Annotated in this window: 58 protein-coding genes and 3 pseudogenes (1 of these 61 running past the window's edge); 48 read left to right on the top strand and 13 right to left on the bottom strand. The window is 36.7% G+C overall.

The window, feature by feature from the left end:
- The 5 genes and pseudogenes from AC0NJG_RS18585 to AC0NJG_RS18565 form a co-directional block, all read left to right on the top strand.
- Positions 1 to 659: the 3' portion of an RNA-guided endonuclease InsQ/TnpB family protein gene (locus AC0NJG_RS18585; protein ID WP_474063277.1), read on the top strand. 472 nt of this gene lie to the left of the window's left edge; only the last 659 of its 1,131 coding nucleotides appear in the window; the start codon falls outside the window, past its left edge; the stop codon is at positions 657 to 659.
- Positions 660 to 826: 167 nt separating this feature from the next.
- Positions 827 to 3,130 (top strand): ATP-binding protein, encoded by a 2,304-nt coding sequence (locus AC0NJG_RS18580; RefSeq protein ID WP_087995520.1) that lies wholly within the window; start codon positions 827 to 829, stop codon positions 3,128 to 3,130.
- Between the two features lie 41 nt (positions 3,131 to 3,171).
- The gene (yhaM, locus tag AC0NJG_RS18575; RefSeq protein WP_000726639.1) at positions 3,172 to 4,116 is read left to right on the top strand and encodes a 3'-5' exoribonuclease YhaM; all 945 of its coding nucleotides are present in this window, start codon (positions 3,172 to 3,174) and stop codon (positions 4,114 to 4,116) included.
- A 258-nt stretch (positions 4,117 to 4,374) separates the two neighbouring features.
- The gene (locus tag AC0NJG_RS18570; protein WP_088327941.1) at positions 4,375 to 4,836 is read left to right on the top strand and encodes an Imm30 family immunity protein; all 462 of its coding nucleotides are present in this window, start codon (positions 4,375 to 4,377) and stop codon (positions 4,834 to 4,836) included.
- 578 nt (positions 4,837 to 5,414) lie between these two features.
- Positions 5,415 to 5,743: pseudogene (locus AC0NJG_RS18565) on the top strand (hypothetical protein).
- 9 nt (positions 5,744 to 5,752) lie between these two features.
- Here AC0NJG_RS18565 and AC0NJG_RS18560 read toward each other — a convergent pair.
- Entirely contained in the window at positions 5,753 to 5,800 is a 48-nt protein-coding gene (locus AC0NJG_RS18560; protein ID WP_223290794.1) for a hypothetical protein, read from the bottom strand.
- A 420-nt stretch (positions 5,801 to 6,220) separates the two neighbouring features.
- Between AC0NJG_RS18560 and AC0NJG_RS18555 the strand changes: the two genes are divergently transcribed.
- The 10 genes and pseudogenes from AC0NJG_RS18555 (at position 6,221) to glpD (ending at position 15,648) form a co-directional block, all read left to right on the top strand.
- Positions 6,221 to 7,165 carry a ring-cleaving dioxygenase gene (locus AC0NJG_RS18555; protein WP_087951569.1) on the top strand — a complete coding sequence of 315 codons (945 nt, stop codon included), beginning with the start codon at positions 6,221 to 6,223 and terminating at the stop codon, positions 7,163 to 7,165.
- 44 nt (positions 7,166 to 7,209) lie between these two features.
- Entirely contained in the window at positions 7,210 to 8,187 is a 978-nt protein-coding gene (locus AC0NJG_RS18550; protein WP_173601708.1) for a ring-cleaving dioxygenase, read from the top strand.
- 120 nt (positions 8,188 to 8,307) lie between these two features.
- On the top strand, positions 8,308 to 8,835 hold the full coding sequence (locus AC0NJG_RS18545) for a DUF2199 domain-containing protein (protein WP_474063276.1): 528 nt from the start codon (positions 8,308 to 8,310) through the stop codon (positions 8,833 to 8,835).
- Between the two features lie 214 nt (positions 8,836 to 9,049).
- A complete protein-coding gene (locus AC0NJG_RS18540) occupies positions 9,050 to 9,922 on the top strand; it encodes an alpha/beta fold hydrolase (RefSeq protein ID WP_140168618.1) in 873 nt (290 codons plus the stop codon).
- 77 nt (positions 9,923 to 9,999) lie between these two features.
- Positions 10,000 to 10,200, top strand: a complete 201-nt coding sequence (locus AC0NJG_RS18535; protein ID WP_000449227.1) for a sporulation YhaL family protein — start codon at positions 10,000 to 10,002, stop codon at positions 10,198 to 10,200.
- A gap of 204 nt (positions 10,201 to 10,404) precedes the next feature.
- Positions 10,405 to 10,620: pseudogene (locus AC0NJG_RS18530) on the top strand (helix-turn-helix domain-containing protein); the annotation flags it as partial.
- A gap of 97 nt (positions 10,621 to 10,717) precedes the next feature.
- A complete protein-coding gene (glpP, locus tag AC0NJG_RS18525) occupies positions 10,718 to 11,278 on the top strand; it encodes a glycerol uptake operon antiterminator GlpP (RefSeq protein WP_000394283.1) in 561 nt (186 codons plus the stop codon).
- A 228-nt stretch (positions 11,279 to 11,506) separates the two neighbouring features.
- Positions 11,507 to 12,328 carry a glycerol uptake facilitator protein GlpF gene (gene glpF, locus AC0NJG_RS18520; RefSeq protein ID WP_001272193.1) on the top strand — a complete coding sequence of 274 codons (822 nt, stop codon included), beginning with the start codon at positions 11,507 to 11,509 and terminating at the stop codon, positions 12,326 to 12,328.
- 13 nt (positions 12,329 to 12,341) lie between these two features.
- A complete protein-coding gene (glpK, locus tag AC0NJG_RS18515; RefSeq protein ID WP_429680489.1) occupies positions 12,342 to 13,832 on the top strand; it encodes a glycerol kinase GlpK in 1,491 nt (496 codons plus the stop codon).
- A gap of 133 nt (positions 13,833 to 13,965) precedes the next feature.
- On the top strand, positions 13,966 to 15,648 hold the full coding sequence (gene glpD, locus AC0NJG_RS18510) for an aerobic glycerol-3-phosphate dehydrogenase (protein WP_087951574.1): 1,683 nt from the start codon (positions 13,966 to 13,968) through the stop codon (positions 15,646 to 15,648).
- Between the two features lie 199 nt (positions 15,649 to 15,847).
- Here the strand turns inward: glpD and AC0NJG_RS18505 are convergent, their stop codons facing one another.
- Positions 15,848 to 16,012 carry a hypothetical protein gene (locus AC0NJG_RS18505; RefSeq protein WP_000561154.1) on the bottom strand — a complete coding sequence of 55 codons (165 nt, stop codon included), beginning with the start codon at positions 16,010 to 16,012 and terminating at the stop codon, positions 15,848 to 15,850.
- A gap of 138 nt (positions 16,013 to 16,150) precedes the next feature.
- On the opposite strand from AC0NJG_RS18505, the gene AC0NJG_RS18500 reads away from it, so the two are divergent.
- The 4 genes from AC0NJG_RS18500 to AC0NJG_RS18485 all read left to right on the top strand — a co-directional run bounded on the left by AC0NJG_RS18500 (position 16,151) and on the right by AC0NJG_RS18485 (position 19,040).
- On the top strand, positions 16,151 to 16,561 hold the full coding sequence (locus AC0NJG_RS18500) for a DUF2283 domain-containing protein (RefSeq protein WP_087951575.1): 411 nt from the start codon (positions 16,151 to 16,153) through the stop codon (positions 16,559 to 16,561).
- Positions 16,562 to 16,815: 254 nt separating this feature from the next.
- On the top strand, positions 16,816 to 17,349 hold the full coding sequence (locus AC0NJG_RS18495; protein ID WP_087951576.1) for a sigma-70 family RNA polymerase sigma factor: 534 nt from the start codon (positions 16,816 to 16,818) through the stop codon (positions 17,347 to 17,349).
- Between the two features lie 4 nt (positions 17,350 to 17,353).
- Positions 17,354 to 17,761, top strand: coding sequence for a PadR family transcriptional regulator (locus AC0NJG_RS18490; protein WP_073517651.1), 408 nt, complete (start codon positions 17,354 to 17,356; stop codon positions 17,759 to 17,761).
- Between the two features lie 7 nt (positions 17,762 to 17,768).
- Positions 17,769 to 19,040 carry an FtsW/RodA/SpoVE family cell cycle protein gene (locus AC0NJG_RS18485; protein ID WP_474063275.1) on the top strand — a complete coding sequence of 424 codons (1,272 nt, stop codon included), beginning with the start codon at positions 17,769 to 17,771 and terminating at the stop codon, positions 19,038 to 19,040.
- 101 nt (positions 19,041 to 19,141) lie between these two features.
- Here the strand turns inward: AC0NJG_RS18485 and AC0NJG_RS18480 are convergent, their stop codons facing one another.
- Complete coding sequence (locus tag AC0NJG_RS18480) at positions 19,142 to 19,705, bottom strand: hypothetical protein (protein WP_474063274.1); 564 nt, start codon at positions 19,703 to 19,705, stop codon at positions 19,142 to 19,144.
- Positions 19,706 to 19,793: 88 nt separating this feature from the next.
- Positions 19,794 to 22,127, bottom strand: coding sequence for an RNA polymerase recycling motor HelD (helD, locus tag AC0NJG_RS18475; protein ID WP_474063273.1), 2,334 nt, complete (start codon positions 22,125 to 22,127; stop codon positions 19,794 to 19,796).
- 278 nt (positions 22,128 to 22,405) lie between these two features.
- Here helD and AC0NJG_RS18470 point away from each other — a divergent pair, with 278 nt between their 5' ends.
- Positions 22,406 to 22,651, top strand: a complete 246-nt coding sequence (locus AC0NJG_RS18470; protein WP_088327933.1) for a cytoplasmic protein — start codon at positions 22,406 to 22,408, stop codon at positions 22,649 to 22,651.
- Between the two features lie 82 nt (positions 22,652 to 22,733).
- On the opposite strand, the gene prsA is transcribed toward AC0NJG_RS18470, so the two are convergent.
- Both prsA and AC0NJG_RS18460 read right to left on the bottom strand, forming a co-directional pair.
- On the bottom strand, positions 22,734 to 23,600 hold the full coding sequence (prsA, locus tag AC0NJG_RS18465; protein WP_071723759.1) for a peptidylprolyl isomerase PrsA: 867 nt from the start codon (positions 23,598 to 23,600) through the stop codon (positions 22,734 to 22,736).
- 425 nt (positions 23,601 to 24,025) lie between these two features.
- The gene (locus AC0NJG_RS18460; protein WP_000172692.1) at positions 24,026 to 24,220 is read right to left on the bottom strand and encodes a hypothetical protein; all 195 of its coding nucleotides are present in this window, start codon (positions 24,218 to 24,220) and stop codon (positions 24,026 to 24,028) included.
- 118 nt (positions 24,221 to 24,338) lie between these two features.
- Here AC0NJG_RS18460 and AC0NJG_RS18455 point away from each other — a divergent pair, with 118 nt between their 5' ends.
- Positions 24,339 to 24,674, top strand: coding sequence for a DUF1878 family protein (locus tag AC0NJG_RS18455; protein WP_000383660.1), 336 nt, complete (start codon positions 24,339 to 24,341; stop codon positions 24,672 to 24,674).
- A gap of 5 nt (positions 24,675 to 24,679) precedes the next feature.
- On the opposite strand, the gene AC0NJG_RS18450 is transcribed toward AC0NJG_RS18455, so the two are convergent.
- The 3 genes from AC0NJG_RS18450 to AC0NJG_RS18440 all read right to left on the bottom strand — a co-directional run bounded on the left by AC0NJG_RS18450 (position 24,680) and on the right by AC0NJG_RS18440 (position 26,511).
- Complete coding sequence (locus tag AC0NJG_RS18450) at positions 24,680 to 25,237, bottom strand: HTH-type transcriptional regulator Hpr (RefSeq protein WP_000834918.1); 558 nt, start codon at positions 25,235 to 25,237, stop codon at positions 24,680 to 24,682.
- Positions 25,238 to 25,535: 298 nt separating this feature from the next.
- Entirely contained in the window at positions 25,536 to 25,898 is a 363-nt protein-coding gene (locus AC0NJG_RS18445; RefSeq protein WP_000030301.1) for a YtxH domain-containing protein, read from the bottom strand.
- Between the two features lie 178 nt (positions 25,899 to 26,076).
- On the bottom strand, positions 26,077 to 26,511 hold the full coding sequence (locus AC0NJG_RS18440) for an HIT family protein (protein WP_001016840.1): 435 nt from the start codon (positions 26,509 to 26,511) through the stop codon (positions 26,077 to 26,079).
- Positions 26,512 to 27,071: 560 nt separating this feature from the next.
- On the opposite strand from AC0NJG_RS18440, the gene ecsA reads away from it, so the two are divergent.
- The 7 genes from ecsA to AC0NJG_RS18405 all read left to right on the top strand — a co-directional run bounded on the left by ecsA (position 27,072) and on the right by AC0NJG_RS18405 (position 34,592).
- Complete coding sequence (ecsA, locus tag AC0NJG_RS18435; protein WP_001292602.1) at positions 27,072 to 27,815, top strand: ABC transporter ATP-binding protein EcsA; 744 nt, start codon at positions 27,072 to 27,074, stop codon at positions 27,813 to 27,815.
- Positions 27,808 to 29,019: an ABC transporter permease EcsB gene (gene ecsB, locus AC0NJG_RS18430; RefSeq protein WP_087951581.1), complete on the top strand. Its 1,212-nt coding sequence runs from the start codon at positions 27,808 to 27,810 to the stop codon at positions 29,017 to 29,019. Before ecsA ends, ecsB begins: the two co-directional genes overlap by 8 nt.
- Positions 29,020 to 29,032: 13 nt before the next feature.
- Complete coding sequence (gene ecsC / locus AC0NJG_RS18425) at positions 29,033 to 29,740, top strand: ecs operon protein EcsC (RefSeq protein ID WP_000634127.1); 708 nt, start codon at positions 29,033 to 29,035, stop codon at positions 29,738 to 29,740.
- 399 nt (positions 29,741 to 30,139) lie between these two features.
- A complete protein-coding gene (locus AC0NJG_RS18420) occupies positions 30,140 to 31,186 on the top strand; it encodes an FUSC family protein (protein ID WP_087951582.1) in 1,047 nt (348 codons plus the stop codon).
- A gap of 552 nt (positions 31,187 to 31,738) precedes the next feature.
- A complete protein-coding gene (locus AC0NJG_RS18415; RefSeq protein WP_087951583.1) occupies positions 31,739 to 32,464 on the top strand; it encodes a (Fe-S)-binding protein in 726 nt (241 codons plus the stop codon).
- Between the two features lie 15 nt (positions 32,465 to 32,479).
- Entirely contained in the window at positions 32,480 to 33,910 is a 1,431-nt protein-coding gene (locus AC0NJG_RS18410) for a LutB/LldF family L-lactate oxidation iron-sulfur protein (RefSeq protein WP_087951584.1), read from the top strand.
- A complete protein-coding gene (locus tag AC0NJG_RS18405; RefSeq protein WP_087951585.1) occupies positions 33,891 to 34,592 on the top strand; it encodes a LutC/YkgG family protein in 702 nt (233 codons plus the stop codon). The genes AC0NJG_RS18410 and AC0NJG_RS18405 overlap by 20 nt, the downstream gene beginning before the upstream one ends.
- Before the next feature lie 56 nt (positions 34,593 to 34,648).
- Here AC0NJG_RS18405 and AC0NJG_RS18400 read toward each other — a convergent pair whose 3' ends face one another.
- Positions 34,649 to 34,804, bottom strand: coding sequence for a sporulation protein YjcZ (locus tag AC0NJG_RS18400; RefSeq protein WP_142940636.1), 156 nt, complete (start codon positions 34,802 to 34,804; stop codon positions 34,649 to 34,651).
- Between the two features lie 156 nt (positions 34,805 to 34,960).
- Between AC0NJG_RS18400 and AC0NJG_RS18395 the strand changes: the two genes are divergently transcribed.
- The 11 genes and pseudogenes from AC0NJG_RS18395 to AC0NJG_RS18345 all read left to right on the top strand — a co-directional run bounded on the left by AC0NJG_RS18395 (position 34,961) and on the right by AC0NJG_RS18345 (position 42,894).
- Positions 34,961 to 35,542: a TetR/AcrR family transcriptional regulator gene (locus AC0NJG_RS18395; RefSeq protein ID WP_087951587.1), complete on the top strand. Its 582-nt coding sequence runs from the start codon at positions 34,961 to 34,963 to the stop codon at positions 35,540 to 35,542.
- A gap of 2 nt (positions 35,543 to 35,544) precedes the next feature.
- On the top strand, positions 35,545 to 35,715 hold the full coding sequence (locus AC0NJG_RS18390) for a hypothetical protein (protein WP_170959451.1): 171 nt from the start codon (positions 35,545 to 35,547) through the stop codon (positions 35,713 to 35,715).
- An 83-nt stretch (positions 35,716 to 35,798) separates the two neighbouring features.
- Entirely contained in the window at positions 35,799 to 36,275 is a 477-nt protein-coding gene (locus tag AC0NJG_RS18385) for a PH domain-containing protein (RefSeq protein WP_087951589.1), read from the top strand.
- Positions 36,268 to 37,719, top strand: coding sequence for a PH domain-containing protein (locus AC0NJG_RS18380; protein ID WP_087951590.1), 1,452 nt, complete (start codon positions 36,268 to 36,270; stop codon positions 37,717 to 37,719). Before AC0NJG_RS18385 ends, AC0NJG_RS18380 begins: the two co-directional genes overlap by 8 nt.
- A 95-nt stretch (positions 37,720 to 37,814) precedes the next feature.
- Positions 37,815 to 38,240: a hypothetical protein gene (locus AC0NJG_RS18375; RefSeq protein ID WP_142940637.1), complete on the top strand. Its 426-nt coding sequence runs from the start codon at positions 37,815 to 37,817 to the stop codon at positions 38,238 to 38,240.
- A 4-nt stretch (positions 38,241 to 38,244) separates the two neighbouring features.
- Positions 38,245 to 38,511, top strand: coding sequence for a CPCC family cysteine-rich protein (locus AC0NJG_RS18370; RefSeq protein ID WP_087951592.1), 267 nt, complete (start codon positions 38,245 to 38,247; stop codon positions 38,509 to 38,511).
- Positions 38,510 to 38,602: pseudogene (locus AC0NJG_RS18365) on the top strand (L,D-transpeptidase family protein); the annotation flags it as partial. The gene AC0NJG_RS18370 and the pseudogene AC0NJG_RS18365, both read left to right, overlap by 2 nt.
- 856 nt (positions 38,603 to 39,458) lie before the next feature.
- Positions 39,459 to 40,400 (top strand): hypothetical protein, encoded by a 942-nt coding sequence (locus tag AC0NJG_RS18360; RefSeq protein ID WP_474063272.1) that lies wholly within the window; start codon positions 39,459 to 39,461, stop codon positions 40,398 to 40,400.
- Positions 40,401 to 40,650: 250 nt separating this feature from the next.
- The gene (locus AC0NJG_RS18355) at positions 40,651 to 40,947 is read left to right on the top strand and encodes a protoporphyrinogen oxidase (RefSeq protein ID WP_087951594.1); all 297 of its coding nucleotides are present in this window, start codon (positions 40,651 to 40,653) and stop codon (positions 40,945 to 40,947) included.
- Between the two features lie 74 nt (positions 40,948 to 41,021).
- Positions 41,022 to 41,498, top strand: coding sequence for a PH domain-containing protein (locus AC0NJG_RS18350; protein ID WP_087951595.1), 477 nt, complete (start codon positions 41,022 to 41,024; stop codon positions 41,496 to 41,498).
- Positions 41,491 to 42,894 carry a PH domain-containing protein gene (locus tag AC0NJG_RS18345; RefSeq protein ID WP_087951596.1) on the top strand — a complete coding sequence of 468 codons (1,404 nt, stop codon included), beginning with the start codon at positions 41,491 to 41,493 and terminating at the stop codon, positions 42,892 to 42,894. The genes AC0NJG_RS18350 and AC0NJG_RS18345 overlap by 8 nt, the downstream gene beginning before the upstream one ends.
- 77 nt (positions 42,895 to 42,971) lie before the next feature.
- Here the strand turns inward: AC0NJG_RS18345 and hmoB are convergent, their stop codons facing one another.
- A complete protein-coding gene (hmoB, locus tag AC0NJG_RS18340; protein WP_474063271.1) occupies positions 42,972 to 43,481 on the bottom strand; it encodes a heme-degrading monooxygenase HmoB in 510 nt (169 codons plus the stop codon).
- 128 nt (positions 43,482 to 43,609) lie between these two features.
- Between hmoB and AC0NJG_RS18335 the strand changes: the two genes are divergently transcribed.
- The 4 genes from AC0NJG_RS18335 to hemY all read left to right on the top strand — a co-directional run bounded on the left by AC0NJG_RS18335 (position 43,610) and on the right by hemY (position 49,342).
- Positions 43,610 to 45,727, top strand: coding sequence for a transglycosylase domain-containing protein (locus AC0NJG_RS18335; RefSeq protein WP_088327921.1), 2,118 nt, complete (start codon positions 43,610 to 43,612; stop codon positions 45,725 to 45,727).
- A gap of 177 nt (positions 45,728 to 45,904) precedes the next feature.
- Positions 45,905 to 46,951 (top strand): uroporphyrinogen decarboxylase, encoded by a 1,047-nt coding sequence (gene hemE, locus AC0NJG_RS18330; protein ID WP_000252612.1) that lies wholly within the window; start codon positions 45,905 to 45,907, stop codon positions 46,949 to 46,951.
- Positions 46,952 to 46,965: 14 nt separating this feature from the next.
- Positions 46,966 to 47,901 carry a ferrochelatase gene (gene hemH / locus AC0NJG_RS18325; protein WP_000726775.1) on the top strand — a complete coding sequence of 312 codons (936 nt, stop codon included), beginning with the start codon at positions 46,966 to 46,968 and terminating at the stop codon, positions 47,899 to 47,901.
- 19 nt (positions 47,902 to 47,920) lie between these two features.
- A complete protein-coding gene (gene hemY / locus AC0NJG_RS18320) occupies positions 47,921 to 49,342 on the top strand; it encodes a protoporphyrinogen oxidase (protein WP_087951599.1) in 1,422 nt (473 codons plus the stop codon).
- Positions 49,343 to 49,381: 39 nt separating this feature from the next.
- Here the strand turns inward: hemY and AC0NJG_RS18315 are convergent, their stop codons facing one another.
- Positions 49,382 to 50,734, bottom strand: a complete 1,353-nt coding sequence (locus AC0NJG_RS18315; protein WP_087951600.1) for a DUF4026 domain-containing protein — start codon at positions 50,732 to 50,734, stop codon at positions 49,382 to 49,384.
- A 241-nt stretch (positions 50,735 to 50,975) separates the two neighbouring features.
- Between AC0NJG_RS18315 and AC0NJG_RS18310 the strand changes: the two genes are divergently transcribed.
- The 3 genes from AC0NJG_RS18310 (at position 50,976) to AC0NJG_RS18300 (ending at position 54,598) form a co-directional block, all read left to right on the top strand.
- Positions 50,976 to 53,342 (top strand): DUF6359 domain-containing protein, encoded by a 2,367-nt coding sequence (locus tag AC0NJG_RS18310; protein WP_474063270.1) that lies wholly within the window; start codon positions 50,976 to 50,978, stop codon positions 53,340 to 53,342.
- Between the two features lie 103 nt (positions 53,343 to 53,445).
- On the top strand, positions 53,446 to 53,745 hold the full coding sequence (locus AC0NJG_RS18305; RefSeq protein WP_087995580.1) for a hypothetical protein: 300 nt from the start codon (positions 53,446 to 53,448) through the stop codon (positions 53,743 to 53,745).
- A gap of 16 nt (positions 53,746 to 53,761) precedes the next feature.
- Positions 53,762 to 54,598, top strand: coding sequence for an alpha/beta fold hydrolase (locus AC0NJG_RS18300; protein ID WP_087951602.1), 837 nt, complete (start codon positions 53,762 to 53,764; stop codon positions 54,596 to 54,598).
- A 60-nt stretch (positions 54,599 to 54,658) separates the two neighbouring features.
- Here AC0NJG_RS18300 and AC0NJG_RS18295 read toward each other — a convergent pair whose 3' ends face one another.
- Complete coding sequence (locus AC0NJG_RS18295; protein ID WP_087951603.1) at positions 54,659 to 55,513, bottom strand: hypothetical protein; 855 nt, start codon at positions 55,511 to 55,513, stop codon at positions 54,659 to 54,661.
- Positions 55,514 to 55,992: 479 nt separating this feature from the next.
- On the opposite strand from AC0NJG_RS18295, the gene AC0NJG_RS18290 reads away from it, so the two are divergent.
- Both AC0NJG_RS18290 and AC0NJG_RS18285 read left to right on the top strand, forming a co-directional pair.
- Entirely contained in the window at positions 55,993 to 56,565 is a 573-nt protein-coding gene (locus AC0NJG_RS18290; RefSeq protein WP_087951604.1) for a TetR/AcrR family transcriptional regulator, read from the top strand.
- Between the two features lie 214 nt (positions 56,566 to 56,779).
- A partial coding sequence (locus AC0NJG_RS18285) for a YhgE/Pip family protein (RefSeq protein WP_474063269.1) occupies positions 56,780 to 57,671 on the top strand: 892 nt, incomplete at its 3' end.

The following is a 57,671-nucleotide window of genomic DNA, read 5'->3' as shown; positions in this document are numbered from 1 at the left end:
ACTGGTGGATTAGTGTAGGATTCCAAGAATCCTTTGAATCACAAGAACTAACGAATGAGTCGATTGGTGTGGATGTTGGTTTAAAAGAGCTGTTTGTAGCTTCTAATGGTACGAAAGAACGAAATATAAACAAAGATGCCAAGGTTAAAAAACTTTTGAAAAGGAAAAAGTCAGCGCAAAGAGATATGTCTAGGAGATTTAAAAAAGGTGTAAAAACTCAATCTGCCGGATATGAAAAAGCGAAAGCTGAGCACCTGCGGTTATCTAGGAAAATTAAGAATATCCGAAATAACCATATCCATCAAGCAACAGCTAAATTGGTGAAAACCAAACCAATGAGGATTGTTGTGGAAGACTTATCTATCTCAAACCTGTTAAAAAACAAAAAACTATCGAAAGCATTTTTATTTCAAAAATTAAACTTCTTCTTTCAATGTTTATCATACAAGTGCGAGAAGTATGGCATTGCGTATGTAAAAGCTGATAAATGGTTCGCCTCAAGCAAGATTTGCTCATGTTGCGGTGTGAAATACGACCATTCCGTTCAACCAGAAGGACAGTGGAGTTTAAAAATACGTGAGTGGCGTTGTGTTCCATGCAATAGCCATCACGATAGGGATTTGAATGCTTCGATAAATTTATCAAGATGGGTAAAATAAATGCTTGATAATAGGAGGTAACGATACTGCCTCGTGTGGAGTGTTATACCCCTCGTCCCTTCGGGGCTGCGAGAACACTTTGAAGCACTAACTTGTGTAAATTTGATTGAATTGTATAGATTTAGTTAAGTTTATCGTATCGGAAAATTGGCACGTATGAAAAGCAAGTGGAGCAGTTGAAAGAAAGTGAAGAGAAACTAGCGTCTGTTCGTACAGAAAAAGAGAGTGCAGAAAAGCGAAAGCAAGATTATGAAATATTAGCAGCACTAGAACCTCTCGTTATTGAAAAGCGTGCGCATGAGAAAGTGCTAGAAAACGAGAACGGGCAATTTCCGGTAAACGGAATGGCGCGCTATGAAGCAATTAAGGCGAAGATGGAGCCGCTCCAATTACAAGTTGATTCGCTCCATAAAAAAATAGAGACAGTGCAATCAGAAATAGAATCGATTCAAATAGATGAAGAGTTTTTACAAAAAGAAAGTTATATAGAAGAACTTCGTATGCAGCATATGTCGTATGAAAATGCACGCCAAGAAATGCGTGATATGACAGGAAGTATTGCGAATATAAAAGAAGAAATCGCAGAACTAGAGCAACAAATTGGTGCTACTTTTGAAAAGGAAGCGGTTCTTGCGTTTGACATGAGTTTGGCAACGAAAGAATTAATTACGCAAACCGTACAAAAAGCACGTGAATTAGAAACGCAAAAAGCACAGCTTGATGATCATTTTAAAGTAGCGCAGGAGCAATTAGAAGAACAAGAAGAAAACATAAGACAAATTCAGAAACAAATGTTAGCGGATGAAGAGCGAAATACGTTAGTTGAGAAAGAAAAGTCATTCCAAGATGCGGCGTTTATCGGTATGGGCGCTGAGCGAATGAAGCGCAAGTATGAGGAAAAAGCAGGAGCCGCTATGCAAAAGAAAAAGCAGTGGCAAAGAGTTTGTCTTCTTTTACTTCTTATTAACACAGGCGTTTTATTCACAAGCTTATTTATAGATAACCGAGCGCTTTTATTTATTAGTGTCATTGTTTTTGTAGGGATTGTTCTTGCTCTCGTTTTATATAAAGATCCATCAAGTGGATTACAAGAAGAGCTTCTTACTCTACAGCAAAGTGCTGGCGGGAGACAAAGTGAAGAAGCGATGTCCATTCGTTATGAGTTAGAAAAAGACGAAGAGATTCGGAAGTTATTTGAGCGTGAGTCTTATAAATTGCAGCAAATGGAGCGAGCGTATGATAAAGTCGTTTCATCGTATGAGGAATGGGAGCGAGAAACGTTCCGCACGAGCGAACAAGTAAATGTGTATAAAAAGCGGTATACGTTCCCTGAATTTTATACGTACGCACACGTATTGCCGGCGTTTGAGCGTATGGAAAAAATGCAGCAATTATATCGGGAGTTAGAAAAACAAGACACGCGAAAATCTTCATTATATGAAATGATTTCGCAATTTGAACATAAACTAGAAACTGTTATCGGTAGTGCGGAGTATAATAAGCTACACGAGGCACAAAGTCGTATGCAAAATGAGAAAGAAAAGCGCCAAACTTGTAAGCAGTTAAAAGAAAAACTGGCGGAATGGCAAGAAGAATATGAGTTTATGCAAGAACAATTAAAGCAACTACTAGTAGAACGAGATGGTTTATGGCATATTGCAGAGTCTACAAATGAAGAAATGTTTTTAGAAGCAGGTAAACTAGCGGAAAAACGTGAAGATGCAGAGAAACAAGTTGGGCGTTTATTACCGCAAATTGATCTGTTAGAACAGCGTTTAACGAGTTTATCATTAGCTGAACATTACGAAGCTGACGGTTATGATGAAAAATTAAAGCAAGAACTGATAGCCGCGCAAAAATGTCTGGCACAAGAAAAAGAATTGACAGAGCGTATTGCGAAACATCGTATGGAAATTGCGAATTTAGAAGAAGGTAGTACGTACGGTGATTTACTACACGAATGGGAAATGAAAAAAGCGCAAGTGCGTGAACAAGTGAAGAAGTGGGCTGCTTATGCGGCCGCAAAGACAGTGTTAACGAAAACGAAGCAATATTATCATGAAGTACATCTTCCTCGTATTTTACAAAAATCAGAAGAGTATTTCGTCTATTTAACGGGCGGACGATATAGTAAAATCTTTTCACCGTCAGAGGCGGAGCCGTTTATTGTGGAGCGTAACGACGGTATGCGTTTTTATAGTCATGAACTAAGCCAAGCGACAGCTGAGCAGTTGTATTTATCGCTGAGATTTGCGTTAGCAAAAACATTTGAGCATGATTATCCATTTATTATTGATGATAGTTTCGTGCATTTTGATGCGGTAAGGACGAATCGGACGATTGAACTTATAAAGGAAATTGCAAAGGATAGACAAGTGATCTTCTTTACATGTCATGCGCATTTACTCGCGTATTTTACAGAAAAACAGATTATAAAATTAACGCATAAGCGTAAAGAAAATGAGTTGTAGTGTGCTATACTAAAAGTAACTGATTTGGTGGAGGAATTCGAATGAAAAAGAAAATTGCAGAGTATGAAGTTGGTGAACAAGTCGATATTTTCTTGTTAATTAAAACAGCGACAAAAGGTATCGCAAGCAATGGAAAGCCATTTTTAACAGTAATCTTACAAGATCCAAGTGGAGATATTGAAGCGAAATTGTGGGACGTATCACCAGAAGTTGAGAAACAATATGTAGCGGAAACAATCGTGAAAGTGGCTGGAGATATTTTAAATTACAAAGGACGTATTCAATTACGTGTGAAACAAATTCGTGTTGCGAATGAAAATGAAGTTACGGATATCTCAGACTTCGTAGAAAAAGCACCAGTGAAAAAAGAAGATATGGTTGAGAAAATTACGCAATACATATTTGAAATGAGAAACCCGAACATTCAACGTCTAACAAGACATTTATTAAATAAGCATCAAAACGAATTTTTAGACTATCCAGCAGCGACGAAGAACCATCACGAGTTCGTATCTGGACTAGCTTATCACGTCGTATCGATGCTTGATTTAGCGAAAGCTATCTCAAATCTATACCCATCATTAGATAAAGACTTACTTTATGCAGGCGTTATTTTACACGACCTTGGTAAAGTAATCGAATTATCTGGCCCAATTTCTACAACGTATACGTTAGAAGGAAATTTACTAGGCCACATTTCGATTATGGTGAACGAAATTGGGAAAGCAGCAGACGAGCTGCAAATCGATGCAGAAGAAGTATTAATTCTTCAACACATCGTCCTTTCTCACCACGGAAAAGCAGAATGGGGTAGTCCAAAACCACCATTAGTAAAAGAAGCAGAAATTCTGCACTACATCGATAACTTAGATGCAAAAATGAACATGATGGACCGCGCATTAGGACGCACGAAACCAGGCGAATACACAGAACGTGTCTTTGCTCTTGATAATCGTTCGTTCTATAAACCGACGTTCCATAATTAATAGTGTGAATTGAATGGCCTCATTAAGTGTTAAAAGCTTAGTGGGGCTGTTTTTTATTGAAAATGAAATGAAATAGTTAAAAAGATAGTGCAGGATTTTCAGCTATTGAATACGCTAGAAAATTCCCATATAGATCAAGTTTAATTGAAGGGGTGAGAAAATATGGATAAAAAAGAGCCTGTTGAATTTATTGAAAAAGCTGGGGCCAGTATTGTTTCAAAAAATATAATAAATAAAACATGGAAAGGATGATTACTTTTGGATATTAAGAGTCATCTAAAAAGACTATACGATAATCGTTTATTAGAAAATGAAAATGAGATACGAGATTTTAATGAGTCATTAATGGAAGTAATAGAGTACAACGACGTCTCTGTTATTACAGATTTATGTTTAGTTTTGGATGATGAGACTGAGCAATTTGAGGTTATGTTTGGTTTAATTCATGGAATAGAGAGCTTATATAAAAATAATATAGAAGAAGGACTTGCGTGTATTGCTAAAGCTGTTCCGAAGATGATTAACTCAGCAAAAGAATGGGTAGAAATTTTACATTATAGAATTCTTAATCACCCTCAAGTAAGATTAGCATATGGAAAAGTACTTTCGGAATTTGATCCATCAATTACGATTAGTATTAAAGAATTATTGATTGATATAAAAAATGAAGACCCTGATATGTTTAGTGAATCTGTTAATGAGGTAATTAAGAGCATCTAATGTTTAAAGTTGGAAAGATATAAAAGCACATAAGGCAAGTCAACAAGAAAAGAACTTATTATTGTAGTGGAAAGAAAAAGAATAGGTTGTTTAAAAGTGCATACTCTAGATGGTACAACCATCATAGAGTGCTATGTGCAATGATAGAATAAGAAAACGAGGTACGTGCTTAGGCGAGATGACATTTTACTGGGTGATGAATATAAACACACGGAATGTATATAAAACTAACGAACTCGTATAAACTCGTAAGATTTAACGTAGTAGTTGTCATGACATGTAAAAGGTATCATACTGTTACTACAAAATTTACAAATTTATGCTACTTAAAAATGGATGAACTTAAAGCACTTGATTGTCAATTAAAGGAAACAAGTGCTTTTTGCATTTTAGCGTAGAAATTTAAAAGAGCATTATAATTTTATAAGTGTATTAAGTGTTAAATTTTTATTGTTGTTTTATAGATTATAATGGCTATGTACAGTGTACGACGATAGTAGAGGGGAAAATAAAGGGTTGTGTTATTTTTTGAAGTCATCGTAAAGTCCGTTTTAACGGATGGACGTTATGCACAAGTTATCCGCAAAAAACAAGTAAACGTTATGGGCTTCTCCACTGTTTGTCCATATAAAATTGAAGAAGGAAAAAATTATCCTGTTATTCTCGACATTACAGTTTTCGATAATATTGAAATAAACGAAGGAATAGAGGGAGTTAAAAGTTTAAAAAGAATTGATAATTCTTTTAAGTATCGTATTAGTGGAATATTAAATCGTGGTTTTATTGATGCAGGGATTATTATTACAGAGACGAAGATGAAATATTCCTTGAACGCAGTGAATACTTTAACAAGTATGTTGAAATAGAAGCTGATAGAATCAACATTGAATTTGTAAAAGGAGGCTAGTCTCTTATCTTACTTAAACTCATACCACCAACATCTACGATCAAGGTATCCTTTCAATCCATTAAGTTGCCCATCTGGTGTTTCATAGGGGGAGAAATCTCCTGATTTGCTGATGGCGTTGCAACTTTAATTTAGAGTGACGGTTCTTTTCTCCACTAACGTTTTTTATATTTACTAAACCATTCTCCAGTCCAAAATGTTATGCAATAAAAAAATATCTCGAATTTGAGATAAATCACTTGCTTTTTAATCACTTGAGGTGTAAAGTGATAGTAACGAAAGCGATTGAGTCATATGAAAAACATACACTCAGTTGCTTTCGAGTTAAAAACGAAAGTAACTTATTCAGTAAAAACTACGATAAATTTACAAAAACATAATTAAGAATAAATTGAAACGCTAAAAACCATATTAGTTGTGGGAAATGTTATTTTTTAGTTATCACTTGACTAGTAAAATGAAACGGAGGAATAAACAATGTATGAAATTAAAGGGCATCATCACATTTCAATGGTTACAAAAAATGCAAATGAAAATAATCACTTTTATAAAAATGTACTTGGCTTACGTCGCGTGAAAATGACGGTAAACCAAGATGATCCGTCAATGTATCACTTATTTTATGGAGATAAAACAGGAAGCCCAGGCACAGAATTATCGTTTTTTGAAATCCCTTTAGTAGGAAAAACGTACCGCGGTACGAATGCCATTACTCGAATTGGATTACTCGTTCCTTCCGAGGAAAGCTTACATTACTGGAAAGCGCGATTTGAGGAATTTGATGTAAAACATAGTGAAATAACAACATATGCAAATCGTCCTGCTTTGCAGTTTGAGGATGCTGAAGGTCTTCGCTTAGTATTACTCGTTTCAAACGGAGAAAAAGTAGAGCACTGGGAAACTTGGGAGAAATCAGAAGTTCCTGTAAAGCATCAAATTCAAGGAATGGGTTCTGTGGAAATGACAGTTCGTAGACTTGATAAAATGGCGAGTACACTTACAGAGATGTTTGGTTATACAGAGGTTAGCCGCAGCGAAGAGGAAGCAATTTTTCAGTCCATTAAAGGAGAGGCTTTTGGAGAAATCGTTGTGAAATATTTAGATGGTCCTACTGAAAAGCCAGGCCGCGGTAGCATTCACCATTTAGCAATTCGCGTGAAAAATGATGCAGAGCTTGCTTATTGGGAAGAACAGGTGATTCAAAGAGGCTTCCAGTCTTCAGGAATCATCGACCGTTTCTATTTTAAAAGCTTATATTTCCGCGAATCAAACGGAATCTTATTTGAAATTGCGACAGATGGACCAGGATTTACAGTTGATGGAGATGTGGAACATTTAGGAGAAAAACTTGATTTACCACCGTTCTTAGAAGATCAGCGTGCAGAGATTGAAGCGAATTTAGCACCTATTGAAGAGAAGTAATAGAAGAGAAAATATAAAATTTGAAACTATTGGAGGAATATAAAATGAACCAATTAAAAGGAATTCACCACGTTACAGCGATTACAAGTAGTGCAGAAAAAAACTATGAGTTTTTCACTCACGTTTTAGGAATGCGTTTAGTTAAAAAAACAGTAAACCAAGATGACATTCAAACGTATCATTTATTCTTTGCAGATGATAAAGGTAGTGCAGGAACAGATATGACATTCTTTGACTTCCCAGGTATTCCAAAAGGAGTACACGGTACAAATGAAATTTCAAAAACTTCATTCCGTGTTCCAACTGATGCGGCATTAGCGTATTGGGTAAAACGCTTTGACCGTCTGGACGTGGAACATACAGGAATTAAAGAGCAATTTGGTAAGAAAACTCTTTCTTTCGTTGACTTTGATGATCAACACTATCAATTAATCTCAGATGAACTTGATAAAGGGATCGAATCAGGAACACCATGGCAAAAAGGTCCAGTTCCATTGGAATATGCAATCACTGGATTAGGCCCTGTGTTTATCCGCATTGCAAACTTTAGTTTCTTCAAAGAAGTGTTAGAAAAGGTTCTATTATTTAAAGAGGTTGCGCAAGAAGGAGAATTCTATTTATTTGAAGTAAACGAAGGCGGAAACGGTGCATCTGTCATTGTAGAACATAATACGGTTCTTCCAGAAGCACGACAAGGTTTTGGTACGGTTCACCATGCTGCATTCCGCGTAGAAGATCGCGCTGTATTAGAAGAATGGATCGAGAGAATCAGCAGTGTAGGGCTTCCTTCATCTGGTTATGTAGATCGTCACTTCTTCGAGTCATTATACGCAAGAGTTGCACCACAAATCTTATTTGAATTTGCAACAGATGGCCCAGGGTTTATGGGAGATGAGCCATACGAAACACTTGGCGAAAAATTATCTTTACCTCCATTCCTAGAGCCAAAACGTGAAGAAATCGAAAAATTAGTTCGTCCAATTGATACAGTGAGAAGTACGAAGGAATTTATTAAAGAGTAAAAGTAGAGGTAATAAGTAGGAGAGCAAGTAGTTTTAGCTGATAGCTGGAACTGCTTGCTTTTTTATTTTCGCTTTATGAGTATTTTGCTAAAATGTATGTAAAACTGATGGAGGAATAAAATGACGAAAATGAGTGGGTATACTTGTAGATGCTGCGGTACATATCATGAAGAAATTCCAACGAGCTATGGATCATCAGCTCCTGTTTATTATTATGATGCTGAACCTGAAGAGCGAGAAGATAGATTTGAAATGAACGATGACTTATGCGTGATGGATGGAGAACATTTCTTCATGCGAGGGAGTATTGAAATTCCTATCATTGGTACAGATGAACATTTCATATGGGGTGTATGGGTTTCATTAAGTGAAGCGAATTTTGATAATGTGAATGAATTCTGGGACAAACAACAATTATTAGAGCCGATGTTTGGTTGGCTTTCGACTGATCTACCATATGAGTTGGAAACAGTAAGTTTAAAAACAATGGTTCATCCGAGACCGAATGGTATTCGTCCTTATATTGAACTGGAACCGACTGATCATCCTCTAGCTGTGGAGTTTAGAGAAGGAATAACAATGGAACGGGTACAGGAAATAGCAGAACAACTTTGTTTAAATAACGAGGATGATGAGGGAGAGTGCTGATGTTTGGTGGGCGCTCTTTTTATTATATTGAATAAAATAATTGACTTACTTTTTCTTTGTAACTATAATGGTTACAAAGAAACCGTCAGTAATAGAAGTAAGGAATGTTTTTTTAACATAATTGTAACTGTTGTAGTTACAATTAAAATTAATTATAAAACAACCAAATAATGTAAAAACTTTAAATAGCAACAAGAGAAAGGAGACGGGAATGTTGAAACGGTTTAAGTTTTATATGATTAGCGGTATTGTGCTCGTTTTACTTATCGTATGTAACTTTGTTGATAAGCCGATTGCGAAGGTCGAAGAAGTGAAAGATACTGTTATGATGAAGCTGAATACGAAAGAGAGTATGGCACAGATTGACGGGCAGACGATTTATTTTAAGAAAATTGGTGAGGGGAAACCACCTTTACTTATGCTGCATGGGTTTGGGGGTTCTTCAGATGGATTTAGTGATATTTATCCGGAACTTGCGAGAGACCATACAATTATTGCAGTTGATATTTTAGGGTTTGGGCGTTCTTCTAAGCCAATTGATTTCGAGTATTCGTTTCCTGCGCAAGTGAATTTATATTATAAGTTAATGAAGAAGCTTGGATATGATCAATTCGCAGTACTCGGTCATTCGATGGGCGGAGAGATGTCACTGAATTTAGCGTATTTATATCCGGATGCAGTGACGCATCTCATTTTGGCGGATTCTACAGGAATAGAGTCTTTTCAGCAAAAAGAAAGTTATGAAGTGCCGCCACTATCGACAGACTTACAAACTGTAACTGAGATTACGGATTACAATAAAAATGAAGTGAAAAATAGTCGTGACGATAAAGAGCACTATGATCAGCTGACGAAAATGAGAGAGCGCCGCATTGCGATGGAAGCCGATAAAATTAAGGTGCCGACTTTAATTATATGGGGACGACACGATAAGAGCGTTTCTTGGAAAAATGGTGAACTGTATAATCATCTATTTGCGAATAGTACGTTCCATATCATTGAAAAAGGATACCACGCACCGTTTCGTCAGGAACCAATCGAGTTTATGGAATATGTACAAGCGTTCTTCGCGAAGAATCCGCAATAAAATTTTAAGCATAAATCCACTTCTTTCCTCATACAGTGAAACTAATAAGGCTTGTCTAAGGAAAGGAATGAAGTTGAGTGGAAACTTTACCATGGTGGGTGTATCTTGTAATCGTTGGGATCGTATTAAGTGGCTACATGGTTTTATATACTTCAAAAAAAGAGCAAGAGATGGATAATGAGTTTATTGAAAAAGAAGGCGAAGTATATATGAAGCGTTTAGCAGAAGAGCGAGAGAAACGTAATCAGGATAGTGATAAGGATTCGGTTTTATTATAATTATGGGAGAGTGGATAACATGGTGTTATCCACTTTTTTCTTTATTGAAATATATCAACGATTTTTCGAATATATCAAACACAACTTGGAATATATCAATGATTTTTTTAATATATCGACGTTTCGACAAAAGGTATCGACTTACCGATACGAAGCGACAATGTTAAAGGGTACGATTATTTACCAGGGAAAATATGTAAGTAATTAATACGTCCAAAATGGAAGGTGTTTTTTGATAGTCTATTTATGATAGGAGTATTTTTGTTTATTGCAAAAATCGTTGTATGGATGCTAAATAAGTTTGCAGGAGCAAGTATTACAATTGTAGCAGATACTCCATATGTAATGAATCTTTTGCCCCTTGCATTCATGATTGTAGGTGGTATGGGATCTGAGAAGTTGAAGAAAATATATAAATAGAGGAAAGATTTGAAAGAAATCCCCTACACTAGCTGTTCTTTTCACTTAAATTGTGTACTATAAAGGATAGGACGACATAAAGAAGGGGACATATAGAATGGAATTTCATGAACAAAAGATTTTGCCGGCAGTGAGGCAAATTAAAGATTTGGAAAAGCTATTACATAGTTCGTATGAGTATATCGTTATTTTAGATATTCATGTCGGTCAATTGAAGAGTGTTATATCGCTTGCGAAGCAATATTGTAAAAAGGTATTTTTACATGTGGATTTAATTCATGGCTTGCAGAGTGATGGGCATGCGACGGAATATTTATGTCAGGAGTTTAGACCGTACGGGTTACTTTCAACAAAGGCGAGCGTGATTATGAAGGCGAAGCAAAAAGGTGTTGTGGCAATACAACGCATCTTTTTAATCGATTCGAGTGCGATGGAGAAGAGCTGCAATCTTTTAGATAAGACGAAACCGGATTATATAGAGGTACTTCCTGGAGCATTAACGGACGTTATCGCTGAAGTGAAAGAGCGTACTGGTGTACCGATTTTAGCGGGTGGTTTTATTCGTACAGTGGATGATGTGGAGAAAGCGTTAAATGCTGGTGCGACAGCAATTACGACATCAAAACGCGAACTATGGAAACATTACCAAAAAAAGTGACGAAAATGTGAAATAATTCTGTTGACACCGCTTTCATTAACGGTTAACATTATAGACAAGTTAATAAACGTGACGGAGAAAAGAAGAGATCCACATTTCATTGTTTCTATATAAATTTATATAGAAGCGTGCAAAGCTGTGGGTCTTTTTCTTTTGATAAAAACGAATGGCCATTCATTTTACCTCTATCACATTTGGAAGCGTTTAAATTGATTGTGGAGGGATACTATGTCAGCATTTTTAGGAGAGTTAATAGGGACTGCGTTGTTAATCGTACTTGGTGGCGGCGTTTGTGCTGGTGTAAGTTTAAAGAAGTCGTTTGCGAAAGATTCTGGTTGGATTGTAATTACAATGGGCTGGGGCTTAGCGGTAGCGGTTGCAGCATATGCGGTTGGATCAATTAGTGGGGCACATTTGAATCCAGCTTTAACGATAGGATTAGCATTTAAGGGAGCGTTCCCATGGAGTGACGTACCTGGTTATATCGCAGCACAAATGATTGGGGCAATTATCGGGGCAGTTATCGTATATTTACATTACTTACCACACTGGAAAGAAACAGAAGATCCAGGAACAAAGTTAGGCGTATTTGCAACAGGTCCAGCAATTCCGAACACATTTGCAAACCTTTTAAGTGAAATGATTGGAACATTCGTTTTAGTATTTGGTATATTAGCAATTGGTGCAAATAAATTTGCAGATGGATTAAATCCATTTATCGTAGGTTTCTTAATTGTAAGTATTGGTTTATCATTAGGTGGAACGACAGGATACGCAATCAACCCAGCACGTGATTTAGGTCCGCGTATCGCGCACTTTTTCCTTCCGATTGCAGGAAAAGGCGGTTCAAACTGGAAGTATGCATGGATTCCAGTAGTAGGTCCAATTTTAGGTGGATCACTTGCAGGATTATTCCATCAAGTTGTATTTGAAGGAAAACAAAACGCAGCACTTATTTATGTAATTATTGCAACAGTGATTGTACTAGCAATCTCTTATATGACAAGCAAAAAAAGTGGAAGCAATACAAATAGTAGAAAAGTAGCATAAGGGGGAAACCATTATGAAAAAATATATTCTTTCATTAGACCAAGGAACAACTAGCTCACGCGCAATTCTGTTCAATAAAAAAGGTGAAATTGTTCATTCAGCTCAAAAAGAGTTTACACAACATTTTCCAAAGCCAGGCTGGGTAGAGCATAACGCGCAAGAAATTTGGGGATCTATTTTAGCAGTTATCGCAACTTGCTTAAGCGAAGCAGATGTAAAACCAGAACAAATCGCTGGTATTGGTATTACGAACCAACGTGAAACAGCGGTTGTATGGGATAAAACAACAGGCAAACCAATTTATAACGCAATCGTATGGCAATCTCGTCAAACAGCTGAAATTTGTGATGAGTTAAAAGAAAAAGGATATAGCGAAATGGTTCGCGAAAAAACAGGTCTTTTAATTGACGCATACTTCTCTGGTACGAAAGTAAAATGGATTTTAGATAACGTTGAAGGTGCAAGAGAAAAAGCAGAAAACGGCGATCTATTATTCGGAACAATTGATACATGGCTTGTATGGAAACTATCTGGTGGTAAGGCGCACGTAACGGATTACTCAAATGCATCACGTACGTTAATGTTTAACATTCACGACTTACAGTGGGATGATGAACTTCTAGACATGTTAACAGTACCAAAGAGCATGCTTCCAGAAGTACGTCCATCATCTGAAGTGTATGGAGAAACAATTGACTATCACTTCTTTGGTCAAAATGTACCGATTGCAGGTGTAGCTGGTGACCAACAAGCAGCATTATTTGGACAAGCTTGTTTCGGTGAAGGTATGGCGAAAAATACTTACGGAACTGGTTGCTTCATGTTAATGAACACTGGTGAAAAAGCAGTAGCTTCTGAGCATGGTCTATTAACAACAATTGCATGGGGAATAGATGGTAAAGTAAACTATGCATTAGAAGGAAGTATTTTCGTAGCAGGTTCTGCAATTCAGTGGTTACGTGACGGAATGCGCATGTTTAAAGATGCAAGTGAGAGTGAAGTGTACGCTTCTCGCGTTGAATCAACTGACGGTGTATACGTTGTACCAGCATTCGTAGGATTAGGTACGCCTTACTGGGATAGTGAAGTACGCGGCGCTATGTTTGGTGTAACGCGTGGTACGACGAAAGAACACTTCATTCGTGCAACACTAGAATCTTTAGCTTACCAAACGAAAGACGTATTATGCGCAATGGAAGCAGATTCAGGTATTGAACTAAAAACATTACGTGTTGACGGCGGGGCAGTTAAAAATAACTTCTTAATGAAGTTCCAAAGTGATATTTTAGATGTTCCTGTAGAGCGTCCGGTAATCAATGAAACAACAGCTTTAGGTGCAGCGTACTTAGCTGGTCTTGCGGTTGGATATTGGAAAAACCAAGATGAAATTAAAGAACAGTGGCATATGGACAAACGCTTTGAAGCAACGATGGAAGCGAAAACAAGCGAAGAGCTATATGCTGGATGGAAAAAAGCAATTGAAGCAACAAAAGCTTTCAAATAATCATAAACAGTGTTATAATGGTGACAAGTTAATAATTCGGTAGGAGATTTGGAGAGACCACAACACGCTATAGAGGCGAAATCTATAGCGGAGTTTGTGGTCTCTTTTTTCGTTATCAAAGGGAGGAATTACCATGAAATTTTCAAGTAAACAACGTAAAGACGTATTAAACGGAGTAAATAAACAAGAATTAGATGTGATCGTAATTGGTGGAGGTATTACTGGTTCTGGTATTGCATTAGATGGAGCAACACGCGGGTTATCAACAATTGTGTTTGAAATGCAGGACTTTGCAGCAGGTACATCAAGTCGTTCAACGAAGCTTGTACACGGTGGTCTACGTTATTTAAAACAACTTGAAGTGAAAATGGTAGCAGAGGTGGGTAAAGAGCGTGCGATCGTATATGAGAACGGTCCCCATGTAACAACACCAGAGTGGATGTTACTTCCGTTCCATACAGGCGGTACGTTCGGATCATTCAGTACATCAATTGGTCTTCGTGTATACGACTTCTTAGCAGGTGTAAAACGAAGCGAGCGCAGAAAAATGTTTAGCCGTGAAGAAACGCTGAAGAAAGAGCCTCTTGTAAAACAAGAAGGATTAAAAGGCGGCGGTTACTACGTTGAATATCGCACTGATGATGCGCGTCTTACAATCGAAGTAATGAAAGAAGCAATTGAGCACGGCGCAAAAGCTGTTAACTACGCAAAAGTAGACGGTTTCTTATATAAAGATGGAAAAGTATGTGGTGTACGTGTAATCGATTTACTAGACGGAGAAGTATATGAAGTTTACGGTAAGAAAATTGTAAACGCAGCGGGTCCTTGGGTAGATACACTTCGTGAAAAAGATAACTCGAAAAAAGGGAAAGTACTTCAGTTATCAAAAGGTGTTCACTTAGTAATTGATCAAAAACGTTTCCCATTAGGTCAAGCGATTTACTTCGATACACCAGATAAACGTATGGTATTCGCGATTCCTCGCGGAGGAAAAACATACGTAGGTACAACAGATACGTTCTATGATAAAGACGCAGCTGTACCACAAATGACAACAGAAGATCGCACATACATCATTAATGCGATTAACTACATGTTCCCAAGCGTAAAAATTACGGAAAAAGACATCGAGTCAAGCTGGGCTGGTGTTCGTCCGTTAATTTACGAAGAAGGTAAGAGTGCATCTGAAATTTCTCGTAAAGACGAAATTTGGACTTCTGAATCTGGTTTAATTACAATCGCAGGTGGTAAATTAACAGGATACCGCAAAATGGCTGAAATGGTAGTAGACTACGTAACGAACTTACTACAAAAAGAAGGTCATAGTGCATATCCGAAGAGCACAACGAAACATATGCCAATCTCTGGTGGACATGTAGATGGCTCTAAAGGATTACCAGCATTTATCGCGAAAAAAGCAGGCGAAGGTACGAAATATGGTTTAACGACAGCACAAGCAGAAGAATTCGCAAAATTCTACGGCTCTAACGTTGACGTACTATTTGATCTAGCGAAAAAACATAAAGACGAAGCGAAAGAATACAACATGCCGCTAGACGTTCTAATCCCACTTGTATACGCAATGGATTACGAAATGACAGCAAAACCAGTCGACTTCTTCGTACGCCGCAGAGGCGCTGTATTCTTCAACATCCACTGGGTATATGAGTGGAAAGAAGCAGTAATCAACTACATGGCTGCAAAACTTGGCTGGAGCAAAGAAGAGCAAATGAAATACACAGCAGAACTAGAAAAAGCATTAACAGACGCTGTTATTCCTGTAGATCAACAAGAGCAAGCAGCTGCGTTAGCATAAAATAGAGAACCACCTGAAGGAGAGCCCTTTAGGTGGTTTTTTCTCTTGACTAAAAATAAATAAAATGTGTTACAATGATGATAGAGTATGTAGTATGAATGTTGCATAAAATAAAGAAGACAGAAGCCTGAGAAACTTCTGCCTTTGTAACCTAACTTGCTATTGTGGTGGTAGTAGGTGCGGTTATAAGACAATTACATTAACGTTTTAGCCGAGAACCGCCCTTACCTTTTCCACGAAGCAGGGTGGTTCTCGCTTTTTTGTATACAGAAATTAGCCACGGACCGACGTATCTTCTACCGATGACAACGCCAGCTCCGGTTAGGATACCGTACACTAATTTAATTACAAACATTGCGATCATATTATCACCTCCCCCCTTTTTTCAAAATGGAAGAGATGATTGCCACACCTACTAGTTATAGCTTATTAAGTCACGTATTCATTGTATTATGTTTTAAAATAGGGAACAAGACATATGAATACGTATATGAGGTGTATCATGAAAAAATTAATTACTTACGACCCTGAAATCCAGATGGCATATCTGTATGTAATTCCATTCACTTCAGAAATTAAGATTGAATCGACTGAAGAATTGGAAGAGAATCCTAATCTGAATGTAGATATAGATCAATTTAATCGTATAGTAGGGATTGAGTTTTTTAGAGAAAATGCTCGTAAATTAAAAGGAATAACAAATATGAATAAAGTATATATAAAGAAAACCTTAAATGATAATACATATATATACTCATTTAGACTTTCTCAAGATAATCATTTGCAAAAAGTGTTATTTCATAATATCGTATTTTATTTTTCAGATAAGAAGTATGAAGAATTTATCGGTTTTGATATTATCAATCCATCCTTGTATGGTTATGACATATTAGACTCTTTAAGTGAGCTTTAGGAAGAAGAGGGATCCTGATTAAATGGGTTCTTTTTTTATTTATCGGTTCTTGAAGAAGAATTCCAAAATGAAAGAGCGCCTTGGGAGAGAGGCGCTCTTTAGGTGAATGTATTGTAACGAATATTCGGTTTATTATATGTAAGTTGCTGAGGAAGTGTTTTATAAAAAAACGTTATTGCCGTCCTTATTTTTTATAAATTTATAAAACTTTTCCATACAGTGCGTCGTCTAATATATGGGAAGGAGGAAATGATGTGGATGAATTAACGGTAGAAGCGTTTGAAATAGAAGATAAGGAACTCCTTATCGATGAAATCATGAGCAAGTATGGACAAGAGGTCTTACAGCTTGTGTATTCATATGTGAATAATAAAGAGGTTGCGGAGGATGTAACGCAAGATATATTTGTGAAATGCTATAAATCTCTTCATACATATAAAGGGAATTCGAACTTAAAAACATGGTTATGGAGAATTGCGATTAATCAATGTAAGGATTATATAAAAAGTTGGTATAACAAAAAAGTTATCGTGACAGAGGATGACTTTACGTATATGGGGAGTCAAAAGGAAAGTGTGGAACAAACTGTCATTCAAAATGCGGAGGATCGTGAACTGACTTCTGCAGTAATGAATTTACCGATCAAATATCGAGAAGTGATTTATCTATTTTATTATGAAGAGTTATCAATTAAAGAGATTGCTACAGTAATAGATGTGAAGGAAAACACGATAAAGACAAGACTAAAAAAAGCGAAGGAACTTTTGAAGGAAGGATTGGAGGAATAATCAAATGGAAGATCGATTAAAAGGCCTGCGAAAATCAATGGAGAATACAACGTTTAAACATTTGAGTTTTTCTGATCAGCACCGGAAGCAGGTGCGCGAAAAAATCAATGCTTCGAACGAGAAGGAAGAGGACATCTCGTTAGCGATTTTACAACTCCTCAGTAATGAAAAAACAGGATACGAATTGTCACAGCTGCTACGAGGAAGAGGGATTCGAAAATTCGAAGGAAATGAAGGGTTTTTATATACCGTATTACATCGTCTAGAGCAGAATCGTTTTATTCAATCAAGTTGGGATCATGAAGGAGCGAAATATTATCAATTAAATGATAAAGGAAGAAAGATGCTGCGAAAGGCAGAAAAAAATGCTACGAAGGTACAATTTATACTAAAAGGCTTAGTACAGGAGTGAGGCGGAATTGAATAAAAAAGGGGATCGTTTTGTAAGCGAAGTTACGAATCATATTAAATCAAAAGAAGCAAAGAGCTTTGTAGCAACGGAACTAGATTTTCACCTAAAACAGGCGAAGAACACATGGATAGAAAAAGGTTTGAGTGAGGAAGTCGCTGAAAATAAAGCGGTGGAACAAATGGGAAGTCCGATTAAACTAGGGCAAGAACTTAATAAACTTCATAAGCCAAAGGTGGATTGGTTTTTACTTATTTTATTAGTGGCTGCTATGGGGTTAGGTTTTTTGCCAGTTCTAGCTTTTGGATATATGGATGACTTACTAATGAATAAGGTGATATCTGTTATTCTCGGCATTGCAACAGTTGTAGTGATGATGCTGACTGATTACCGGAAGTTAGAGAGATTAGGGTGGCTGTTTTACACAATTGGGGTACTTATTTTGTTAATATTATATTGTTTTCCGAGCGTTTCGGTGGCTGGAGAACCGTTAATAAAAATTGGGCCCGTTGCAATTAGTCGTTTAATGGCAGTGCCGTTCTTTTTTCTAGCCTGGGCTTCTTTTTTCAATAATAGTAGGTTGAAAGTTAGGTATCTCGTCGCTTTATATTTATTTTCGCTATATTTATTCTTAATTGGATCCGCTTTTTCAACAATGTTTATTTATATCGCAATGGTCTTCGTTATGCTTTGGTGGAGTAAATTAGGAAAGAAAACGGCAGTGATTATTACAGCTGTACCCATTTGCTTATTTATTATTAGGATGTCCTTTTCTCTGCATTCAGTGAAAAATTACTACTGGCCTACCTTTTTAGCATATATAAATCCAGAGCGTGATGCGCGTGGCGCAGGGTTTATGTATATACGTTTAAAAGAGGCGATGTCGTCAGCAGGTTGGTTTGGTACAGCTGGAGATACAAGGTTCATCCCTGCTGGAGATACTGATTTTGTATTTGCTAGTTTGACTTACTATTATGGATATTGGCTTGCGCTCATTCTTGTCTTAGTTCTTTCTCTTTTTACAGCAAGATTAATAGTCATCTCTTATAAAATAAATGATCGGTACGGTAAATTGCTGCTCGTTGGTGGAGTGACTCTTTTTGTATTCCAGTTCATTTATAATGTTGGAATGATACTAGGATTATTGCCGCATGCTGCTATATCCTTACCTTTTATTAGCTACGGATTAACGCCGACTGTATTTCATGCGCTTTTAATGGGAATCGTACTGAGTGTATATCGACGTAAAGATATGTCGTTTAGAATAAGAAAAACACCTTGATACTTATATAAATTGCATGTAAAAGATTGTATTATTATGATCAAGTATAGACATAAATAGAGAGCAGAAGAGGGGTATGATAAATAACCCTCTTTTCGTGTTTAAATAAGTGCACTCTCTTTAATAGAAATACATAATTCAGAACGAGAAATTGATTCAGCTAGTTGCTGTAAATAGGCGTATTCTTCCGCGTCTATTTCAGAAGTATTAGGATCCAATACAGGTGAAGAAAGAAGTATATCAATCGTAACTATGTCTGCATCATGAGAGACGATATTATAACCTGCAAATACAGGTTGTTTTAAGTCTTTTACTTTTTGAATCATCTGATGGAATTTCGTAACACTTATATGGATTTGTGCGAATGGAAAGCATTTTTTGGTAGGATTCCCGATGGTCTTTCTAATTTTATAATCGTATACATAGTAGTACTTTTCTTGCTGCTTGAGTGTTTGCAACTCTTTCGTTAATAAGTGGTATTTGTCTGTAAGTCCAGTTGTAAGTGCATCGTGTTCTTCGCCAACTAATAATGTGAAAGGTCTTGGTGAGGAGATTGAAATGGTGCGGACGTTTAGGTCAGTAAAAGTGTGCTTAGATTGTAAAATGGTATGTAATTTTTCGGTAGGAAATTCACCGTCATAAATAGCAATAAAATAATGGTTCATCTTTTCGCTCCTTAACTTTTTTCTAAACTGATATATTCTACTTTAAAGGTGTAAGTCCTGCATAAAAAAGAAAACACCTTGATTGTTATCAAGGTGTTGTAATAAGCTCAAAACTCTCCGAATCAGCCTCAAGAATAAAAGGACTAACCTCGCCAACGCTATAAAGTTGTAATTCATGCATTGCGCGCGTACAAGCAGTGTAGAATAATCTACGAACGCTCTCATCGCTGTATACATCTTTAGAAGCATTGTAAATAATAACAGCATCAAATTCGATACCTTTCGCTAAGTAAGCGGGGATCACGACGATGCCTTGCTCATACTCAGCTGAGTTACTCTTCACGAGTTTAATATTCTCGATATGACTAAGCGCTTCGTATGCAGCGGCACTTTCAGCTGCAGATTTACATATAATTGCGATCGTATTGTGCTGCTCTGTTTGTAGTTCAGCAACTTTGGCAGTAATATGTTCGTGCAGTTCGCTGTCATTTGATACTTTCGTCACTGTAGGTTTCTCGCCGTCACGTTCAAAGGCGTGAATGTTCTTTCCTTCTGGTACGAGAGCACGTGTGAATTCAATAATTGGTTTTGTTGAGCGATAGCTACGAGTTAAGTTAATGCCGTTTGTTTCATCCGGTCCGTATAAGCTAGTGAGCGTATTGAAATTCATTGCTTCACTTGCATGGGCAAATATTGCTTGGTTAAAGTCTCCAAGTACAGTCATTCTTGCAGCAGGGAAGAGACGTTTTAAAAACTCGAACTGAAATGGTGAATAATCTTGCGCTTCGTCTACGAGTACGTGCTTAATCGATCTATTTGTTTGGAAGCCTTCAATTAACTCTTTTAAAAGTAAAAATGGAGTTGCGTCCTCGTAATATAGCTTTCCTTCATCTAACATGTTCACCGTTAATGAGCAAATGTCATCCCAGTTTTTCGGTTTTTCTCCCGTAACCCATGATGCATCTGTGAATAGCTGTTTATATATGCCTGTGAAATTGATAAAGCGCAATGTTTGAACACCTTTGCGAAGTGGTTTCAATTTTTTACGGACAATCATACGTCCAAGTACTTTCGCTTCTTTCTCAAAATCGTTAAAGGAGTTGTCGTCAAACTCACCTTTTTTCTGCAAGTATTTATAAGCCTTTTGATATTCATCTTTACTAAGTAATTCAATTTCCTCTTCTACCCAAGGTTTTTTCAGTTCTGCTTTTTCAATTTCATCTATTTGTTTATTTAGCCAATCCGTTAACTTTTCAATTCGATTATGGAAACGGAGGGAGGAGTCGGTATTGTAAAATTGCTCTGTAATTTTTTTAGCAGAAACAATTAGCTTTCCTCTAAACTTCATTCCTCTAAATAGCATACCTGAAGATTCAAGAGATTGTCTGTACGCTTGAATCATTTCGAAAAATTGAGTAGATGCTTTAAAGCGAATGCTTGCATTTCTCGTTTTATAGATAGGGCTATTTGTTTCAGTGAGCATATATTCTAATTGCTCGTATGGATCTTCCACGTCAAATGACTTACTTAGTCTATGATTTAAATATTCTTGGAATGTCACTTGCTGCATATTTTCTTCGCCGAGTTCAGGTAGTACGTTAGATACGTAGCTATTGAACATAGAGTTAGGGGAGAAGAGAATAATTTGATCTGCTTTTAGCCATTCGCGATATTTATATAGTAAGTAGGCGATTCGTTGCAGCGCAGCGGACGTTTTACCGCTACCAGCAGCTCCTTGCACGATAAGAAGTCGGCCTTCATCGTGACGGATAATTTCATTTTGCTCGCGCTGAATTGTAGCGACGATACTTTGCATATGTTTGTTTGTACCTTTTCCGAGTGCTTGTTGTAGGATTTCATCGCCAATTGTAAGGCTCGTATCGAACATAGAATCAATCTTGCCATTTTGAATAATGTATTGTAATTTTTTCTCCACATTGCCGTGAATTACGCCTCCTGGTGTACTGTATTCAGCCGGTCCTGGTGGATAATCGTAGTAGACACTCGAAATGGGTGCGCGCCAGTCATATATAAGAAAGTTTTCTCCGCTAGCATCAGTAAGTGTAGCAACGCCGATATAAATTTGCTCTGCAGCGGATTCTCCTTCTTCTTTGAAATCAATCCGTCCGAAATAAGGTGCTTTATGCATGCGTCTTAATGCGGCAAGTCGATTAAAGGTGTGCTTATGAGTAATTTGTGTGACAGCTAGTGACTGAGCTTGTTGTCTTAAGTTGATAACTGTTTCAAGATAATCATCAAAAGTATCAGTATTCACTTTTACATCATCCCAAAAGTGTTTACGAATATTGATTACTTCTGCTCGGCGTCTGCCAGTTTCGTTTTCCAGTTTATCAATTTGCTGCGTAATCGTTTCGATTACGGTATCTAATCGTTTTTGCTCTTGATCAAGTTTTTTGTTCATACGGTAGCACTCCTTTAAAAGTGAAAAATAGAGGTTGACTGAAGATGTGTTTTGGTGTACAATTAAGATACGGATAAATACGTTCCTTTCGTTTTAGGAAACGTGTTTCTGTACTAATTTAACATAGTTTTTGAATTTAATCAATGATAATAAGCTAAACCTTGATTCCGTGTGGCGTGGATCGAGGTTTTTTGTGTTTTTCTTTAAGGGAGAATTGCAATTTTATTGAGGAGAATGTAAGTAAAGCAAAGAAGAAAATCAGGAATAGGGGGATACTGATGCAAAAGTATTTTGAGGAAGCACATCGATTTTGTTCTCGTAATAGAAAGCGCTTAGAAAAGGATGTTATATGTGGTTGTTTCTATTGTTTAGAAATTTTCCATCCAGAAAAAATTACAGAGTGGTGGGATGATGATAACACAGCAGTTTGTCCGCATTGCGGGATTGACTCTATTATAGGCGAAAGTTCTGGATTTAAAATTACAGAAATGTTTTTAAGTAAAATGCATAAAAGATGGTTTTAGTTAAACGAATGAAAAAATAAACTTTCGTTAACGAAGAGGATACATAAAAAAGCTCGGGCCTAAGCCCGAGCTTTTTATTTCATTATTTCTTTTCTTCTTTTTTAGCGTCAGTTTTCTTCTCTTCGAAAAGATCTTTCAAATCTTTATCGTCAACTTTTACGTCAGCTTTTTTGATTTCTTTCATCATAAGGTCGTTCATGAATTCGCCATCTTGTGCTTTCTTCTGAACGATTTCTTTTTTGATGTCAGCTTTAGATTGTTCGAATGATTTTTCTGGCTCTTTAATGTCTGTTACTTTAATGATATGGTAACCGAATTGTGATTTCACGGGTTCGCTTACTTCATCTTTTTTCAGCTTGTAAGCAGCCTCTTCGAATTCTTTAACCATTTTACCAGGTCCGAAGAATCCTAAGTCTCCACCTTTTTCTTTTGAACCAGTATCTTCAGAGTATTGTTTTGCTAACTCTTCGAAAGATTTACCTTGTCCAAGTTCTTCTTTTACCTTTTTCGCAGTTGCTTCATCTTTTACAAGAATGTGGCTTGCTTTAATTTCAGGCTTGTAGTTGTCTTTTAATTCTTTATCAGTGATTGTTTTCTCGATAGCTTTTTCTTGCGCTAATTGAGCACGCACACCATTTTTTATAGTTTCTTCTTTAATACCTTGTTGTTTTAATAGTGTATCGAATTGATCACCGTATTGTTTTTTCATTTCATCGAACTTTTTGTCTACATCTTTGTCTTCGACTTTGTAGTTTTTAATAAGTACTTTTTCCATAACCATGTTGTTTAGTACTTGTTTACCATATTGTTGTTTCATTTGCGTGTAGAAATCTTCTTTTGTAATGTCACCAGCTTTAGAAGTAACAACTTTGTCTGATGATGATGATGTTCCACATGCTGATAATGCGATTACACTTGTTGCGGCTAAGGCAAGCATAGCTTTCTTCATTCAATAAACACTCCTACTATTATGTATTTTTAATTTATCCTATACCGATGAATTTTAGTTCATAAGAGCCCGATTAAGTCTCACTGATACTTTTGCTTTTTATATTGGTAAAGCGCGCTTAACAGGGCTTACCGAGGCTTTAGGATAAAGTTAAGATGCGTGTCATTTATTTCATAGTATAAGCAATATGTACAAAATTTAATATATCATATTTCGACGTGTTTTCATATTGATAAAGAAAAATTAACCAGTACGTGTCAGATTTTGAAGGTGTACCGTAATGGGCATATGCCGCATATACAGAAAAGAGGAGGGGATGGGGATGAATTCTCAACTTATTTTATTACTTGTACTGTTTATTTTATTGGTTATAGTAGGTATAATTTGCTTATAGAGGAAAAAAGTGAGGAAGGGGCTTTCCTTCCTCACTTTCCATGAAATATAATTTCTATATAACTAGAAATTAATAAAATTGTTATACATACATTAATAACCCGAAAGACACCGGGTTGGCGGCTCGCAGATATTTGTTTTCGTTCACACAGTGTATGTGTCATGAAATTCGTGTAAAATATAACAAGAAGTGCGAATGCGACAAAAACAACTGTTATAAGTGTCATGAGGCGAGACCTCCTTTTGGCTAAAATACATATACTTTATATATTGTATCATACGATATTTTGTTCGTGTTATAAAATTCAGAAATAGAAGACTTTGTGTTAGAAAGTGAGGGAGAAAATGGACGTTGTTAGAAGATTAGAACAAGCTGAATACTACGTAGACCTACTATTTAAAATGATTGATGAAGAAAAGTGTCCATTTTATTCTTTGATCATAAAGAAAAAAGCTCGTAAAAAAGATGTTGAACGTATACTACATCTTTGTGAAAAGCTGAACGAACAATATGTAGCGGAGAAAGCAGAAGGACTTCTTTTGTTTGATGCGCTGTTAGATCAATTTGAAAAAGCGCTTCCACATCAGCTCGAAGTACACGAAACTGCGGAAGCGCTAGCAAAACAAGGTTTATTCAAACCGCTTATGAATGAATTCTTAAGCATGATTGCGAAAAAGTAAATAGATTACTTCTTAACTAACTTTTGATCGGATTCTGTAAAGTTCTCTTCAATATCTTCTAATGATTTCTCAAAAATATCGATGAAGTCTTGTCCGTAAATGTTACGCAAGATAGCAATCAGTTCGATATTTTCTGGGAACTTCCCATAAAAATTACGAAGTGCAAGAGCCCCATTAAACACTGAATTATTTTCAGGGTCATACTCCTCCATTAAGCGAAGTAGTAATTCTTCCCCTTTGTCTGTAATTTCAATGTACGTATTTCGTTTATCATCTTCTTTTTTCGAGAATACAAGATAGCCGCGTTCTTCCAACTTTTTCGAGAAGTTAAACGCAGTTGATACGTGCATAACTCCAAACTTAGCAATCTCAGAAATAGAAGCCCCTTTTAAATGATAAGCGATTGTTAAAATATGATGCTCATTAATGTTTAAATCATAAGGTTTAATCCACATCTGCCAATCTTTCTCTACACATTTCCATAACGCTTTCGATAATTGAGCAATGCGTTGGCTGAAAATCATCGCTTCTTTTACCGAGTAATCTTTTTCTCCACTTTTCATATACTCACCCACTTTAACATTCTTTTTCATTACTATCTATTATGCCAGTAAAATAAAAATTAATAAAGTCTTTTTGTGAGAATTGTGAAAATTTTTTAAAAAAATGACATTCTATACAAATCATGCATAACTATGGAAGCGGTTTATGAGTCGTGAATACATGTGTTGTCCATACATGTTAAGTGATAACATATATTGTAAATGCATAAAAACACGGCATATCTATGTGATATGCCGTGTTAAGGTCAATTTATATAAAAAATATTTGTTATATGCAAAAAACTAAGCAGGAATTTGTTTACGCTTTTTCCGGAACAGCTTCTTGTAGTTTCTCAATTGATTTTTGAATGTCCAAAATCTCTTGTTCAATATGTCGTTTGTTTTGAGAAATATCTTGCTTCCAGTTAGAAAGTGTATCGTGCATGTCGTCTTTTAATTCTTGGAACACTTCTTTACCTTCTGAAGCAGTTTCAACGATTTGACGTTTTAATAATTTTGTATCAGCTGTAATATCAGCTAAAGTCTTTTTAATATCATTTCCTTTTTCTTTTAACTTACCGCGCATGTCTTTGCCAGAAGAAGGAGTTGAGAAAAGAACAGCTAGTCCAGCAACTGCTCCGCCGCAAATGACACCTGTAATAAAGGATTTAGCTTTTGACATAAAAGGAGACCTCCTTATTTTTTGTTCGTATTCATGATGTGAAAAAATATGCATATCTTTAAGACGAGGGAAAGGAAAGTGTGCAGTCCCTGGCATCTTAAGTGGAGAAACAAGCCGTGCCATATTTAATCACTTTAGGAAAGTGGCTTGTTATGTATGACTACTTATTATAGTGTCACTATTTCACGCTATTTGCAATTGTACTTGCGATGTTTTGTAAATTTTCCATAGTGTATTCATTCTGATGTGATTTCCAAACAGCACCGAAACCATCGTTTTCACCGTAGCGTGGAATTAAATGAAGGTGGAAGTGGAACACAGTTTGTCCAGCTTTTTCACCGTTGTTGTTAAGTAGGTTAAAGCCAACTGGATTAAACTCTGCTTTAATCGCGTTTGCGATTTTCGGAACGACAGAAAAAATGTGTGATGCGATTTCTGGCGTTAACGCAAAAATGTCTTGTTTGTGAACTTTTGGAATAACAAGAGTATGTCCTTTTGTTACTTGACTAATATCTAAAAATGCAAGCACATGTTCATCTTCGTATACTTTTGAGCAAGGGATTTGCCCATCAATAATTTTACAAAAAATACAATTGTCCGCTGTATGATTCATTGATCTCATCCTTTCAAATATCCTTAGCCGTATTTTACCATAATTACATAAGAGAACAAACACGAAAAACAGGAAGCTGACTCAGCTTCCTGTTTTCTGAAGAGGGATTGAAAAAGCATTATCGTAATTTACGTTTCGCAGACACCTCATTTATTTAAGAAATGCACGGTAAATCGGCTAAAGTTTCTGCCGTAGACACCCCATTTTCAAGTGAAATGAATTGCAATCTTTTATAAAATGAAATTGTTTATTTTTTAAAACAGTATATGCTCTTTCAGAGACACCCCGTTTCGAAAATGAAACAAATAATCTGGTTATGTGTAAATTTCTTTGTCCAACATGGACACCCCATTTCATGATGACTTCACTATGTTGTTGTACTCATCAATAGGTGGTCGCTTTTTCAATGTGTTCCTTCTTCAATAATTATGATGTCCGCTTTCGTAATAATATATGCGAACAAATTTAAAATTTTTTTGAACGCATCGATACTATGTAGTACAGCGTAATTTTTGGTAAGATAAATATAGAACGAATATAAATGAAGAAAGTGGTGTCGTATGAGCGAGTTATTGCGTGTAGAAAATGTTACAGGAGGATATACGAAACGACCTGTATTAAAAGATGTTTCGTTCTCTGTTAATAAAGGCGAACTTGTCGGCTTAATCGGTTTAAATGGAGCGGGTAAAAGTACGACGATTAAACATATTATCGGTTTAATGGAACCGAAAAAAGGAACTGTCACAATTAATGGGAAAACAATTCGTGACGATATGACAGCGTACCGTTCTAGTTTTTCGTTCATCCCAGAAACACCAGTATTATATGATGAGCTAACGCTAGAAGAACATTTGAAGTTAACAGCGATGGCTTACGGTGTAGATGAAAAACAATATGAAGAACGTGTAGGACAATTATTACAAGAATTTCGTATGAAAAATCGTTTGAAGTGGTTTCCGTCTCATTTCTCAAAAGGGATGAAACAAAAAGTAATGATTATGAGTGCATTTTTAGTGGAGCCATCTCTTTACATTGTGGACGAACCGTTCGTTGGGCTTGATCCGTTAGCCATCCAATCACTCCTTCAAATGATGGATCAAATGAAAAAGAGCGGTGCAGGTATTTTAATGAGTACACATATTTTAGCGACGGCAGAGCGTTATTGTGATTCATTCATTATTCTGCATCAAGGCGAAGTAAGAGCGAAGGGAACATTATCTGAGCTGCAATCACAGTTTCATATGCCGGGTGCAACGTTAGATGATATTTATATTGCATTAACGAAGGAAGAAGATTATGAATAGCACAGCGTTATGGAAAGAACGATTTCGTCACTTTCTACAAGAAGTTCGTACATATAGTAAATACGTATTTAATGATCATTTAAAATTTATTTTCGTATTCATCATCGGCGCAGGAGCGTATTATTACCAGCAATGGTTACAAACGTTAACACCTTCGTTTCCGACGGCCCTCGTTATGGCAGTGTTGCTTGGGCTCGTATTAACGACCGGATCAATTCAAACGTTGTTAAAAGAAGCAGATCTCGTTTACTTGCTGCCAGTTGAAGAAAAGTTAAAACCGTACTTCACAAAGGCATTTCTTTTTACGTTTATGATTCAGTTATACATAATCGCAATCGTAGCAGCAGCGCTTGCCCCGTTATACTTCCAGCAAATGAAACAAACAGGAGCGGCTTACATATGGATTGTAATCGCGTTTATCATTGTAAAAGCGTGGAATTTATTCGGCGCGTGGGAAAAATCATTCTTAACAGACCAAAATATACAAAGAGCCGATTGGTTCATTCGATTTATTTTAAACGCCTTATTTGTGTATTTCCTTGTAGAACGTACTTCCGTTATGTTTATTAGCGGAATCGTTCTTCTCATGGTGTTATACCTCGTTATCATGCATCAAATGGTGAAGGGAAAGCCGCTGAACTGGGAGTATTTAATTTCTGAAGAAGGTAAAAAGATGATGCTGCTGTACCGCATCGCGAATATGTTCGTTGATGTACCAGCATTAAAAGAGAGAGTAGCACGCAGAAAATGGCTTGATGTCATTCTGTCGATGATAGGCGAAAAGCGTACCTATTTATACTTATATACGAGAACTTTCTTAAGATCTGGTAACTATTTCGGCTTATATGTGCGCCTGCTCGCTCTTGGCGGAGTTATTCTTTACTTTATTCCGTTTTTATATGGACGATTTATCGTAAGTCTTATCTTCCTATACTTAATCGGTTATCAGCTATTAACTTTATGGAAACATCACCGCATGAAAATTTGGCTTGATTTGTACCCAGTAGGCGGAGAAGCGAAGAAAAAAGATTTTCTTACTTTATTAAATGCAATTCTTATTACAGGTAGCGTTATATTTACAATTATATTTGCACTTGCTACGAAAGATTTCATGATGACGGGAATTTTACTAGTCGTAAGCATAGTATTTAGTATCGGTTTCGTTTATCAATACGGGGCAAAACGTATTGAGCGTTTAAATTGAAGGGAATGAACCTATGATTACATATGAAGAAAAGGTTATAAAAGAACTGGAGCAGTGGAAAGCTACATTCATGAAAGATTCTTCTATGATGACACGGTTCTCAAAGAAAGTGCAGACGAAAGTACAACAGCTTATTCCGGCGAAAGTACAAAAAGTATTAACAGAAACGATTCGGATGATGGTGCAAACAATTAGTGCCGGATCAAACTTTATAAAGCCGAAATTAAAAGAGACGAACTGGTCGTTACAAAGACGAGATGATGAAGTACGTAAAAAAATGGATGAGTACAAAAAAATAGCAGCGGCAGAAGGGGCTGGGACGGGAGCAGGTGGTATTCTCCTTGGCCTTGCTGACTTTCCGCTGTTGCTCGGCATTAAAATTAAATTTTTATTCGATGCAGCAACATTGTACGGATTTGATACGAGTGACAAAGAAGAGCGCCTTTTTATCCTTCACGTTTTCCAACTTGCCTTTTCAAGTGACGACCACCGAAAAGAAATATGGAAAGCAATCGAAACATGGGACACAGAAGAAGAAAATCATATGGACTGGGAAAAGTTCCAAACAGAGTACCGAGACTATATCGATTTAGCGAAAATGCTTCAGCTCGTACCAATAATCGGTGCCCCGGTCGGTGCATATGCGAACTATCAATTACTGCAAAGACTTGGGGAAGTAACGATGAATTGTTATCGTATGCGATTGCTTAATAGAAATTGATTTGCTTTATAAGAAAGAAGGCATCCTAACTTCCACAGTTAGGATGCCTTCTTTTTTATATTTATTATTCCCTGTCGAATGAAGGAATGGAGCGCAGTTTCTATAAGATATTTACGGAAATCTTATTAAACCATAACAATATCTGTACCACCTCTAATCAATTACTTATAAGTAGGGTCTCGCCACATCGCCAGCAGCTTAAGAAATTGGCATTTCCCCATATCGAAAAAAATGAGCTGAATTATTATAAATAACTCTGGAAAGATAAAATTTTCATTTTGGGGATACTTCAAAATATTAGCTTGGTGGACATAGGTATCACCACATGTCCATGGATTAAAGAAAGAGCCTATTATTAAACTGTATACCCTACTCTTTGGGTCGGAAGAGGTGCTATAGATGAATGTAAAGACATATAGGGCTCAAGTGTTTTCTTGGTCTAAGGAGACCAAGGTAGAAATAGTAGAACTCATTTCCGCCGGCATAGGTATGGCCGGACCTGTTCTGTTCGCCACAGTTCTAGGCTATCCCGCACTTGGTTTTGCTGCATCGGTCGGCAGTTTGGCAGTCAGTAGCGTGAAAGTCGGTTCGAGTTTTATAAATCACGGAAAAAAGTTGGCATCAGCGCTAATATCAGTAGTGCTCGCTGTAATTGCTGCTGTTCTCTCTTTCGGACATGGCTATCTGACATTTGGAGTCTTGATCCTGCTAGTAAGCTTTGCTGCGTTAATTGGCGGATATAGTCATGCCTTGGCGGTGGCAACAACACGCTTTGTCATATTCCTAATCATCATCCTCAACATGGTCGACCAGACGGAGTACCGGATGGAACTAATTTTTTCAATCTTAGCAGGGGCGATTTGGACCGTCAGTATCAGCTTGGTGCTAGGCATCTGGGTACACCGTTGTTATAAATCATCGTTAGATGGAGATGTGAAAGTGCCAATATCGAAAAAAATCATTCTATGGGGGAATTCTCTTTCACACCTATCCGGTTGGCAATTCCCAATCAGGCTCGCATTATGTCTAGGTATAGCTGAGGGATTGCGAATACTTTGGCCCGAGCACCACTTCTATTGGATTGCAATTACCGTAGCGATCCTTACTCAGCGGAAAATAGAACTCTTTCCAATCAAAACAACACAACGAGTGCTTGGTACAGTAATCGGCGTGATTGTTGCGAGCTTGCTTCTCGCAACTAGTCTACCAATTTGGGGGGGAGTTATAAGTATCGGACTATTCGCAGGTGTTCGACCTCTTCTAAAGGTTCGAAATTATCTTGTATACTCTGCAACGATGATCCCGCTCATTATTTTGATCATGGAAGCCGGCAAGCCGTTCCAGTTTATCATTCTGTTCGACCGTGTATTGGCAACCCTTATCGGTGCAGTCATCGTGATTGCAGTGAACTTGATATTCAGTAGAGCGATGGTGGAATCAGTGTAAAGGTGGTTATCTAGTCAAAGATGCTTTAATATTTCGGGTATCTTTTCCAGTTGAATAAAATCCCCCCTAAAATGAAAAAACGCTATTCTTTCTGTAGAACCCTAAGAAAGGATGGCGTTTTTTTGTGAATCCACCACCTAGTGAAATGGAGGCTGAACTTGGTTTTTCATGCGGCCAATCGCTCGGCAATGAAGCTTCTGTCTTATGGGAAGTATAAAGCGAAACAATCTGAAAGTGGATGGATGAGATATACAAATCCATAAGGTTTACTTAACAGACACTAACTAGCTTGGTGAGCATGAGGCACCGTCACATGCCCATCAAGCTAAGGTCTTTAAGTACCCCCTAAACAAAATTTTTAATTTTTTTACAGTTATTTATGTGAATTCAACTCGTTTTTTAGTTTTAAGAACAATGCATTTTTAAAGTTGATGACTATGCTCAAATTTGAGAGTCTTTTTTTCATATTTCTATTCATATTTTTCATTTTTTTACCAATAATATACAAATAGAGTTACTTGAGCTTATTTTATTGTATGTAGGGGTGCAAATATGAAAGTATCAATTTTTATCACTTGTGTGGCAGATGTTTTTTATCCAGAGGTCGGAAGTGATGTCGTCGAAATTCTTGAAGATTTAGGCTGTGAAGTTGATTTTCCTAAAAGCCAAACTTGCTGCGGACAACCTGCCTATAATAGCGGGTACGTGAAAGAAACAAAAACAGCTGCAAAACATATGATTGAAGTCTTTTCTAGTTCAGAATATGTTGTGGCACCATCGGGTTCGTGCGTGATGATGGTTCACGAGTTTTCTAGCTTATTTTCTGACAGTGAAGCGGAGTGGAAGAAAAAAGCGACGAAGCTTGCGAATAAAACGTATGAATTTACACAATTTCTCGTTGAAATATTAGGGAAAGAAGACTTAGGTGCGGAGCTTCATAAAAAAGCAACGGTTCATACATCGTGTCATATGAGCCGATTAATGGGAATTAAAGAACCACCACAAAAATTATTAAAATGCGTCAAGGGACTAGAAGTTGTTTCGTTGCCACATAATTATGATTGCTGCGGATTTGGAGGAACATTTTCAGTGAAAATGCCAGAAATCTCTGAACAAATGGTCGATGAAAAAGTAAAGCATATTATGGAAACCGGTGCGGACTTGTTAATTGGGATGGATTGTAGCTGCCTAATGAATATAAAAGGACGTTTAACACGAAATGGCTATCCAATTGATGTAAAACATATCGCTCAAGTATTAAATGAAGACCGAAAATAAGAGGGGGAAATAAAGATGGGAATGAAAATTGGGAACGATCCCTTTCATAAACGTACTGCAACCGGTATTGGTGATCAATTTATGCGACAGGCTGTTAGGAAAGCACAAGATGGTCTTAGGGGCAAGAAATTAAAAGCGACTGAGAGTCTTGGTAATTGGGAAGAATGGCGAGCTTTAGGAGAAGAAATTCGAAAGCATACATTAGAAAACCTTGATTATTATTTATATGAGCTGAGTGAGAATATTGAGAAAAACGGTGGTTTTGTTTATTTTGCAAAGACGGCCGAAGACGCAAGGGAATATGTAAAAGAGATTGTAAAAAAGAAAAACGCGAAAAAAATTGTGAAATCAAAATCGATGGTAACGGAAGAGATTAGTTTGAATGAGGCAATTGAAGAAGCGGGAGCGGAAGTGTTAGAAACAGATCTTGCTGAATTTATTCTACAAGTGAACGACCACGATCCGCCGTCACATATTGTTGTTCCGTGCCTTCACAAAGATAAAGAACATATTTGTGAAATATTTAAAACAAAGTTAAATTACACTGGAACATCTGACCCTACGGAAATGGCGAGGTTTGTAAGAAGCTATTTACGAGATGATTTCTTTGCGGCGGATATAGGAGTGACTGGATGTAACTTTGCAGTTGCAGAGTCTGGGTCAATTTCTATCGTAGCAAACGAAGGAAATGCAAGACTTACTACGACACTTCCGAAAACGTTAATTACAGTTATGGGAATGGAGCGTATTGTTCCGACATGGGAAGAGCTTGATGTTTTAGTAACACTTTTATGCCGAAGTTCTGTAGGACAAAAGTTAACGAGTTATATTACAGGATTAACGGAGCCTGGCGGGACAGATGGACCTGAGGAATTTCATTTAGTCATTGTGGATAATGGTCGTTCTGATATTGTAGGGACAGAATTCCAAAGTGTCCTACAGTGTATTCGCTGCGCAGCATGCATTAATGTGTGTCCTGTATACAGGCATATTGGTGGACATGCATATGGCTCCATTTATCCAGGGCCAATTGGAGCTGTGTTAACACCGCTTTTAGGGGGATATGATGAATATAAGGATTTACCTTATGCCTCTAGCCTTTGTGGTGCGTGTACAGAAGCATGTCCAGTGAAAATCCCGTTACACGACTTATTAATTAAACATCGCAGCCGCATTGTAGAAGAAAAACGATCACCTGTAGCTTGGAATGCGGCTATGAAAGGTTTTGAAAAAGTAGTGAAGAATCCTAGCTTATTTTCTTTTGCGGCGAAGAGCGCTCCGTATGCATTAAAACCTCTTGCGAAAGGTGATAAAATCGAGCGTGGCATTGGGCCGTTAAAAGCTTGGACAGATGCGAGAGATTTCCCGGTTCCAAAAAAACAACCGTTTCGAAAGTGGTTTGAAAAACACGTAAAGGAGAACGATGATGGCCATCCAAAATCGTGAGGAATTTTTACTCCAATTATCAGAAAAGCTTGGTAGGAAACGTCCAGAAGCAGTGAAAAAGCCGAAATGGTCTTTTGCCCCGCAGTGGACTGTTTTTGACGGACTCGCGCAAGACGAACTTGTAGTACAGTTAATGGAGCACTGCGAAGTCATTCATACAGAAGTAAAGCGAACAACGAAGGGAAATCTAGTTGAAACATTTCAATCTTTACTAAAAGAATGGAATATTAAATCCGCAATGTATGCGAACGATGAGCGTTTTCATGAGTACGGCCTTACTCCACTTTTCAACAGTGAAGGCACAACGCATTTTCGTATTTGGGGATCGGATCATAAAGAAGAGGACATAGCATTTGCGAAAGCTGCTGACCTTGGCATTACGTTCAGTGATATGACCCTGGCAGAATCGGGAACCGTTGTACTATTTAATGACGGGTTAAAAGGAAGACATGTTAGCCTTCTTCCGGAGTCGTACATTGCAATCGTTCCTAAAAGTACGATCGTGCCAAGAGTAACCCAAGCTACAAAAATGATCCATGATCAAAATATATCAGGAAAAAAACTGCCCGCTTGTGTGAATTTCGTTTCTGGTCCATCAAATAGCGCAGATATTGAAATGAACCTTGTGGTAGGTGTACATGGGCCAATCCGAACAGCGTATATTATTGTGGATGATCAATAATGAAAATAGAAAGCACTGGCCGTTTATATAGCCAGTGCTTTTCTTACTGATGAAAGTTAAAGACCGAGTCCACTATAGCCGCCGACTCCAGCTACGATTAATATGATAAAGAGCACAATGAGTACTATATAACCGCTACTAACGCCCTTACCATCTTGTCCAGCTTCACCGTCGCCAGTGCCACCACTACCACCTTTACCACCAAGTCCCATAGGAATATCCTCCTTATTGTTATATGTTGCTTTTACTTTATATTTTTCTATATTTACCAATAAATCACTTCCATGGCGTTAACTAACTTGCAAATCATTTCGTTTCATTTTACAATTTACTTACCGACCGGTAAGTAAAAATGAGTGAGGTACAGTATGACAAAGAATTTACAAACATCGCAAAACATTGTAGAGGCGTCATTTAAACTTATGGCAGAGCACGGCATTGAGAAGATGAGCCTTTCCATGATTGCGAAAGAGGTAGGTATTTCAAAACCGGCCATTTATTATCATTTTTCTTCTAAAGAAGCGTTAGTCGATTTTTTATTTGAAGAAATTTTCTCTGGGTATCATTTCGTGAGTTATTTCGATAAAGGACAATATACGAAAGAAAACTTTGCAGAAAAGTTAATTGCTGATGGTTTACATATGCTCTCTGAGTATGAAGGTCAAGAAGGAATATTACGTGTTATAAATGAATTTATCGTAACTGCAGCGCGAAATGAAAAGTATCAGAAGCGCTTATTTGAAATACAAGAAGAGTTTTTAAATGGTTTCCACGATCTATTGAAGAAAGGCGCGAGACTGGGCGTTGTGTCACAAGATGCAACGGAAGAAAATGCTCATACGTTAGCGCTTGTGATCGATAATATGAGTAATTACATGCTGATGGGATTCCAGTTAAAGTATAAAGAAATTTGGATTCAAAATGTGAAAAACGTAATGAAGGAGGAATAAAAATGAAAATGCAAAAAAACTGGTGGCTTGGTTTTCTTGGATTCATTGGGATTTATAAAATACCAGGTATGATTGAAGCTTTTCAAGCGGATGGAAGTTGGATGAAATTAATAGGGTTTATTTGGCTACTTTGGTTCGGGTATTTTATTCCTGAGAAGAAAGAGGATAAATAATAAAATTTCAATTTTATGTAAAGTTATGTAAAATATAGATTGAGAGTATTCATATATTAGATTACTAGATTTGGAGTGGTTACATGGAGCCATTGAAAAATGAAATTCACCCTGACATGGTCAAGGTGTGGAAAGTTCGTGCTGTAATTGAAGAAGGGATCGGTATTCTTGTCATTTTAGCTTACCTTTTTCTCATGATAAAGTTTGATTGGTGGGCGTGGATTTTGTATGTGATGATTGGGCTAACAGTTGTGTTCGCACCATTTTCGTACTTCTTATTCCCGAAACTACGTCAACGTTATTACAGCTACCAACTAAATGAAGAAGAACTTGAAATTCAGCATGGCCTTTTCGTCGTAAAGCGCGTATTAGTACCGATGATTCGTGTGCAGCACGTTACGATTGAACAAGGTCCGATAATGAGAAAATATGGTTTAGCAGAATTACACATTTCAACAGCAGCAACTTCTCATAGCATCCCAGGCTTAACGATGTATGAAGCAGAAATGTTGAAAACGAAAATCGCAGAATTGGCGAAAGTGAGTGATGAGGATGTATAAGAGGCAGCATCCAATCACGATGTTATTAGAATTAAAAATAACAGATTTTATACCACTCTTTATTTTCATGTTTAGTTTAAACGGAAAGTTCCCGTTTTGGTATTTAATTCCCGCTGCATTCGGTTTACTTACTATCTTTTCAGTGTTTGAAAAGTGGTATTACACAACATATTGGGTTGAAAATAACGTATTACATGTGAAACAAGGGCTCTTCGTGAAAAAGGAGAGTTACTTAAATAAAGAACGTGTTCAAACGATTAATACAAGTTCAAACGTGTTATATCAAATGCTTGGTTTAAAGAAAATTCAGATTGAAACAGCTGGCGGAGGCGATGATGCAGAAGTTAGCTTAGCTGGTATTACAGTAGAAGAGGCAACAGAGCTTATTGCAATGCTAAATGAGCCAACTCCAGAAGTGAAAGCAGAAGAAACGTTAGACGAAGCAGTAGAAAATACAGTAGAAAACGAAATTGTTACAGAGGAAAAACAATCGACAGAGTATAAATTGACTTGGAAAGAAATTTTATTAGCATCTGTTACATCAGGTCAGTTTGGACTATTATTCTCATTAATCTTTTTCGTGTACCACCAAGTAGATGAGTACATTCCGAAATGGATAGAGAATGGCGTAAAGTCGTATGTAATGGAACATGATATATATGGCTGGATTTTCATGGTAGCCATTTTGATCGTCCTTTCGTGGATTATATCTACAATCGGTTATGCGCTAAAACATGGAGATTTCACAGTGAATCGAAGAAATGATGAAGTTCGCATTTCACAAGGATTACTTGAGAAAAAAGAACTCGTCCTAAAATTGCACCGTATTCAAGGTATTACGATAAAAGAGAGTATTTTACGTCAGCCATTTGGTTATTGTGCTGTGCAAGTAGAAGTTATTCAAAGTAAAGGAATGGGTGACGAAAAAGAAAAGGTTACACTGCACCCAATCATTCGAAAAGATCGCGTGCAACAGTTACTCGCGCATTTACAATTACCATACGAACTGAATACAAATATTATTTCATTACCAAAAACAGCATTACGCCGCTATCTCATTGATAGTTTCATTTTCTTCGCAATGCTAGCAATCCCGCTTATTGGAATAAGTATATACTCTGAAAAGTACTTCATCATGTGGTCATTACTACCGCTCGCAATCCTCATCTTTACACTTGGATATGCAACATTTAAAACAAATGGTTACAGTGTAAATGGAGAGCAAATTACGCTTGTATATCGCAGCGTCGGAAAATATACAGGGCTTGTTAGAAGAAGACACGTCCAATCGATGGAAAAGACACAATCATATTTCCAGCGCCGTGCAAATCTATGTACGTATAAGTTCTCTAACGCATCATCGGATTATAAATTAGAGCATACGAGAGTAGAAGATGCGGAGAGAATGCAGGATTGGTATAAGAAGAGAATAAGTGAGAATTAATTTGAAAAGGCTCGTCTTTTGCGGAAGGCGGGCTGTTTTTTCATGTGAAAATAATGAATAATATATGGGGAAGGGAAAAAGTGAGGTGAATGAGAGTGAGCAAATTTTTAATTCCGTATTCATTTTCTATATATAGTTTTTTTATTTCAGTAACGGCACTTGATTTATATGATAGGATAGAAAATTTTAATGAGGGGACGTCGCCGAACATAATTGGAAAGGTAATTCAATCTACTTCGCAAATGGGAGTCCTTACATTGTATTTCGGAGTACCTATTATTTTAGGTGGATGTCTTCTTGGTGAGCTATTGTTTAGAGGTATCATTTTACGATTTAAATTGAGCTATATTATATCTTTATTATTATATGTACTTTTAGCTTTTAGTATCGTTTTCGTAACGGTAGGGATTCCAACTACATATGAAGATTCTAATAATTTTTTCATGGGGATAACTGTGATTTACGCTGTTACATTCTTTGTGAGTCGGAATATATGGGAGAAAAAGTTGATAATGGAGTGACAAAATGAAACATACATGTCCATGCTGCGGATATAAAACAATAGAAGAAGAACCACCAGGTACATATGGAATTTGTAATATATGTTATTGGGAAGATGATGGGGTTCAGTTTAACGATCCTGACTATGAAGGCGGGGCGAATGAAGTCTCTTTAAGACAAGCACAGAAAAATTTCATTGTATTTGGTGCTTGCGAGGAATGTTTTGTTGGATCAGTTAGAAAGCCGACTAGTGAAGATGTGAAGGATGCTAGTTGGAAGCAAATTTGTTAAACAAAATGTTATTGATATTTTAAGATGGATTGATCCAGGGAAAAATCCTGTTATTATTCAAACTCCTGAAAATGAACTGACAAACTATTAATTTGATACGCTTAAAAAATCTTTAAGTGTAAAATGTATACAGCATTATTGTAAGTCTACTTTAATTAGTAGGCTTTTTTGTTAATGTCAAACGCTAAGGGATTATTTCATTAAAAACTTGGATTTACGATACGTTAGGAATGTTTCATAAACGGTTGTTTGTAGTTTTTTGAGACTAATAAATAAATTTTTTAATACATAGGCATTAACGTGAATAAAATAAAAGGTCAATTTCTTTTAATGTAAAGAAGTTGGCTTTTTTATTTAACTTTGCTTAGCGTAAGGGATTTTTGTTTCAGAGTACTGTTTATTTTTCAACTTGATGATAATGAGGAGAGATATCTATATACTTTTATGAAGAATCCTTATTTACATTAAGGATTGGAACCTGATTGTTGCCTGAAAATATAGACGGGGGAAAATAATGTAAAAAAAACTATTGTATATTTAAAAACCTTATGTTACATTTTTGTTACAGGAAAGTTACAAACCGTAACTTATATTACGGTTTGTTTTCTTTTGTTTTTCGGTATGTTACGAAATGAGGTTCGTAGCAAAACAACCGAGAATATGTAAAGTTAAAAAAATAGCAACCTAAAAATAGTTTTTCTATGTGTATAAGAGTGTGTGTAGTAAAGAGCCTGGTGAGAACTTTGCGCACATTATTAAAATTCCTTTCTGTCTTTAAAAGAAGAAGAAAACCAACTACCAACTACTTAGGAGTTTTAAGCAATGATAGTAAATGAAATGTACTTCCTTTCCCACACACAAAGTACATCTTTACTTTCAGTCTAATTACTACACAGACTTTTATACATATGCTGTTATCGTTTTAGGGATATATAGGAGGAGAAAAAATGAAAAAGTTATTAATGGTAATTGGACTTACATTTTTAATGTTAGCTGGATGTAGTAATGGGAATTTTGACAAAGCAATGGATGAAGGAAAGACCGCGTTAACGAATAAAGAATATAAAAATGCCTTATCATCATTTGAAAAAGCGCTAGATGAGAAAAAAGACGATTCGGATGCAAAGATGCTTGTAGAACAAACAAAAGTAATGATTGAAGCAGTGAAGTTAAAAGAAGAATCAAAGGTAGAAGAATCAATCAAGTCATTTGAAAAAGTAGAGAACATGCAGAATGGAAATACTACGCTTGTAAAACAAGCAAAGGAAGAACGAACAGCATTACTAGCCATCTTAGAACAAAAAAAGAAGTATAGCGAGCAACTGACGAAAAGTGAAGAGTTAATAAGTAAGAAAAATTATGCAGAAGCGAAAGAGATAGTAAATAAACTAGTTGCAGAAACAAAAGGTAACAAGAACCTTGAAGAATATAATAAAAAAGCGGTAGAATTAGTTACTAAAATTAATGAAGAAGAAAAAAATGCAAAGAGTGAAGCAGCGAAGGCACAAAAAACAAATGTAGTAACGAATCAAAAGGTAGCAACAGAAAAGACTCAAAAACCTGAGGCAGAAAAAAATCAAAAGGTAGCAACAGAGAGTAATAAAAAAGTAGAAGCAGACAAGACTCAAAAAGTAGCGACAGAAAATAATAAAAAGGTAGAAACAGGAAAGACTCAAGATACATTTACTTTTGAGAAAGCTAAAGCATATATTAAAAATGAATATAAAGAAGACTATGATTACACACTAGAGAATACGCAAGTAGAGAATGGAAAGAAATATTATCAAATTAGAGTGCATACGACATATAAAATAGAAGGTGCAGGTGGACCAGGATTTACTGGTGTATTTAAAGTATTCGAAGATGGTACAATTATTGAAATGCACTAAATTGATGAAAAAGGTATCCTCAAAGTAATTGAGGGTACCTTTTTTAATATAAAAAAAAGCATCTAGCAAAAGTACTAGATGCAAATAAAAACACAAAGGAAGACAAAATTCTTCCCTTTTCCCGTAAGTAATTATATCAAAAAATTTATAAAAAACTAGTTTTATTTTTAATATAATTGATGTGTGAAGCTATGAAAGTATAAGATTACACTATTTTTGTAGTGTTTTATTGAAAAAAGGAGCTGCGTATATGATTAATTTTAAACCAGAAAATTTGAACCAACTATTAAAAGTGATGTTAATTAGTGCGAATAAGTCTTATGATGCGATTAAAGATTATGAATTTACAGGGGAAGCGGTAGTATTCCGTGTGGATTTCGACCATATTGATGTTTCTCTAATGATTGTAGATATGTTAGGAAGATCAGCTTCTAAATTTAACATTTTGCCATTTGCTAAACCAGATACGAATGAAATAGATTACATTCAGTTTCAAGTGTATGCCATTAATGAAGGGAATTTTAAAGAAATGATTGATATGATGTGAAAAACTATAATTTTACAAATATGTATATACCAACTAATATATAAGTAATACATTCATATAATTGGAGTGATGAAATGCAGCCGTTAGAAAGGGAGATTCATTCTAATATGCTGAAAGTGTGGCGAATTCACGCTTTAATTGGGACGGCAGTTATACTAGCCGTCGTAATTGCGTATTTCTTTTTTATGATCAATTTTAATTGGTGGGGTTGGTTGTTTGGCTTGTTAGTAACAGGAGCTATTATATTTATCCCGCTTGATTATTTTGTGTTTCCAAATTTACGTCAGCGCTACTATAGTTACAGATTAAATGAAGAAGAGATTGAGATTCAAAAGGGAATGTTCGTTGTAAAACGCGTGCTCATTCCGATGATTCGCGTGCAGCACGTAACGATTGAACAAGGACCGATTATGAGAAAATATAATTTAGCAGAATTACATATTTCAACAGCAGCAACTTCTCATAGTATTCCAGGTTTAACGAAAGAAGAAGCTGAGCAGCTGAAAAGACAAATTGGAGAGCTTGCGAAAGTGAGTGATGAGGATGTATAAGAGGCAACATCCGATCACAATCTTATTAGGTATTCGAATTGCGGGTTTATTGCCTTTTATTTTTCTTGTTCTATTTAAATCAGATGGCCAAGTAAAACCTTGGTATTTCTTTCATCTCGTTCTTTTGGCCATATTATTTATTATGGCTATTTTCTCAGCGATAAAATGGTATTTTAAAGTGTACTGGGTTGAAAATAATATTTTACATATAAAGCACGGTGTGTTCATGAAGAAAGAAAGTTACTTAAATAAAGAACGTGTGCAAAATATTAGTACGTCTTCTAACATCTTTTATCAAATACTTGGACTGACGAAATTAAATATTGAAGTGGCAGGCGGCGGTACTGAGCCAGAAGTGATGTTGGCGGGTATTAGAGAAGAAGAAGCGAAGGAACTCATTGCTTTATTACATAAAGAAAGAAGCGTTGTGAGTGAAGAAGGAAGTAAGACGGTATATCAGTTAACAACGAAAGAAATTTTAGCAGCATCTATTACATCTGGTAGATTCGGATTAGTGTTTTCTATGTTAGTCATCCTTTACACAGAGTTCAATCAATTTCTACCAGAATGGCTTATCAATAAAGTAGAAGCGTATGTGATGGATAACGGTGTATATGAATTAATCGTTATGGTGGCGATTTTAATGGCAGTTTCGTGGGTCATTTCTACAGCTGGCTATGCATTAAAATATGCGAACTTTAAAATAGAGCGAAACGAAAATGAAGTTCGCATCGTGCAAGGGTTGTTTGATAAGAAAGAGTTTGTGTTAAAATTACACCGCATTCAAGCGATTACTGTGAAAGAGGGAATTCTCCGCCAGCCTTTCGGTTATTGCTCTGTCGAAGTAGAAGTCATTCAAAGTATAGAAGCGGCAGGAAATGAAGTGATGTTACATCCTTTTATGAAGAAAAAAGATGTGCAGCAGTTACTTACGTATTTACAGTTGCCGTATGAAATGGAAGAGAAAATCGTTCCTTTACCGAAGGCTGCATTACGTCGTTATGTCATCATGGGATGGATTACAAGTGCTGTACTCGCTGTTCCGATCATCGGTGCGAGTATATATTTTAAACAAAATATCGCGTTATTCACTCTCATACCACTATGTATTATATTTACGTTACTTGCATACGCTCGGTATACAAGTAGTGGTTATATGATACGAGAAAATCAGTTAGTCATGGTGTACCGAGGGCTTGCGAAATATACAGGAATCATGCGAAAAAGACATATTCAAGCAGTCGGATACAGTCAGTCGTATTTTCAAAAGAAAGACGAGTTATGTACAGCTGTCGTATCGGTAGCGGGGCATCCTTACAAAGTGAAGCATATGCAAAAAGAAGATGCACTTTGTATATATAATTGGTATAAAGAAAAAGGAAACACCGGCGTGTAACGGTGTTTCCTTTTTGTGTCGTCATTTGTCAATAAGTCGATATAATTTCACATATCGCCGTCTCCAAACGCCAAAACTTAAACTAACACATCAAAAGTAGTCACGAAAGATGGACGAGAGAAAATACTCTTTTGCTGTTCTGCATGTGGATGCGCCTGAGCCTGAGCTGGAGCTTGTCCTTCTGCTTGTGCGGGGCGCTTTTTATGAGCGTTTTCGAATGAACGTGATTCTGTCCAGTCTTTAAAGTTTTGCTCTGTTTCCCACATCGTTAAGATGACATATGTATCGTTACTTAATGGGCGTAGGACGCGAATCGCTTGGAATCCTGGTTCATTTTCAATAAGGCCTGCGCGGTTTTTAAAACGGTTTTCAAATACAGGGCGACCTTCGTCTGTTACAGAAATGTTGTTACAAACGATATAGCCAGGTTGTCCTTTAAATTCGCCAACAGCGTCTAGTACATCATACTGAAGTGATCCTTCTACAGGTTCTTCTGTATTTTCTTTATAAAACATATCTTTTTCATCATTTTTTGCAGTGAAATGTGCTTGTTCTAGAGGTGTTTCGTATGAAATTATAGCCTTCATTTTAATGCCCCCTTTAAATGTTTGTTTCCATTATATCAACTCTCGTAAAAAACTTCGAAGATTATATACATAAAGATACTTCTTTTTCAAATAATAAATGTACCATCATTTGGAAAGAAGGCCGATGTATGAAGAAAGTAAAGTGGACTTTGTTAGGTGGGTTAGCAACGCTTGTATTAGCGATTGTCCTTTATAAACTTATCGTGTTAGCTGGTGGCTATATGATGGATGAAAAGCAGCTCGTTTTCCACTCTTCATCACGTATCGTTGACCAGAAAGGGAAAGAAATTACGAAATTATACGTAGAAAATAGAGACCTCGTACCAATCGAGCAAATTCCCAAATACGTGCAGCAGGCGTTCGTTGCGGTGGAAGATTCTCGTTTTTATGAACATCAAGGAATTGATTATCCGTCTATATTTCGGGCTCTTTATAAAGATACGTTAGCTGGTGAAAAGGTAGAGGGCGGTAGTACGATTACGCAGCAACTTGCTAAAAATGTCTTTTTAACTCGTGAAAAAACAGTTACGCGGAAATTGAAGGAAGTCGCAATTTCCCTTCAATTAGAGCAAAAATATACGAAGCAACAAATTCTTGAAATGTATATGAATCATATTTACTTTGGTCATGGAGCTTACGGTATTCAAGCAGCAGCAAAGTTGTATTTTAATAAAAATGTAGAAGATTTAACAGTAGAAGAAGGGGCAATGCTTGCAGGTCTTCCGAAGTCGCCAAACGGATATTCACCTTATTTCTCTCCAGAGAAGAGTAAGCAACGCCGTGATCTCGTATTGTCACTTATGCATAAACAAGGCTATTTGACTGCCGAAGAAAGCGTACGTTATCAAGGGAAGACAATTGCTCTATATAAAAACTTAGATGAGAATGAGCTCGCATATATGCCTTATATTGATATGGTTATAGATGAAGCAGCTCGTTTATACGGATTGTCTCATCAAGAAGTACTCCGAGGAGGATATACGTTTGTTGTTCCGATGGATGAAAAGATTCAAAAGGTAGCGTATAACCAGTTTCAAGATGCAAGGAATTTCCCAGGGAAAGAAGAGGGGGCGCAAGGTGCGTTTTTATTAATGGATAATCGTACGGGCGGTATTAAAGCTGCGATTGGCGGAAGAAAGTACGTCCCGAGAGGGTTTAATCGTGTTTTTGCAAAAAGACAGCCCGGTTCTGTGCTAAAACCACTTATCGTTTATGCGCCAGCACTCGAAACGAAAAAATATAATCCGTATTCTTTATTAAAGAATGAAAGACATTCTTTTGAAGGGTATGAACCTCAAAATTATAACCATGCGTATTCGAAAGAAATGACGATGTACGATGCAATTGTAGAGTCAGCAAATGTACCGGCAGTTTCTTTATTAAACGAATTAGGGGTAGAAGAAGGAAAGCAATATTTAGAGAAAGGGAATGTTCACATTGCTGATGCTGGTTTAAGTACAGCGCTTGGCGGATTGAAAAACGGTGTTTCACCATTTGAACTTGTGAAAATGTATCGTGCTTTTTTAGCAAATGGCGCTATTATTGAGCCACACGTGATTGATAAAGTGTTAAATAGACACGGCGCAGTCATTGGAGAGTCACCAAAAGTAGAAACGAAAATTTTCTCGAAACAAACGGCATGGTATATGACGAAAATGCTTGAAGGAGTTGTAAAGGAAGGGACAGCGAAAGCCGGTGTATATAACGGGGCGTTAGCAGGGAAAACAGGTACAACGTCCTTACCAAATGACGATAATGGAGCGAGAGATATGTGGTTCGTTGGCTATACGCCAAATTTAGTAGGCGCTGTTTGGCTCGGTTATGATCGTATAGATAAAGAGCATCAGTTGCAAGGAGAAAGTGCGTCCGCAACAAAATTGTTTAAGAAAATTTTAACGAAGGCAAATGTAGAACAGAAAGAGCAATTTATGAAACCAGAAGGTGTGGAAACAATCGGTGCTCCGATTCGGCTGCGCAAGATAGAAGATGTGAAAATGAAATTAGCATTTAGCCCTTTCGGTTTATTTAAAGCGAAATTAAGCTGGACACCACTTCCAGATGAAAGAATTATGTACCGTATTTATAGAGTGGAAAACGGAATTCATACGCATGTAGGTACTGTAAACGGTGCCGGGGAATATGAGGAAAAGTTCGTTAACATCTTTTCAAAACCAAGCTTTTACGTTGTGCCATATAACACACAAACGAATCGCGAAGGAGAAAAGTCAAAAGTAGCTAAACCATAGTTTTTCTCTGTGTTATAATAAGAATGTTATGAAAATAGTAAGCGTTTTTAAGAATGTTTGTGTCAATTTAATGAACAACGTACATAATATTATGCATTTTGTTTTTACAAGCTGTATAGTAAAAAAAGATAAATATCGAACGTATTCGAAGCATTGGTAAGGAAGGGAGCAAGGGTCTTGGTAAGAACTATAAATGAGACATTTTTAAAAGCATGTAGGGGGGAACGTACTGATTATGTACCAGCATGGTATATGCGTCAGGCAGGTCGTTCGCAGCCGGAATATAGAAAGATAAAAGAAAAGTATTCTTTATTTGAAATTACACACAATCCAGAGTTATGTGCTTACGTTACAAAACTGCCGGTTGATCAATATAACGTGGACGCAGCAATTCTTTATAAAGATATTATGTCACCACTACCTGCAATTGGTGTGGATGTAGAAATTAAATCAGGTATTGGCCCAGTTATTGATAATCCAATCCGTTCTTTACAAGACGTAGAAAAACTAGGGGAAATCAATCCAGAAGATGACGTACCGTACATATTAGATACAATTCGTTTATTAACGACAGAAATGTTAGACGTACCGTTAATCGGTTTTTCAGGAGCTCCATTTACATTAGCGAGCTATATGATTGAAGGCGGTCCATCTCGTAACTACCATAATACGAAAGCGTTCATGTATGCAGAGCCAAAAGCTTGGTTCGCTTTAATGGATAAACTAGCAGATATGGTTATTACATATTTAAAAGCGCAAATTAACGCAGGTGCAAAAGCAGTTCAAATTTTCGATTCTTGGGTTGGAACAGTAAACGTAGCAGATTACCGCGTATTTATTAAACCAGCAATGGAGCGTATTTTTGCAGAAGTTCGCACGATGGGTGTACCGATGATTATGCACGGCGTAGGAGCTGCACACTTAGTAAATGAATGGCACGACTTACCGCTTGATGTAGTCGGCTTAGACTGGCGCTTACCAATCGAAGAGGCACGTGCACGCGGCGTTCATAAGGCGGTACAAGGTAATATGGATCCTTCGTTCTTACTTGCACCATGGTCTGTTATTGAAGAACATGTAAAAGGTATTTTAGATCAAGGGATGAAAGAGCCAGGTTATATCTTTAACTTAGGACACGGTGTATTCCCAGAAGTAAATCCAGATACATTAAAACGTTTAACTACATTTATTCATGAATACTCTAAAGGGCAGTTAGCGAAGTAAAGGAGAATTGCTGTATGAAAAAGAAAATTGGTTTGCTTGTAATGGCATACGGAACGCCATATAAAGAAGAAGATATTGAACGTTACTATACACATATTCGCAGAGGAAGAAAGCCAAGTCCTGAAATGCTAGAAGATTTAACAGAGCGCTACCGTGCAATTGGTGGTATTTCTCCTTTAGCTACTATTACATTAGAGCAAGCTAAAAAGTTAGAGAAGCGTTTAAATGAAGTGCAAGATGAAGTCGAGTACCATATGTATCTTGGCTTAAAACATATTGAACCGTTTATTGAAGATGCGGTGAAAGATATGCATAACGACGGTATACAAGATGCAATCGCGCTTGTTCTTGCGCCGCACTATTCTACGTTTAGCGTAAAATCATACGTTGGACGAGCACAAGAAGAAGCTGAGAAACTTGGAAACTTAACAATTCATGGCATTGATAGCTGGTATAAAGAACCGAAATTTATCCAGTACTGGGTTGATGCAGTGAAAGGTATATATAACGGTATGTCAGACGCAGAACGTGAAAAAGCAGTATTAATCGTATCAGCTCATAGCTTACCAGAAAAAATTATCGCAATGGGCGATCCATATCCAGATCAATTAAATGAAACAGCTGATTATATTGCAAGGGGCGCTGAAGTAGCAAACTATGCAGTAGGCTGGCAAAGTGCAGGAAACACACCAGATCCTTGGATTGGTCCAGATGTACAAGATTTAACGAGAGAACTAAATGAAAAGCACGGTTATACTTCATTCGTATATGCACCAGTTGGATTTGTTGCGGAACATTTAGAAGTTTTATATGACAACGACTTTGAGTGTAAAGTTGTAACGGATGAAATTGGCGCGAAATATTATCGTCCAGAAATGCCAAATGCATCGGACGCATTTATTGATTGTTTAACAGATGTTGTATTAAAGAAAAAAGAATCTGTACTGTAAGAAGAAAGGGGGAGCCTGCTTGAGGAAAAAAGTTGTGATCATCGGCGGAGGCATCACTGGATTAACAACAATGTATCACTTACAAAAAGATATTCGTGATAACAACTTGCCGATCGATACATTACTGATAGAAGCATCGGGTAAACTTGGCGGGAAAATTCAAACCGTTCGAAAAGATGGATTTACAATTGAGCGCGGACCAGATTCTTTCTTAGCACGAAAAGAAAGTGCAGCTAGATTAGTGAAAGAATTAGGTCTTGGCGATGAACTTGTAAATAATGAGGCCGGTCAATCATTTATCCTCGTAAACAATCGGTTACATAAAATGCCGAGCGGATCAATGATGGGAATTCCAACGCAAATTACGCCGTTTCTATTTTCCGGGCTGTTCTCCCCAATTGGTAAACTAAGAGCTGGTTTTGATCTATTAATGCCGAGATCAAAGCCAGTATCTGATCAATCACTCGGGCATTTTTTCAGGAACCGCCTCGGAAACGAAGTAGTTGAAAATTTAATAGAACCATTATTATCGGGTATTTATGCAGGAGATATTGATGAAATGAGCTTAATGTCAACATTCCCACAAATGTATCAAATTGAGCAGAAACATCGCAGTATTTCACTCGGTATGCGCACGCTTGCTCCGAAAGAAGAGAAAACTGAACCGAAAAAAGGAATCTTTCAAACAGTGAAAACAGGTTTAGAATCTATCGTAGAATCTCTCGAAATGAAGATGCATGAAGGTACGATAATAAAGGGCACTCGCATTGAAAAAGTTGCAAAACAGGGTGATGGCTATACGATTACTCTTAGTAACGGAAAAGAAATAGAAGCGGATGCGGTCGTAGTGGCAAGCTCGCATAAAGTATTGCCATCTATGTTTGCACAGTACAAGCAGTTTCGTTTCTTCCGCAACATTCCGTCCACATCAGTTGCAAATGTAGCAATGGCTTTCCCGAAATCAGCCATTCAGCGCGATATTGATGGTACAGGATTTGTTGTCTCTCGAAATAGTGATTATACAATTACAGCATGTACGTGGACACATAAAAAGTGGCCACATGCAACGCCAGAAGGAAAAATGCTACTTCGTTGTTACGTTGGACGACCTGGTGATGAAGCAGTTGTAGAACAAACAGAAGAGGAACTCGTTCAGCTCGTACTAGAAGATTTACGAAAGACGATGGATATTACAGAAGATCCAGAGTTTACAGTCGTAAGCCGCTGGAAAGAAGCGATGCCCCAATATACAGTAGGTCATAACGAGCGAATGAAGAAACTCACAACATTTATGGAACAAGAGCTTCCAGGTGTGTATTTAGCTGGTAGTTCTTACGCTGGTTCTGGTCTGCCGGACTGTATTGATCAAGGTGAGAAAGCAGCAAAGCGTGTGCTAGCTCATTTGGAGAAAGTAATGGATACGGAATTAATCGCACAGTAAAGTGAAACGCCTTCAATACGATTGAAGGCGTTTTGTTATTTATTCACCAATAAACATATATAAGTTATTTGGCTTTATCACTGCATCTCCTGCATAAATAATCCATTCTGTTAAGTTATCAAAATCTAAAGGATAACTATTTCCTGCACTCATATCTGCTATAAAATATGGTTCATTAATGAGTATTCCTTGAATAAAGTCTTCTGTAATATGCTGCATTTCAAACCACATATGCTCACTTTTTCCTTCTTCGTAGGAGACACCAAACTTAGCTAGGAAACGAAAATCTTCATTTGATTGTTCAATATGAAAAATGTTGCTGAAATACCCGAAAGTATTCTTCGCATTGTAAGCCATACGAGCCGTTTCACTATTTGTTTTATAAAACATAAGCCCTGTAGCTTCCTCGTGTTCTTTGAAAAAGCTTTCGATACATTCTTCTGAAGTATCAAATTTGAACAAGAGAACAGATGGCGATTGATGGTATTCATCTCGGTCATCCATCCCGCCTAAGAATGTGTTTTGTGCATCTATTGGTTGTAGCTTCACTTCTTCATTCTCAATTGAAGATAATTGATCCATACTCGTTTTATGCCCAATATAAGATAATCCTTTTTCCCACGGAACAGCTACGGTATGTATAGAACCTTGCTGACTATGCGCGATAACGATAGGCTCATTCATAGGGACTTGTCCATTCTCAACGGCATTATTCGCAAATGTTTGAAAGAGGTCACCAATGCCGTAGTAGGAAGAAATACGATTTGGAATAATTAATTCTATTTCTGTTACGCCTGCTCTTAAAAGGCCATGTGTATGAAACCAATATTGCGTAGGCTCACCGTCTTTACCGTCTTCATAAACGGAATGAATAACGTATAAGTCAGGAATGTCAGGTAATAATTCATTTTCAACGTGATATTCAATATAGCTTCTAGATATCACCTTCATTGCTGCACTTGAATCGATTACAAATAACAAATCTGGCGCAAGGTTCCATAAAAACTGTAACTGCTGGAAAAAGCAGTCCAGTACATCACCTACAAATAGCGTGCGAGTGAAAATTTCAGTACCGAAAACCGCATCTTCAAAATGACGATCTACGATTGTAGAATCTTGTCTATTGTACAGTTTATATTCTTCTGGATCATTGGCCTCATCAATATGCAGTTCATACGGTATGATTGTTTCATCCATATGTAACTCAACGATAAGGCTTATCTCATCATTATAAACAATTTTTAGCTCATCAACTTTAGTAGCGATATTCTCTAGTCGCTGTTTTAACTGCTCAATTGTAATTCTAGTAGGTATAACGGCAATCATATCTGAAAAATGACGTTCTAATGTTCCATTCATAGCTGCGCGGTATGTTTCTGTTTGCACTTCCATCCAATCACTCCTATTCAAATGAATCCATTTTACATGCCAATGAAATATCGATATTTTCTGTTTTCTCTCTCTAACATTATAGAGTGCATTCGTAGAAAGTGTAAAATTATTATTTTGTATTATAGTTTGAAAACGAGTAAAATAGATTAATTTTTTGTAAAACTTGTCGAAATAGCATTCTATATAACGAATCATTTGATATGATAGAAATGCTGAGAAAATATGAAATAGGGAGAGGAAAATGGCTGTGAAGAAATTGTTAAGTGTCTTTTTATCATTCATACTATTGCTTTCATTTACTGGAACTTTAGTACAAGCAGAAGAAACGACTTCTATGTCAGTAGAAAAAGCAATTCAAGTATTTAAGCAGCAAGGGAAAACAAAAGGGACAGTGGAAGGATACATTGTTGGATATACGCAAAGTCCTTCTAAATACACGAAAGATCCGGCTAAGTTTGATGATACAAACGTAGCCATTGCGGATTCGCCAAATGAAACGAATCCAGACAAAATAATGCCTGTACAGTTGCCAAAAGGCGATGTGAGAACGGCAGTAAACGTGAAAGATCATCCTGAAAATATCGGGAAGAAAGTTAGTTTAACAGGGACGCTTGAATTATATTTTAGTAGCCCAGGTGTAAAATCGGTAACAGCTCATAAGTTTCAAGGGGAAGGACAAAACCGTGTTAGCGATGTAGTAGCTTCGCCTAGTGGTGGAGAAGTTGCGAAGGGTACAGCGGTAACATTAACAACGAATACAGAAGGAGCAACAATCTACTATACGTTAGATGGCTCTAATCCTACAAATAAAAGTGTTCGTTATAACGGACGAATTGTAGTGAATGAAAATAGTGTCATTAAAGCAATTGCAGAGAAAGAAGGGCTTACTTCTTCAGCGATTTCCACATTTTCATTTACTATCGTAAACAATGAACAGGTTCGTATTCATGATATTCAAGGAAAATCACATATTTCTCCTTACAACGGGAAGAAAGTCTACAATGTGGAAGGCGTTGTAACAGCGCTTGATAAAAATGGTTTTTATATAGAAGATAATCAGCCGGATAATGATCCAGCTACTTCAGAAGGTATGTATGTGTACAAAAAAGATGCGAATGTAGCGGCAGGAGATCTTATTCAAGTTGATGGAGTAGTAGAAGAATATGTTGGACCTGGATATGCAGAAAGGTTTGAAACAGACTTAACGACGACGGAAATTAAAGCGAGCCGCGTTGCTGTAATCGCAAAAGATCAAGCTTTACCAGCGCCGATTGTACTTGGAGAAAACGGTGTGAAAATTCCTGATCAAATTATCGATAATGATGCATTTGGTTTATTTGATCCAAATGAAGATGCAATCGACTTTTATGAAAGTATAGAAGGTATGCGCGTTACGATGCCAACGCCAAAAATTATTGCACCTCAGAAAAACGGGAATTTATATGTAACAGTGAAAAATGGTGGGAATAAAGTTGTAACGAAATATGGCACACCTTTATTAGATGAAAATCAATTAAACCCAGAGCGTCTTTCTGTAAAAGCACCTCGTGATTATGTAGCAAAAGTAGGAGATACTTTCACAGGAGATATAACAGGAGTAGTCGGATATGATTACGGTGCGTTCCGCATTGCGCCAATAACGGAATTACCATCTGTAGTAGACGGTGGATTTAAGCAAATAGGAGCAAATATTCAGCCGCGTCTTGATAAGTTAACAGTTGCTACATATAACATTGAAAACTTCTCGGCGAATAAAAAAGAAACAACAGATGAAAAAGTAAAAGCGTTAGCGTATTCTATTAAATACAATTTAAAAATGCCAGATATTATCGGTGTAGAGGAAATGCAAGATAATAACGGAACGATTAATGACGGTACAACAGATGCTTCATTAAGCGCAAAACGTATCATTGATGCAGTGCTAGAGATTCGCGGGCCAAAGTATGAGTATGTAGAAATTGCTCCAAACAACAATTTAGACGGAGGAGCATCAGGAGCGAATATTCGCGTCGGTTTCTTCTACAACCCATCACGCGTGAAATTAGCAACAGTACCGAAGTTGCTTGATAAAAACGTTGTCCGTATTGGAGACGACAATCCATTATTTGAAAGTACACGTAAACCACTTGCGGCAGAATTTACATTCCAAGGACAAAACGTTGTTGTCGTTGCAAATCACTTAAACTCAAAACTAGGAGATGCAACGCCATTTGGAAAAGTACAGCCACTCGTATTAAAGAGTGAAGAAAAACGAGTTCAATTAGCACAAGAAGTAAACAATTTCGTACAAGGTATTCAGAAAAAAAACACGAATGCACCAGTTGTTGTGTTAGGGGATATGAACGATTTTGAGTTCGCTAAACCATTAAAAACACTAGAAGGAACAGTCTTAAAAAATATGTTAAACACAGTGCCGAAAGAAAATCGCTACACGTACATTCATGAAGGAAATGCACAAGTGTTAGATCATATTTTAGTAACAAACAACATCGCACCACACACAATTGTAGATCCAGTACACTTAAACTCAAACATTATGAAAGAACACGGACGTGTAAGTGACCACGATCCAGTACTTGCTCAAATTGATTTGAAGAAAGCATCTTAAATAGTTGAGAAAGAACGCTTAGAGATATACTGAGCGTTCTTTTTCTGTAAAAATCATGTTAAAATTAATTAAAAATTCAGTTTTTATAACAAGGAGGTTAAAGATGCAAGCATGGTTAAATGGAAAGGTAACGAATCAGCTTGCAATTTTTTTTAGTACAATCGTCATGCTTCAATTTCTAGCTGATATAACCGGACTTACGCAAAATTTAGATATTACATATAACTTAATACATACAGTAGCATCTTATATAACGTTTAGTTTAGCAGTTATTTTTACTTTAATCGGCGCGAGAAGAGAGTTAAGTAAATATGCAATTATTTCATTATGTTTAGTGGTAGGTATTAAAGCGATTTATTTTGTAGCGGTCGTTATTTTATGGGGATTGGTTGGTACGCCGTAAAGGGGAGGATGATGATATGAGTAGTGAAAATATACGAGTGATAAATGTAAATAACAATAATCTCTATGTAAAAATGTTAGGAGAAGGTGAACCAATCATATTTCTTCATGGAGGACCTGGAAGTGAACACCGCTTTTTTCTTCCCTATATGGCTCCACTAGCAGAAAAATTCCAACTAGTTTTTTATGATCAAACAGGTTGTGGAGAATCGGAAGCACCAAAGAATAATCAATATTCTATGAGGGATGAGGTTGCAAACTTAGAAGCACTGCGTGTGCAATTAGGGTTTGAAAAAATAAATATATTAGGTGAATCATGGGGATCAATGCTTGCATTATTGTATGCAACTACATACCCCGAACGAGTGAATAAGTTACTTTTAACAGCTGCGATAGGAGTTAATGTAAAAGGATTAGAAAGATTTGGAGAAGAACTGCAAAAGAGATTAACGGAAGAAGATAAAGTAGTTATTTCTGAAATAAATGAGAAGATTAAAGTAGGAGAGGCTTCTATATACGATATGTTACAAGTGCTAGATCCGTATTATGTGTTTACTATGGAAACTTTAACTTATAAACAGAAAACAACTTTTAGTAATGAAGTGAACACGATACTAGGTGCAGATATGGTGAAAAATTATGATGTGACTAAACATATAAAAAAGCTCTCGAAAATTCCAATATTAATTGCACAAGGAAGTCATGATATTTTAACTCTTGCTACTATAAAAGAACATTTTACAGAATACATACCTCATATAGAGTTTTTAGAGATTGCAAATTGCGGACATTGGACGGTAGTAGAGCAGCCAAAGCAAATGTGTAATATCGCAGGTAGTTTTTTTGAGAACTAAGAATAAGAGCGTAACTCCCTAAACTAACTCAGGGAATTACGCTCTTATTCGTTCAATGATTTAGTCTGAAATGACTTGAAACGCTTTTCTACACCGATCTCTTTTTTGCAGTCGTCTTTTATATTTTTTTCTATCCCGCCTTACTCCTTGTATATACATAAGTAAGCTCACGAAAAGGAAGAAAACACATTGCGTTATTAAAATATATGGTGACATGCCTTGCAATGGTTGTTTCGGATCATATAAATGAAAAGGAGCTCCGCCTATTGAAGGAAGTATTGTATTTAGCAGGACGTACGGAATGGAGGCGGCTGCGAATGGAAAGAGAATTGCCATATAGTCTTTTTGTGACCATACAGATGCAGCAAGTCCTAAAAGGGCCATTAAACCTGCAAATAAAAAATTAATTCCGATATATACAGTAATGTAAGTGAGAGGCGCATTGAAATATAGGTTTGCGAACATTCCATCAGCATTTATGATGCCTGAACCAACCGTAGGTGTTCCGTCTGGAATGGTTAATTTGCAAAATAATAACGATAAGATGAACGGAAGCGTATAAAGAAATCCTCCGCAAAAAAACGTAACGATATATTTCGCTACTGAATAAGGAAATATAGAAATCCCCTTACTCACAAACGGTTTAAAACCATCTGACTTATCCGAATTATAACTTGTACTAAAGGGAAAACTCGCAATAACTGGCATTAATAATAAATAAACATCCATTTCATTGTCGCGAAATCCAATCCATTTTATATCTGTTGATATAGGTCCGCTTGCAGCGTCTCCTAAATAACGAATGACATAATAATAATGATAAATACAAATAAGAACGAATCCACTAAGCATCATAATGAAAGAAATACGACTACAAAAAGCTTGCTTTATATTTAAACGAAGTGCACGCATCATGACTGAAAAAGCCTCCACTATTTTGATAAAGTGAAACTTTAATCAGTGGGGGGGTTCTTCATCCCCCACTGATTATTAGTCTTCACCAATCGGACTTTTAGGGGCAGCCCGATCCCCACCTAAATTCTTTGCTTTCGCTGAATTTTGAGGTGGGAGTCTTACTGCCCATTAAAGTCGGATAAACTTGTCTATTTTCTATATTACTATTAAATGTAAACATTTTCTTGTTTTTTTATTTGATTATTTGAAAAAAGGGGAATTTGTTGTCGTTAAGTAAGGTTTAGCTGTATATCTCAAGAACACCTTTTCCTTTTCTCTTTGCTTCTGATAAACTATGGAAAGTATGATATAACTTGACTGGAATTTTTTATACTGGAAATAATAAAAAAGAGAACTTGTATAGAATGTAAGCGTGTGGTAATATCAAAGATGTACTGATTGACTATATTATCCAATTGGTCATTTTTGGAGGTGAAGATGTGGCGATAGATCGAAAACGTTCTATTATTGAAGCTGCAACAAAGTCTTTTTCAGCGTTCGGTTATAAAGCAACAACGATGGATCAAGTAGCGAAATTAGCGAATGTAGGAAAAGGAACGATTTATACTTTTTTCAAAAATAAAGAAGAGCTATTTGGTGAGATTATTTCTAATTTAATTACAGAAATGAAGCAAGTTGCAGAAAATGCAATTCGTTCAGATGTTTCATTTTTTGAAAATGTACATAGAGCATTATATAGCATATTAGAATTCAGAAAAGAACATCAGCTCATGATTAAGTTAATTCAAGAAGAGCGCGATATGGGAACGAAAGAAGTACAAGAAGTGATGCAACAAGTAGATGTGGAAATTGTCTCTTTCATTCAATCGTATTTAAAGATTGCGATTGCAAAAGGTGAAATTAGCAAATGTGATCCAGAAATTACAGCATTTATTATGCTTCGCTTATACGTATCGCTTATTTTTGATTGGGAAAAAAATCATGAACCGCTAGAAAAAGAGAAAATTGCAGAATTATTCGAACTTTATTTATTAAGAGGATTGTCAAACTAAGATAATCCTTTTATTATTATAAAAAGTGACCAATTGAACAAAATGGTCATACATTTAATTTAGGAGGGATAATACAAATATTCGCTTCATAGTAAGGAACAGTTGCATAGTATAAATTCGGGGATAAGGCATATGTATGAATCAGTATAGCCTTTTTGTTTGGGTAAAAATGACTGATTGAACATTTTGGTCATTTTAAAAAGGGGGAGAAATGATGAAAGGAAATCAGTTACTTCGTAAAGAGTTCACACAAATTATAAAAAGTAAAAAAATATTAATTCCAATTATCGCGGTTTTATTCGTACCGATTTTATATGCAGGTATGTTTTTATGGGCCTTTTGGGATCCGTATAAACAGTTAGATGATTTACCAGTGGCGGTAGTCAATTTAGATAAAGGTGCAGTATTTGATGGAAAACCAATTGAGGTCGGAAAAGGGCTCGTTGACAACTTAAAAGATAATACAAGTTTTAAATGGGAGTTTGTAAGTGAAAAAGAAGCGAAAAAAGGAATGGAAGGTAGAAATTATTACATGTTAGTACGTATTCCAGATGACTTCTCAAGTAATGCTACAACGTTATTAAAAGACGATCCGAAGCCATTAAACTTAGAATATATTCCAAACGAAAGCTTAAACTTCTTATCTTCACAAATTGGCGGAACAGCCATTGAAAAAATTAAAGGTGAAGTATCAAGTACGTTAACGAAAACATATGCAGAGAAAATGTTTGATTCCATTCAAGACGTCTCAAAAGGATTAGCAGATGGGGCGGAAGGAGCAAATAAACTACACGACGGATCAAGTGAGCTGCATGATGGTTCAAGTAAAGTGACGGACGGCCTTCATACACTTCAAGGGAAGTCTGGAGAGATGAAGGATGGAGTTCAGAAATTAGCAGATGGATCTAATAAGTTACAAGATGGCTCTGGAAAAGTGACAGCAGGTTTAAATACGTTAAATGACAAAACCGGTGAAATGCAAATAGGCGTCGGAAAGTTATTAGACGGATCCGGAAAAGTAACGAACGGTTTACATGTATTAAATAGCAATGCAGGTATAGGAAAATTAGTAGATGGGTCAGGAAAAGTAACAGCAGGTTTAAATA

The organism is Bacillus sp. SSR7 (genome assembly GCF_055902415.1).
This window is presented reverse-complemented; position numbering and strand designations above follow the sequence as displayed.

Excerpts from the sequence above, each read along its gene's own strand:
- yhaM (WP_000726639.1), top strand. The coding sequence starts at position 3,172 with ATGAAAAAGAAAATTGCAGAGTATGAAGTTGGTGAACAAGTCGATATT.
- AC0NJG_RS18555 (WP_087951569.1), top strand. The coding sequence starts at position 6,221 with ATGTATGAAATTAAAGGGCATCATCACATTTCAATGGTTACAAAAAAT.
- AC0NJG_RS18550 (WP_173601708.1), top strand. The coding sequence starts at position 7,210 with ATGAACCAATTAAAAGGAATTCACCACGTTACAGCGATTACAAGTAGT.
- AC0NJG_RS18545 (WP_474063276.1), top strand. The coding sequence starts at position 8,308 with ATGACGAAAATGAGTGGGTATACTTGTAGATGCTGCGGTACATATCAT.
- glpP (WP_000394283.1), top strand. The coding sequence starts at position 10,718 with ATGGAATTTCATGAACAAAAGATTTTGCCGGCAGTGAGGCAAATTAAA.
- glpF (WP_001272193.1), top strand. The coding sequence starts at position 11,507 with ATGTCAGCATTTTTAGGAGAGTTAATAGGGACTGCGTTGTTAATCGTA.
- glpK (WP_429680489.1), top strand. The coding sequence starts at position 12,342 with ATGAAAAAATATATTCTTTCATTAGACCAAGGAACAACTAGCTCACGC.
- glpD (WP_087951574.1), top strand. The coding sequence starts at position 13,966 with ATGAAATTTTCAAGTAAACAACGTAAAGACGTATTAAACGGAGTAAAT.
- AC0NJG_RS18505 (WP_000561154.1), bottom strand. The coding sequence starts at position 16,012 with ATGATCGCAATGTTTGTAATTAAATTAGTGTACGGTATCCTAACCGGA.
- AC0NJG_RS18500 (WP_087951575.1), top strand. The coding sequence starts at position 16,151 with ATGAAAAAATTAATTACTTACGACCCTGAAATCCAGATGGCATATCTG.
- AC0NJG_RS18490 (WP_073517651.1), top strand. The coding sequence starts at position 17,354 with ATGGAAGATCGATTAAAAGGCCTGCGAAAATCAATGGAGAATACAACG.
- AC0NJG_RS18480 (WP_474063274.1), bottom strand. The coding sequence starts at position 19,705 with ATGAACCATTATTTTATTGCTATTTATGACGGTGAATTTCCTACCGAA.
- helD (WP_474063273.1), bottom strand. The coding sequence starts at position 22,127 with ATGAACAAAAAACTTGATCAAGAGCAAAAACGATTAGATACCGTAATC.
- AC0NJG_RS18470 (WP_088327933.1), top strand. The coding sequence starts at position 22,406 with ATGCAAAAGTATTTTGAGGAAGCACATCGATTTTGTTCTCGTAATAGA.
- prsA (WP_071723759.1), bottom strand. The coding sequence starts at position 23,600 with ATGAAGAAAGCTATGCTTGCCTTAGCCGCAACAAGTGTAATCGCATTA.
- AC0NJG_RS18460 (WP_000172692.1), bottom strand. The coding sequence starts at position 24,220 with ATGACACTTATAACAGTTGTTTTTGTCGCATTCGCACTTCTTGTTATA.
- AC0NJG_RS18455 (WP_000383660.1), top strand. The coding sequence starts at position 24,339 with ATGGACGTTGTTAGAAGATTAGAACAAGCTGAATACTACGTAGACCTA.
- AC0NJG_RS18450 (WP_000834918.1), bottom strand. The coding sequence starts at position 25,237 with ATGAAAAGTGGAGAAAAAGATTACTCGGTAAAAGAAGCGATGATTTTC.
- AC0NJG_RS18445 (WP_000030301.1), bottom strand. The coding sequence starts at position 25,898 with ATGTCAAAAGCTAAATCCTTTATTACAGGTGTCATTTGCGGCGGAGCA.
- AC0NJG_RS18440 (WP_001016840.1), bottom strand. The coding sequence starts at position 26,511 with ATGAATCATACAGCGGACAATTGTATTTTTTGTAAAATTATTGATGGG.
- ecsA (WP_001292602.1), top strand. The coding sequence starts at position 27,072 with ATGAGCGAGTTATTGCGTGTAGAAAATGTTACAGGAGGATATACGAAA.
- ecsB (WP_087951581.1), top strand. The coding sequence starts at position 27,808 with ATGAATAGCACAGCGTTATGGAAAGAACGATTTCGTCACTTTCTACAA.
- ecsC (WP_000634127.1), top strand. The coding sequence starts at position 29,033 with ATGATTACATATGAAGAAAAGGTTATAAAAGAACTGGAGCAGTGGAAA.
- AC0NJG_RS18420 (WP_087951582.1), top strand. The coding sequence starts at position 30,140 with ATGAATGTAAAGACATATAGGGCTCAAGTGTTTTCTTGGTCTAAGGAG.
- AC0NJG_RS18415 (WP_087951583.1), top strand. The coding sequence starts at position 31,739 with ATGAAAGTATCAATTTTTATCACTTGTGTGGCAGATGTTTTTTATCCA.
- AC0NJG_RS18410 (WP_087951584.1), top strand. The coding sequence starts at position 32,480 with ATGGGAATGAAAATTGGGAACGATCCCTTTCATAAACGTACTGCAACC.
- AC0NJG_RS18405 (WP_087951585.1), top strand. The coding sequence starts at position 33,891 with ATGGCCATCCAAAATCGTGAGGAATTTTTACTCCAATTATCAGAAAAG.
- AC0NJG_RS18400 (WP_142940636.1), bottom strand. The coding sequence starts at position 34,804 with ATGGGACTTGGTGGTAAAGGTGGTAGTGGTGGCACTGGCGACGGTGAA.
- AC0NJG_RS18395 (WP_087951587.1), top strand. The coding sequence starts at position 34,961 with ATGACAAAGAATTTACAAACATCGCAAAACATTGTAGAGGCGTCATTT.
- AC0NJG_RS18390 (WP_170959451.1), top strand. The coding sequence starts at position 35,545 with ATGAAAATGCAAAAAAACTGGTGGCTTGGTTTTCTTGGATTCATTGGG.
- AC0NJG_RS18385 (WP_087951589.1), top strand. The coding sequence starts at position 35,799 with ATGGAGCCATTGAAAAATGAAATTCACCCTGACATGGTCAAGGTGTGG.
- AC0NJG_RS18380 (WP_087951590.1), top strand. The coding sequence starts at position 36,268 with ATGTATAAGAGGCAGCATCCAATCACGATGTTATTAGAATTAAAAATA.
- AC0NJG_RS18370 (WP_087951592.1), top strand. The coding sequence starts at position 38,245 with ATGAAACATACATGTCCATGCTGCGGATATAAAACAATAGAAGAAGAA.
- AC0NJG_RS18360 (WP_474063272.1), top strand. The coding sequence starts at position 39,459 with ATGAAAAAGTTATTAATGGTAATTGGACTTACATTTTTAATGTTAGCT.
- AC0NJG_RS18355 (WP_087951594.1), top strand. The coding sequence starts at position 40,651 with ATGATTAATTTTAAACCAGAAAATTTGAACCAACTATTAAAAGTGATG.
- AC0NJG_RS18350 (WP_087951595.1), top strand. The coding sequence starts at position 41,022 with ATGCAGCCGTTAGAAAGGGAGATTCATTCTAATATGCTGAAAGTGTGG.
- AC0NJG_RS18345 (WP_087951596.1), top strand. The coding sequence starts at position 41,491 with ATGTATAAGAGGCAACATCCGATCACAATCTTATTAGGTATTCGAATT.
- hmoB (WP_474063271.1), bottom strand. The coding sequence starts at position 43,481 with ATGAAGGCTATAATTTCATACGAAACACCTCTAGAACAAGCACATTTC.
- AC0NJG_RS18335 (WP_088327921.1), top strand. The coding sequence starts at position 43,610 with ATGAAGAAAGTAAAGTGGACTTTGTTAGGTGGGTTAGCAACGCTTGTA.
- hemH (WP_000726775.1), top strand. The coding sequence starts at position 46,966 with ATGAAAAAGAAAATTGGTTTGCTTGTAATGGCATACGGAACGCCATAT.
- AC0NJG_RS18315 (WP_087951600.1), bottom strand. The coding sequence starts at position 50,734 with ATGGAAGTGCAAACAGAAACATACCGCGCAGCTATGAATGGAACATTA.
- AC0NJG_RS18310 (WP_474063270.1), top strand. The coding sequence starts at position 50,976 with ATGGCTGTGAAGAAATTGTTAAGTGTCTTTTTATCATTCATACTATTG.
- AC0NJG_RS18305 (WP_087995580.1), top strand. The coding sequence starts at position 53,446 with ATGCAAGCATGGTTAAATGGAAAGGTAACGAATCAGCTTGCAATTTTT.
- AC0NJG_RS18300 (WP_087951602.1), top strand. The coding sequence starts at position 53,762 with ATGAGTAGTGAAAATATACGAGTGATAAATGTAAATAACAATAATCTC.
- AC0NJG_RS18295 (WP_087951603.1), bottom strand. The coding sequence starts at position 55,513 with ATGATGCGTGCACTTCGTTTAAATATAAAGCAAGCTTTTTGTAGTCGT.